Below are 42,283 nucleotides of genomic sequence, written 5' to 3'. Positions count from 1 at the left end.
TCCAAAATCTCTGTGAACTTAAACCTCCATTTCTGAAAGCGGATGCAAAATTATAAACTATTTTCTAATTAGCAAAAACTTTTTTTATTTTTTTTCAAACCCCAATTTCAAACAACCAAAAAAAAAACCAAAAGCTTCCCGAAAAATCGGACTGCAAAGATAACCCCTTTTATAAACCTAACAAGCTTTTTTTTGAATTATTTTTTGCAAAATTTTTACCCCTACAAAACTACATCCTATATAAGTTAATGAACTTCTGCCAACACCTAAACCATAACCCGTATCCGTATTAGCGGGTGCAAATATAGATAGCTTTTTTATCTAATTCCAAATATTTTTTAATCTTTTTTTAATCTTTTTTATAACTACCTAAAAAACACCTCTTTAAAAAAACTCAACCCGCTAAAAAAATAACTACACACTCCCTTCGATACCAAAATAACTATGTGAAAGTAAGACTGTCGATATAAATAAGCAACTAGAGTATATTATAAAAGAATGTAAGAAATAGCCCTGAAAAGGGATTGGTAGTATTATTTTTGCTGGTCTTTGACTTTTTTATCTTTCTTTTTCTTCTTCTTAGCAAACATTTTCTTATATTTTTCTACATCTATAGCATTATTATGATTGGCTACTATTTCTTTATAATCGAATTGAAGTTTTGAAGGTTGAGGCGCTAAACTGTCATCTATAAAAGCACGTTGCAATATATCTTCGATTAAAAAATCTTCATTAACTTCTAAAGGGTTATATGTTGTTTTTAATGATAACTCAAAGAGGTTAGCTGTAGTGTTATACCAAAATGCTTTCCACCCACTACGAAGTTCTTTTATATTATCGTAAGCGGTTTTACCCGTTTGCCGATGTATTAACTTAATAAGTATACGACCTTCTGTACGGGTCATTTTTTTTAACTGATCGGCAAGTTGGTTTTCAAGATACTCTTGAACTATACGAATATACTTTCTTTTTTTACTCTTTGATTTTATTTTATCTACACGCGCCTTAACCGTATCTATTCGTTCTGCTGCTAAAGTAGCATAAGGGTAAGCTTTAAACACTTTTTTTCGAAACCAATAATAGTATATGGCGTCTTTTGATGATTTAAATTTATGTTTTGGAAATAGAGTAACTTCGTTTAATTTAATCATTATAGAATCTCCTTCTTTCATCAACATATATTCATTGTCAAAATCAGGCAACGTATCTTTTATTTGTGCTGAAGCTAAAACAACTTGCATAAATACATATATGTATAACAACTTTTTCATCTTACAATTAATAGATACATCAAAAAAGATTCCAAAAAAATATGCTATTTCTGGATTTTAGTTTTTCTAAACATTAGCCAAAAACCAATTAGCACCATAGGAATACTTAATACTTGACCTGTATTTAAAGGACTAAAAAACCATTCTTGACCTCTTTGTTGAACTTGAGGTTCTTTTAAAAACTCTATAACAAACCGTAATGACCAAAGTACAACTGTAAATAAACCAAACAAATAACCTTGTTTTTTCTTTTTATCTGTTTTCCAATACAAATACCACAACACAAAAAATAAAACCAAATAACTAAATGCTTCATAAAGTTGTGTTGGATGACGAGGAATGGTTTGCCCATCTGCTTTAAAAATTACACCATAGGTTGACCCTGTTGGCTTACCGTAAATTTCTGAATTAAAAAAATTGCCCATTCTAATAAAAAATCCTGCTAAAGCCACCATAATACCCAACCTATCTAAAACAAACAGCCAAGATTTTTGCAAATACTTTTTGGTGTAAAAATAAACCCCTATAGGTATTGAAATGGCGGCACCATGGCTAGCAAAACCTCTAAAACCTGTAAATTTCCATCCTTTTATAAGCCCTAATAAAGAATCATTTGCGCTTTTTTTAATTGGAAGAAAAATTTCTATTAAATGGTTTTGGTAATAGTCCCAACTATAAAAAAACACATCACCTAAACGCATGCCTATTAACATAAAAATAAAAACATACATAAATAGCGGGTCTAGTTTTTCTATTGGAATGTTATCGTTAATATAAATTTTCTTCATCAAATACAACCCTAATATAAAAGCAACAACAAACATTAAGCTATACCAACGAATGGTAAAAAAGCCTAGGTCAATTCCGATAGAAGGATTCCAAACTACAGATAAATAATTCATAATTTTTTTAGTGTTAAAAACGATATTACGTTAAACTTTAAATATTACTCTTTGTATTGAATATTAATTAGAGGCGTTTATTTTAATGGTTAACCTCTTTTTACAATACTTGTGGCAATATTACTTTTTTTCTTTTTTTTCGGGCACAGGGTCGTAACCACTTTTACCCCAAGGATGACAACTTACTATTCTTTTTAACGCCAACCAACCACCATAAAAAAAACCATGTTTTTGCAACGCTTCTATGGCATAGCTAGAACAAGTGGGGGTAAAGCGGCAAGTTGCAGGTGTATAAGGCGAAATTGCTGCCTGATAAAAACGAACTAGTAGTATAAATGGATATGCTATAATAGTTTTTAGTTTCAAAACAACTACTTAATTAATTAAAAATGTTGTGCCTTCTCTACCATCTTTAAGCTGAATTCCTAACTCTGCTAATTCATCTCTAATTTGATCTGACAATACCCAATTTTTATTGTCTCTTGCTTGTTTTCGCAACTTAATTAGCAATTCTACTACGCCATCAATTTTATTTACATCATTCTCTTGATTTTCTTTCATTAGACCTAAAACGTTAAACACAAATGCGTTTAAGGTCGTTTTTAATTCTGACAAGTCTTTAGCGTTTAAGCTAGCTTTACCATCTTTAATTTGATTGGCTATTTTTACTGCTTCAAATAAATTAGCAATTAAAACAGGGGTGTTAAAATCATCGTTCATAGCTTCGTAACATGCCTTTTTCCAGTTTTCTACATCAAATGTTGAACTGTCTTTAGGGATAACCGTGTCTAAAAATTGCACAGCTTCCATTAATTTTGCATGTCCTTTTTCTGATGCTTCTAAGGCTTCACTAGAAAAGTCTAATATACTTCTATAATTTGCCTGCATAATAAAAAAACGAACTACACTAGCCGAAAATGCTTTACTAAGAATGGTGTTTTCACCTGTTAATATTTGGTCGGGTAAAATATAATTTCCTGTAGATTTTGCCATTTTTTGACCATTTAACAACAGCATGTTAGTATGTAACCAGTAATTTACAGGTGCTATTCCGCTACAGGTTTTCGATTGTGCAATTTCACATTCGTGATGTGGAAACTTCAAATCCATTCCACCACCATGAATATCAAACTGTTCACCAAGGTACTTGGTACTCATTACCGAACATTCTAAGTGCCACCCAGGAAAACCATCACTCCAAGGAGAAGGCCAACGCATTATATGGCGTTCGTCTGCTTTTTTCCATAAAGCAAAGTCTTGTGGATTTTTTTTATCGGATTGCCCATCTAAAGTTCTTGTATTATGTATGGCATCTTCAATTTTTCTTCCCGATAAAATACCATAATCACCTATTTTATTATACTTTAAAACATCAAAATAAACCGATCCATTTACCTCATAAGCAAAACCTTTGCTTATAATTTCTTTAATCATTTCAATTTGTTCAACAATATGTCCTGTGGCAGTAGGTTCGATACTTGGCGGTAAAAAATTATACTTTTTTAAAACATTATGAAAATCTACCGTATAACGCTGTACTACCTCCATTGGCTCAATTTGCTCTAATCGTGCTTTTTTGGCAATTCTATCTTCCCCTTCATCTGCGTCATTTTCTAAATGTCCTGCATCAGTAATGTTACGCACATAGCGTACCTTATAGCCTAAATGTAATAAATATCGAAACACAACATCAAAAAACATAAATGTTCTAACGTTTCCTAAATGAGCATTACTATAAACCGTAGGTCCACAAACATACATACCCACCCTACCTTCAGTAATTGGTTTAAAAAGTTCTTTACTTTTAGTTAGTGAATTGTATACTTTAAGTTGGTTTTCTCTGTATAATTCCATCAAAAAAGAGACTGTTTTAAAAGCGTAAATATAGGCACTTTTTAAGAATGGGTAGCTAGAGAAGCTATAAAATTTTAGTTAACAATATAGCATACTAAATATAGTTTATGTTGTAGCTTTTTGATTCTTTATTACTTACCACCTATAAACTATTCGTCCTCTATTTGTGTATATTTTAATAAATTTATTGCTATCACAAGATAATCTATATTAAAGGATATCGTAATTTATCTCTAATTTTACGCTACATATGTTAACTATTATAAATACAATGAAAACGTTAAATTTGTAGTTTTATACCCTGTGTTTTCTTGGCAATGCTACCATAAAACACAAATAAAAACGATATACATTTTATGACTGAGAAAAAAAATATTTCTAAGAATAAAAAAACCGATGTTTTACCGCTAAAAAACACAAATAAATTGTGGGCTGAAAAAATAAAAACACAACGTAGCAAACAGCCTTCTATTAATCAGTTTGTTGAGGGTATTGTATCGGGTGATATTAGTTTTTTGAGTCGTGCCATTACTTTAATAGAAAGCACAAATAGTGAACATCAAAAAAAAGCTAACGAAATATTAGAACGTTGTTTACCATATGCCAACAACTCAATAAGAATAGGAATTACAGGGGTTCCTGGTGTAGGAAAAAGCACTTTTATTGAGGCTTTAGGAAACCACATAACTGCTTTAGAAAAAAAAGTTGCTGTTTTAGCCATAGACCCTAGCAGTTCTGTAAATAAAGGAAGTATTTTGGGCGATAAAACGAGAATGGAACAACTAGTTGCTAACCCTAATGCTTTTATTAGACCCTCCCCTTCAGGATGTTCACTAGGCGGAGTAGCTCAAAAAACACGAGAAAGTATTATTTTATGTGAAGCTGCAGGGTTTGATACAATTATAGTTGAAACTGTCGGAGTTGGACAAAGTGAAACTGCTGTACATGAAATGGTAGATTTTTTCTTATTGCTAAAATTAGCTGGTGCTGGCGATGAACTACAGGGTATTAAACGCGGAATTATAGAAATGGCAGATGCTATTGTTATTAATAAAGCCGACGGCGATAATGAAAAAAATGCAAAAATTGCTAAAACAGCATTTAATCGGGCTTTACATTTGTATCCCCCTAAAGAAACTGGCTGGCAACCAAAAGTTTTAACAGCAAGTGCTCTTAAAAATAAAGGAATTAATCCGATTTACAAAATGATTGAGCAATATGTTAGTGATACAAAACATACTGGTTTGTTTCAAAAAAAAAGAGCAAAACAAAACAAATATTGGCTTATAGAAACAATTAATCAAGAACTTAAAACCTCTTTTTTTAGCAATAGTAAAGTACAAAAACAATTGCAAGAAGAAATTAAAAAGGTAGAAAATGGCACTTCTACCCCCTTTAATTCTGCCAAAAAAATATTACCGTTACTCTAACCATAACGAACTACTTTGATGAATTACCCATTTTTTAAAAAAAACTTTACGTTTATTGCTATTTTAACATTAGCAATTTTTGTAACTATTTTAGGACTATCACTTGACTTAATAGAACCCGATGCTACTTTATATGGTAGTATTTCTAAAATAATGTGTCTTAATAATGACTTTATTAATCTGTTTTCACAAGGACAAGATTGGCTAGATAAACCTCATTTACCTTTTTGGCTAACCGCTATTTCTTTTAAGTTTTTTGGCATAAACAACATATCATACAAAATTTTTGGTGTTTTAATTTTCTATTTTGGTGCCTACATAACCTATCAGTTTACCAAAAAAACATACAATAAAACTACAGCTATAATGGCTGTAATTATACTTATTACGGCAGAACACAGTATAATTTCAAACTTTGATGTTCGTGCTGAAGCTTATTTAACTGGGTTTATTATTGCTGCTTTTTATTGGTTTTATAAGTATATCGAAAATAAAAAATTAAAACACCTAATTATAGCATCTTTGTTTAGTGCCTTTGCTGTAATGACTAAAGGAGTTTTTGCACTTATACCCATTGCTGCTGCGATAGGAGGCGAATTATTAGTTAAGCGTAAATGGAAAGAAATTATTAACCCTATGTGGCTTGTTGCTATGTTATTAATTTTTATTTTTATTTTACCCGAACTATATACACTATACTTACAATTTGATTTACATCCAGAAAAAATAGTATTTGGCAAAACCAATGTTTCAGGAATTAAATTTTTCTTTTGGGACAGTCAATTTGGACGTTTTTTTAATACCGCTCCTATAAAAGGAAAAGGAGATGTATTTTTCTTTATCCATACCATTTTATGGGCTTTTTTACCGTGGTCGTTACTTTTTTATATTGCTTCGTTTTTTAAAATAAAACGCAACTTTAAAAAAATTCAAAAAAATGAAGAATTCTACACCTTTTTTGCAACTTTTATTACGCTACTTATTTTTTCGTTAAGCAAATTTCAACTGCCTCACTACAGTAATATTGTATTTCCTTTTATGGCAATTATAACTGCTGATTTTATTTATAAACTTTCATCGAAATACAAACAATTAAAAAAAGCTTATGCTATTATTCTGTACAGCCAAATGGCGCTAGTTATTTTATTGGTTATGGGCATAAGTTATTTTTTACAGCCTGCAATTAATTATACTTTTTTAATTGTACTCATTTTTGCAGTATCATTAATTTTATACGTAGTTAAACAGCCTAACATTTTAAAAGAATTATCTTTGTTTTACGTAACAAGCATTATTTTTTTATGCATTAATGCATTTTTAATAACCCATCTTTACCCAACAATACAGCAATATGTAGGCGGTGTATACGCTGCAAAATTTGTTAATAAAAATTATGATGGAAATGCCTTTTTTATAGGTGGAAAAAACCACCATTTTGCTTTTGAATTTTATGTAAAAAACCCCGTTAACCATATACCATATAACAAGCTTTCTTCTAATAAAGGCTGTATAGTTTACGCAGATAAAAACTTACTTAATCAATTAAAAAAAGATGAAATCAAGTTTACAATACTAAAAGAATTTGACAACTATAGTATTAGCCGATTACAATGGAATTTTATCAATAAAAAAACACGTGCTAAAACTTTAGAAAAAGTATATCTTTTAAAATTAAATTAGGGTTTTTAATTTAGTTTTGCCCGTTGTTAAACCTTAGTTAAGACGGATAAAAAGCTGTTAACACCTTTTTAAATAATTGGTAAAAAAGATACCCTAAAAAACCACCCAAACAAAAACCCGTTATCACATCTAATGGATAATGCACACCTATATATATGCGGCTATACCCTACCAAAAAAGTAAAAAAAAGCAATATATATAACAATTGTTTATATGTCGATTTAAAAATAAGCCCAATATAAACCGCTAAAGCAGCACTAGTAGATGCATGAGCCGAAAAATAACTGTATTTACCACCACAGCTCGTTTTTACTAACCTTACAACACCAGAAATATCTTCATTATAGCAAGGTCTTAGGCGTTTAAAACTAAATTTGAAAAGTTGAGATAATTGATCTGACGCCGCAATAAGAACCGCTAAAATCAATATAAAAATCACTAATTTTTTTAGTCCATTTTTTTTGTAAAAAAGAAATGCTAAAAAAATATACAATGGAACAAAAGTAAATTTATTGGTAATAAATAACCAAAAATTATCCCACTGTTGATTTCCTAAACTATTAAGAAAAACAAATAATTGACGATCTTTTAATAATATTTGCTCTAACAAACTACTTTCCTACTTTCACTAATTCTATATCAAAAACAATATCCGATTTTGCTGGAAAAGGACCATACGGTTTTTCTCCATACCCTAGATAATAAGGTATAAACAACCTTTTTTTATCTCCTTCTTTCATTGTTAATATAGCTTCAGTAACTCCTGAAATCATCGGTTGTTTTTGTAATACAAAAGTATATGGTTTATTATCTTCAGTTGTTTGAATTAATTTTCCTGTTGCTAAGTATACCGAATAATTCATTGAGGCAGGTAGTAGCCTATTAAACTTTTTACCTTTACCTTCTTTTAAACTTAGCACTTTTAATCCTGTATGACTTTCGGTAGCCTTTGCTATTCCCATTTTTTCTTGAAACTGTTTTTTCATAGCTTCAATTTTTTGCAGGCGTTCTTTTTGCTTTGCACTATAATTTGCCAATTCTGTTTTAAAAACCTCAGGGGCATTAAATTTTTTTGCATCGCGACCTACCCTAATAATTTCAATCGTATTAATGGTGTCTTTTTGTTGAATACTATCTACCACAGCCTGCCCTATTTGAACTTTACCAAAAACAGAATGTTTACCATCTAACCATGGCGTTGGTTCGCGAGTTATAAAAAATTGACTTGAATTAGAATTAGGACCTGAATTAGCCATCGATAGTATACCTGGGCTATCATGCTTAAAAAGCAAACCGCCTACCGAGTCTATTGCAAACTCGTCTGGAAACATATAACCTGACCCCCCATAACCCGTACCCGTTGGATCGCCAGATTGAATTATAAAATTTTTAATTACTCGATGAAATGTGATTTTATCATAAAACTTTTTACCTTTTAACGAGTCTGGTAATTTTGGATTTGTACCTTCTGCCAAAGACACAAAATTAGCCACCGTCATTGGAACTTTTTTTGCATGTAATTTTACTAAAATATCTCCCTTATTGGTTTGTATATCGGCATACAAGCCATTTTTTAAATTAGGATATTTTGCCGTTTTACAAGCAGTTACTAAAACCACTACAGCTACTATTAGCTTTATATATTTCACGAAAATAAATTTAAGTTAACCGTTTTTTTGATTGTTTGTGTATAACCGTTAATTAAAAAACACGTTATTTAATGCTTTCATAAAAAAGCCATACACATTAAAAGCTTTAAAGCTTTTAATGTGTATGGCTTTTAAATTAATTTTTTACTTCTAAAAGCTCAACTTCAAAAATTAAAGTAGAAAAAGGCTTAATAAGCGCCCCTCTTTGTTGTGAGCCGTAAGCTAATTCTTGAGGAATAAAAAATTTGTATTTTGCTCCTGGCTTCATTAATTCTAATCCTTCTGAAAAACCTTTTACAAACTGATTTGCACGTAATTCATAAGGTTTATTTTTCTTATAGGTACTATCAAATTCTTCACCTTTTATAGTGGTTCCTTTATAATGTATTTTTACAGTCGAAGTAGCTTTTGGCGACTCTCCTTTCCCCTCTTTTAAAACAATGTATTGTAAACCGCTAGCTGTAGTTTTTACGCCTTCTTTTGTTTTATTATCTGCTAAAAACTTTTCGTTTTCTTTTTTATAATCAGCAAACTTTACTTCTGCTTCTTTTTCTCGCTTCTCCATCATTTTTTTCATTTGCTCTTGCTGTCTCTTTTGAAAAAAGGGAGCTAAAACACTTCTAACGTCTTTTTCTGCAATAAGCATATTGGTTGAGTCCATTCCATTAAAAAAACCTTGAACAAATAAGTCTTTGTCAATCTCTTTGAAATTAATTTTTAACTGCGACCCCATATTTAAGCCCAAAGCATAGCTCGCTGAGTCTATTTCGGTACCTAATGATGATTTTGTTTTTAACTGTTTTCCACATGATAAAATGGATAAAGTAGTTACTACTACTGCTAAAATTTTAATTGCTTTCATTTTTTTATTTAATATTTATTAATGTTACTTTACTTTTTATTGTTTGATTGGGTTTAATTTTATCACCATCGCCAACAACACCAAAGGCACTATACGACGGAATTACAAAAGTAATGGTTTCTCCTTCTTTCATCAATTTAATTCCGTTTTGTAATGCAGGTATAAAATCTTCTTTATCAACTTTATAAAGTTTTTGTTGTTGCGGGTATAGTTCATTTCCATACAAATCGGCTACTGAAAAATTTATAACAACGGTTTGGTTTGGTTTGGGATTAGGTAAATTATCTTCATTTTTTTTATCGTAGGTAAACCAATACCCATTTGAAGAATTATGGTATGTATGAATGGTATCGTGTTCAATAAAATTTGCTATACGCTTATTTTCTAGCTCATTTAGTCTTTTATTATGAGCAACCACTTCTTTATAAAAATCTCTTGTCGTATGTGTTTTTGGCCTACGCGCTTGAGGTTCTTTACAAGAATACATAATTAAAGAGCAACATAAAAAAAACAATACATTATGCTTCATAAGAGTTTTCTAATTCTTTTTGATATTTAGGCAATAAGGCTTTAAATTTTATAAGTGTTTCTTCCATTGAAACGGTACTTTTTCCACCAGCGGCATTATCATGCCCTCCTCCGTCAAAATATTTTCTTGCAAATTTATTAACCGAAAATTTACCCTTTGAACGAAATGATATTTTTATAATTTTTTGTTCTTGATCTTCTATAAAAATCGCTGCAAAAACAATTCCTTTTACCGATAACGCATAATTTACAAACCCCTCGGTATCTCCTTTTTCAAAATTAAATTGTTTTTTTTCTTGGTCTGTTAATGTTATAAAAGCTGTTTTATATTCAAACAAAACCTGTAAATTACGCAATGCCTGCCCTAATAACAATAATCTTCCGCACGAATTAGAATCGTATATATTACTATGAATTTTATCATTTTCGGCTCCCTTATCAATTAAATTAGCAATAATTCGGTGCGTGGTACTGGTTGTTGATCTAAAACGAAACGAACCCGTATCAGTCATAATTCCAGTATATAAACAAGTAGCTAAATCTTTATCTATTAAATCAACATCGCCCATCATTTCAATAAAATTATAAACCATCTGGCAAGTTGACGACATAGACGTATCAGAATACATATAGGTAAACTCTTCAGGTTGCTGATGATGGTCTATTAATGCAAAATCGTTTGGATACGTTTCTAATGTATTTTGCATATCAGCTCCTACTCTATGTAGCGCATTAAAATCTAACAAAAAAACAATGTCTGATTCAACCAATGCCTTTTTAGATTGGCTGTTTTGTTTATCGAAAAAGTACAACCGACCACTTTTGGGCAACCATTGTAAAAAGTCAGGATAGTCATTTGGTAATACCACTGTTGCTTTGTGCTTTTTTTTTATAAAATAATGCTGTAAAGACAACGTGGCTCCTACTGCGTCACCGTCTGGATTTTGATGCCCTACAATCACAATATTTCTCGAGGACTTTAAAAAAGAGGTTAATTCGGTAATTTTTTTTAAAACCATAGGCGACAAAGATATAAAATTCAAGCAACGAGTTATTTATTTTTTGAAAATATTAACGTCAAACCTCTTATAAAAATAAAATTAACCTCCACTACACATTACAAACAAAATACTCTTTAAATCAGCTATTTAAACAAAATAAGGGGAACAAAAAATAGTAAAAAATATTTTACCTCCTAAAAAGCTCTATTTATCGAAATAAAAAAGCAATTCGACGAAAAAACACTAAAAACAGCTAAATATACGCTGACCTTTACACCGTAATTTTATAGTGCATTAATAACTGTATACTGGTTATAGTGATTCGTTTAAAATATAAAAAGTGATTATTTAGTCAAATGAAAAAAAAACTATTTTTTTATTTAATTCTCGTCTCGGCTACTATTCCAGCTTTTTCTCAAGTAAAAATTGGAGACAACCCGTCGTCAATTCATTTGAACTCAATTTTAGAATTAGAAAGCTCTGATAAGGTTTTAGTTATTAGTAGAATGAACAACACGCAAATGAATGCAATTCACCCATTAGAAGGAGCTTTAGTTTTTAACACCGATGAAAACTGCGTTTTTATGTTTGATAACACTTCATGGAAAAGTTTGTGTGGCGAAGGGGTTAACGTAACCACATCTTCTACAGCACCTACTCATAATAACTTAGGCGATTTTTGGATTAACAACACAAAAAACAACGCTTTTAGCCTTTGGGATGGTACTAATTGGATTGCTATAGACAACAACCCCAGAAGAGGTAATGGAGCGCCAACCAATACTACAGCACCTAACCCAACTGCTGGCGACATATATGCAGATAGCACTACAGGGCTTATTTATGCCTATAACGGTAGCGCATGGATTGCTACAAACTCTAATCTTTCTGCCAACAACGGATTATTAATTGATTCTAACAATACTATTCAACTAGGAGGCTTATTAATACAACCGACCACTATTGAAACTAATGGAACAAATACCCTTGCCATTACAGGCTTAGAAAACGGAGATTCTGCAACAAACGATGTTGTTACCATAGATAAAACCTCTGGAGTTTTAAAAAAGACTTCAGTAAGTAACTTATTAAGAGAAGACGTTACTAAAATAATAGCTGCTAATGGTCAAGTAACTTTTACAGATTTAACATTACATGCTACTGACAAAATAAATGTATATAGAAATGGGGTTCGTGTAGACTTTACAATAAACAACCCTCACAGCATAACCTTAGAACCCGCTGCCACATGCTATGCTGGCGACGAAATACGAATAATTCAACTTTATTAACAACCTTTAATTAGAAATTAATTTAAATCATGAAAACAATCAATAACAAGTTTAAATTAGCATTAGCTGCTATTGCTTTACTAGCCATTGGCACTGTTAATGCACAACAAACATCTGGTAAAATTACCAAACAAACTGAGGTTGCTCCAGCAGCCGGAACCACTGGGTCTATTAGACTAATAGACAACAAAGGAACGATTAAATACCTACAAGCTGCAAACGGTATAACCATGCTTACAAATGATGGTACTGGCGATGTTACTACCACAACATGGCAATTAGGCGGCACCTTAACTAGTGACACCTATATAGATGCCAATGGTAAAGTTTTTGGCTTAGATGGCTTAACATTAGTAACCGATATTTCTACTGCCTCTACCGATGCCACAAGCGGATCAGACCATGGTACAGGCTCAGGATTTACTGTTTTAATTAGAGACGAGGCTACTGGTGAAATGCAAAAAATTAAAGTTTCAGACTTACTACAAGTACAATCTGGTCAAACTGTATTACCCTCTCCTGTAATTGGAGCCAATGTGGTAACTGGTTTACCTGCCAATTATGCCAATGTTAGTGTATATAGAAACGGGGCTAAATTAATTGCTAATGATGATTATACCGTTGCCGCCAATGCCTTAACCCTTGTTGATAAAAGCGCTGCAACACCTCCAACTAACTGGACCCTATATTCTACTGATGTTATTGAAGTACATTGGGTTAAATAGTATATACATACCATTTAAAAATTTTATTTTTAATGAATACCCTTATAAATAACCAAAAATTATTATTTACAATTCTTGCATTGATGCTTGCTTTTGCCAGCATCAATGCGCAAGAAGTAAATATTATTGATAATAAAGGAACCATACGAACCGTAAATAATAATACGGTTACTACCTCAACAGATGGCTCAGCCCCTTCTAACCCATTAGAAGCTGATGTTTGGTTTGATGTTCAAAACAACGAAATAAAATTTTACGACACGGTAGACGGATGGAAACCCATTTCTTTTACCGCTTGGTCAACAACTGGAAATTTAGGCACCACCGCAGGCACTAATTTTATAGGCACTAAAGATGCGGTAGACTTTGTTACTAAAACAAATAACACAGAAGTAATGCGTGTTACCAAAGATGGTAATGTAGGTATTGGAACGACCACTCCTTTATCAAAACTACATGTTAAAAGTACAGATGGCTCTAAATTACTTACATTAGCAGGTCCTGCCTCTTCTGGTGAATTAATTTTTAAAGACTTAGCCAGTGGAAGTTACCCTTCAGGGTTATCAAGTTTACTAACAACTACAGATGGTTTTCAGATAGACCTACCTCAAAGTTCCAATCTAATTTTTAAAATACGCAACAACGACCCCACAGACGGGTTTCATATTGTAAACAACACTAATGATCAAATATTTACAGCTAACGCAGGCGGTAGAATAGGTATTGGAGTAGCAAATCCAAGTGAAAAGCTACAATTACACAAAGGGCAATTTTATATAACAAGACCTAGTGATACTGATATGATTCGTTTTCAAATTGGCGCAGATGGTTTTGCTTATGGTAATCGAACGAATGACTATGGTATTGCATTTGAATCTAATTCTAGTGGAGCACCTGGTAGAGTAGCACGAATAAGCGCAGGAGATGCACATCCTACTAATGCTACAGGTGTAAAATATCTAGGTTTTCAAGTTGGTACAGCTACATTAATTTCAGACACCAAATTATTGTATTTAACCTCTGCTAATGGAGGACGGGTAGGTATAAAATCAGAAACCCCATCGTATACTTTATATGTTAATGGAACAGCTGGTGGTACCTCTGCCTATGTTAATACCTCTGACGCTCGTTTAAAAACAGATGTAACCCCTCTAAAAAATGCTTTAGATAAGGTTATGCAGTTGCAAGGAGTTACTTTTAATTGGGATAAAAATAGAACGGTTGGTAAAAAGTTAGATTTAGATAACAAAAACCATATTGGGTTTATTGCTCAACAAATAGAAAAAGTATTACCTCAAGTTGTAAATACCGATACTTCTAAAGAAAAAATAAAATCGGTTGCCTATAGCGATGTGGTTCCTGTACTTGTTGAAGCCATTAAAGCGCAACAAAAAATAATTAATCAATTAAAAAAAGACAATGAGGCATTAAAAGCAGTAGCCGGAAATGTATCTCGTCTTGAAAATGAGATAAAACAGATTAACCGTTTCTTAGAATTAAAAGAAGATGTTTCTTTAAAAAAATCTAATTAAAACGTTAAACACACCTCTCAAAAGCTTTTCGCAAGTTCACGTAGCTTAAAGCTTAAAAAAATCAACATTGTTATTACCATTAAAAAGTGTATTTTTGCCACCAATTTAAAACTTAAATTAAATTAATGGCAACAAATAGAACCTTTACCATGATTAAACCTGATGCTGTTGAAAACGGACATACAGGTGCTATCTTAGAAAAAATAAATGCTGCAGGATTTAGAATTGTAGCTATGAAGAAAACACAAATGACCAAACGAGATGCTGAAGCTTTCTATGCAATACATAAAGAACGTCCGTTTTTTGGTGAATTAGTTGCGTTTATGACACGAGGTCCCATTATTGCAGCTATACTTGAAAAAGAAAATGCTGTAGAAGATTTTAGAACCTTAATTGGAGCAACCAACCCAGCTGAAGCTGCTGAAGGTACGATTAGAAAATTATATGCTACCTCTATAGGTGAAAACGCAGTACATGGTTCTGATAGTGATGAAAACGCTGTTATTGAAGGTGCTTTTCATTTTTCTGGCAGAGAAATGTTTTAGTTTATAAAACAAATAACACCTAATTAAAAAAAGCTATCTAAAATTATTTTAGATAGCTTTTTTATTAAACTCTTAATTATTATTTATTAGATATAAAAATTATTCGTCTGTCATTACTGTTGATCTAGGTATGGCTGCTTTAATTTCCCAAGTACCAAAATCATTAATTCTTAGGCCCCAACGTACATAACCATAACCTAATACGCCTCCTTGGCTATTTGTTTGGTATTTTTTCACTCCTCCTGGTGGCTTACCTACTAAGTTAATTGCCTCGGTAGTTGTTCTATAAAACATTTGATACATTTTATCATTTGTAGTAGCATTCGGAAAATTACTAGAATACTGAGGAAATGGCGGTGCTGGAAAATTAAAAATAGTAGCTTCGTCATCTGTTGTTGTTTCTACTGAGTTTTCATTAAAACTTGGCAAATACTCTGTATCTGACCCAGCTCCAGCCTCATTACGAGTTACTTTACTAGGGCTAATAACGTTACCATCGGTATCGGTAAGTATCATTCTAACACTTACAGACGAGGCGGGCTCATCACTAATCTTTTTTATTGAAAAAATAGGATCAGGCTCTGTACCCTCTTCATTTAACACACTAGCTATTCGCTCTTCATCGTTCGTATTAACTTGATTTTTAATCGTAGCCTCAGTACCGTTTTTTCTTATAAGCTTTATCGCAGAAATCATTGCAAATCGAACCTCAGCTGGCTTATACGGTAATAATTTTAGTGTTGCAAAATGATCTAATTGTCTTTCACCACTTATATTTGATACTTTTAGGTTTAAATTGTACACATCTTGTGGTACAGTTCTTGAGGCTTGGGTAACTATTAACTGCCCACTAACCTTATTAATATAAATACTCGGTTTTTTAGTTCTATCTAATTTTTCATTTACTAAAGCTGCGGTAGTATCGGTATTTGGGTTATAAGCTTCTTTCCATAACACAATATCACGAGGTTCAAACAAATCGTTTGTAAGGTTACCTTCTGCATCAGTAGCGCCTGTAATTTCCCAACTAAGCGGTAGTGTTGAGCCATCGATAAACGGTAAAGGACCTTGGTCAAAAAGACCTCTAGTTAATTCAATAGTATCTACCCTGCTTTCAAAAGCTGTACCCAAAAACCCAACTTCGGGCCTATGACAAGCTGTCATAAACAACGTTAACACTAATAACGTGTAAAATATATTTTTCATTTGTTGTTGTTTTTTAGTTAATAATTTAATTATTGTTCAAATAATACGTATTCGCCTTGTAATACGTGAACCACTCCATTGTTCGTCTTAATATTTGACGTTCTAACAATGGTATTAACATCCTTTTCTGCTACAGGTGTTTCATCTGTTTTATTACCATAAACAGCATCCCATGAATCCCAATTTTCACCCACTTTACTGGTATAATGTACATACTTAGGGTAATAGCCTAGCTGATTTTCATATTCATCAGCAGGTTCTAAAGATATACGTCGTTCAAAACTATCATTACCTTCTACGGCTATAGATGTATAAACATTTCCTTGTTTTTCACCCATATTTTCGCGTGTAATTTTTCCTTCAAAAATATACATTCCTATATATTTTTTAATGGTATCTGTTGGAATAGATTCAACCGAATATTCTGCCGAAGGATCTAATAGACGTAATTTAGCTAACTCTTTATCTACATAACGTTGTACAGAAACATTATTGGGTGCAAAAAGCGTTGTTGTGCCATTAACCACATCTGCTAAACCTGCCCGATCTATAAGTAACGCCAAACTATCTAATTGACTATTTGAACGTAAAAAATCCATTGTACTGGTTCCTGTCTCAGGATTACTAAGACCTCCATCTGTTAAGTAATCACCATTATAATTACAAGAATATATGGTAATTAGCAATAACACTATTGGTACTATTATTTTTTTCATTATATTTTCTTTAGTTTTATGTGTTGTTTATATTTTTCCTTGCCAATATGGTGTTTGGGTAAGAATAGGGTTCGCAGAAATTAAATCTCTCGATATCGGCCAGAAAAAACCACCTTCATTTAATCTAGCTGCGCTATAATAATTTAACCCATCAAAATATTTCATGCGTAATCTATCATAAGCAATTTGCCCTTCACCAACAAATTCAATAGCACGCTCATCAAATATAGCTTTTTTTAACGATTCTGAATCATCTCCTTCAGCAGTAGTATCATAACTAGGCACTCTTGCTTTTTCTCGAATTGCATCAATATCAGGAATAATTACACCCGAATCTTCTCCTAAATCTAAATTTGCTTCTGCTCTTAATAAATAGATATCTGCTAAACGAAAAATTAAAATATTTGACTCTGAAAAAAGAGTTTTAGGCACATTACTCGTTAAATCTGAAGCTGAGGCATTAGGGTCTTGGGTTGAATATAAATATTTGGTTAAACCAAACTCAGCGTTATATGTAGACTCAAAACTACTTGCATCTCCTCCTGGCCCTGGTTGGTTTGGGTCTTGACTTTTTGGATCTGGGTAAAGATTAAAGAATAATTTTCGTCGAGCATCGTTTGCACGAATATCATCTTTGAACATCATATCATTTCCATAATTATTCTTGTAATACTTAAGCACATTCGAAATACCTGAAGCTCTATATGGCTCAGGTGATACTAACGATATGTGTGAACTAAGATTACTAGTCATTAAAAAAGACTCGCTTAAGGCAGTACCTATATAAATTTCAAACAAGCCTGTTTTAGATTGCCCTTTACACATCAGTTCAACCCCAGCAGCACCACCTTCAGCATCATCGTCAGCAGTGTAATCAATTAACTCTGCATTACTTAAGTTTATTACATCAGTTGTCGCCTTTACAGCTTCAGTAAGTAATTCATGTTTTTTAGCCTCATCATCTATTCTACTAGCATATCGCACTGCAATATGTGCTTCTAATGCTTGAGCGCTTGCTTTGTTGGCTCTTATAGCCCAATCTGCTGCTTCAGGAGTAGAATACTCTAATAAACTAACGGCTTCATTAGCTTTATCTAAAGCATATTGTAAAACTTCTGCTTCAGGTGATCTACGCTTACCTTTAACATAGCCATCTGCTGTAACTAATTGAGCAAAATCGTCTAAAATTTCTTTAACTAAAGGAACATCACCCCAAATTCTTGTTAAATAGAAATAAGATAACGATTGTACAAAAGCAGCTTCGCCTAATAATTTATTTTTCATCTCTGGAGAATCAAATAAATTCGTATCCATTTTTTTTATGCGGTCTTGCACCGTAAGCGCCCAATTGGCAGCGCGGTAAAATTGTTTCCATTCAAATACATCTGTTCTATAGTATAAGTTTGTAAAATTTCCATTATAAACAGGTTGTACTCGGCTATGAGAACCTCCTAAAAAGGTTTGTGCAGGGTATTCGCCCCAATAAAGAAATCGAGCTTCTAACAGTGCTTCTCTAAACGAGGCATAAGCACCTGCAACGGCTTGTTCTGCTTCTTTTTGAGTTGTCCAATATACCCCATCATAGGTGGCATTCATAGGTTCTCTGTCTAAAAAATCGTTGCAACTTACCAACGCGAGTAACCCCAAAGCAATGCCTATTTGTTTAAATTTTATAAATACTTTCATCATTTTTTTTAATTTAAAATTGCGTATTAAGTCCAATACTAAATGTTTTAGATCTAGGATATCCATTTCCATAAGTAAATCCATTAGCTCTTACCATTGATGCATCTAATACTTTATTAGAACGTTGCCATTGATACGGATTTAATATCGTAGAAAAAATACGTAGTGATGACAAACCAACTTTTTTCATAAACTGTTCGTTAGGATCAAAAGAATACCCTAAAGAAATGTTTGAAATTCTCCAATAATCACCACTATCTAACCATAAAGTTTGGTCGTTTCTAAAGCTATAATATGGTCCTCCAACACTTGATGAGTTAGCATAGATAGCTGGAAAATCTACCCCCGCAGCACCATCACCAGGATTTTCCCAGAATGTGTACTGGCTTAAATCGGCGAGTCCTTTAGTAACCCAACCACCTGCTCGGGCATATTGATCTAAATAACTAGTGATATTACCATTTCTAATTGTAGCGCCAAAAGAAAAGCTTGTGTACGCTCGTAAAGACCATCGCTTATACTTAATATTGAAGTTAAATGCGCCTTGCACTTTTGGCTGAGGAGAATAATCTAATAATACGGTTTTATCTTGTTCATCAAGCACATAATCTCCATTTAAATCTTTCCATATTGGAAAACCAGGTTTAATTGATGCCCAAGCACCTTTACCTGTTAATCGTTCGCCCGTATAGGGGTTTACAGGTAATTGGTCTAGGTCATCAAGTATATAGTCAAAAAGTAACATTTTGTAAAGGTTAAGAGGTCTACCTACTACATAACCATAGTTAGTTCCTGAAAATCCACGATTTCCGTTAGGCAAACTTGAAACAAAGTTTCTGTTATCAGAAAAAGAAAGTGTTAAGTCTAACTGAAAATCGTTTTTACTAGGAAATACGCTATATCTAAATAGTGTTTCCCATCCATAGTTTATTACACCTCCAAGGTTGGCAGGAGCTTTATCATAACCTGAGTAATACGGGAATATTGCATCAAAAAACAACCTGTTTGTATTTTTATTATATGCTTCAAATTCAACATTAAGGCGTCTATCAAATAATGCTAAATTTAAACCTAAATTCCACTGTTCTGCTTGCTCCCAACTTAAATTTTCATTTTTTATTCTTTTATAGTTTGGCGACACTGCTAAAACCCCAGCATAAGTTCTTACATCCATTAGGTGAGAATTATGTGGTATACCACCAGTTCCTAAATCATAGGCGCCAAATCGTCTATAATTGTCATCAAATTGTTTTCCATTTATACCCCAGCTTCCTCTAATTTTAAAATAATTAACCGCAGCAGGTAAAATCTTTTTCATAAAGGGCTCTCTTGACAAAGTCCATCCTGCTGACACAGAAGGGAATTTAGCCCAACGCACATCTTCACCAAATTTAGAAGACCCATCAATACTATAGGTAAATTTTACCGAATACCGTTTTAAAAGTTCATATGACGCTCTACCATAAAACGACACCAAAGCATCTTCATCAATACCAGTAGAACCAGTTATTTGATCTGTAGTATATCTTTTGTTAATTACTTTTACAGCATCACTACCATAACCCTTAGCTGAAAGCCTCATCGACTCTCTTCGGTTATAATTTGTACGGTTTCCTACAACGAAAGTAAGATTATTGTCGCTATTAAACGATTTGTTGAAGTCGAAGTAGGTATCTGTAGAAAAATTATTTCTCTCATACATTGCATAACTGGCATAACCATCTCCATCTGCTCTTAAAATCGAAGGCTCATAAAAGTTCTTTTTACTTGAATTAAACACATAACTCAATCTTGAATTTAAATTTAAACCTTTAATAAGTCTTAGTGTAGCAAAATTGGTCATATTTATGCTTACCGTCTTGTCGGTGTTTAATTTTTCGTCTAATTGACCTTTTAAAGCTTTTAATCGATCATCTGAATAGGTAAACAACGAAGATTGTAATGATGAAGGAGACACTGGTAAAACAGAGTTAAGATCATAATTTCCACCCGCTGGGTTTCCTTGCCCTGTAAGCTGATCTAAAAAAGAGGTACGCAATACAATGTTATCGGTAAACCCTTCACTTGGTTTAAATGTATTATTTAAACTTAACGTAACTCTATCAGCGCTATTACCAACAATAATCCCTTCTTGGCTATCATAACCTAGTCCTACACGGTACGTTGAGGTTTTACTTCCGCCTCTTACCGCTAAGTTATATTTTCTAGAAATTCCTGATCGGTAAAATATCCCTTGGTAATCTACATTATTATTAAAATCAGGATTTAAACTATCTGACATAACCATGCGCGATTGTTGACCTTGTAATTCAGTATCTGACCACCATCTATTCAAAATTGCCCATTTTGCGTTACGCTCTGCCGCACCTACATACATTTTTACTAATTGAGGTTTAGGGTTTATCCCTACGCTTGAAGAAAATGTAAACTCTGGTTTTGCCGATTCTTTTCCTTTTTTAGTTTCAATAATAATTACCCCATTTGCACCTCTAGAACCATAAATAGCCGCTGCAGATGCATCTTTTAACACATCGATACTTTCTATGTCGTCTGGGTTTAAAGAAGCTAAAAAATCTTGATTAGACACGCCATAGCCTGCTAAATCTTCTAAGCTTGTTTGAATTCCGTCAATTACATACAACGGAGTGCTATATCCCATATCAGGATCTAAATCGGTTGACATAGAGGTGTTACCTCTAATTACCAAAGCACCTCGACCGGCAGGAGCTCCTGACATAGATACACTTTGTAACCCTGGAACCTGAGTACTAATTATATCGGCAACATTTAAAACAGGGATGTCTTGAAGTGCCTCAGATTTAACTGAGGTTACCGCTCCATTTACTTGTGCTTTATTAACTTTTTGATATCCAATAAGCACTACTTCATCAAGCTCATTAGTCTCTTCAGCCATTTGCACGTTAAACAACATGTTGTTTCCAACTCTAATTTCTTGGTTTTTATATCCTAAAAGTGAAAACACCAAAATATTATCGGATTGAACGTTTTTGATGGTAAATTTTCCATCGAAATCTGTAGCAGCACCAACAGATTTTTTATTTTTTAAATAGACTGCTACTCCCGGCAACGGATCGCCCGATTTAGCATCTGTAACTGTTCCTGTAATTACTTTACTTTGAGCATAAGTTAGTGTGCTAAAGAAAGTAGCTACTAAAAATAGTAATAATACCCTCATAAGTTGTGTGAGTTTTTTATAGTTAAACATTAGTTATAAGCTGTGTTCTTACACAGTTTTCTCTGCTGCAAAAACAAAAAAGACATTTTTTTGTCTAAATTTAAAAATTGCTTTTGCTCCTCCTCCTTAATTAAAAGAAATTAATAAGGCTTTTTATGATAAAAACAGAATATCTCTGTTTGTTTTTTCTACTACCTATACTTAAATTAATCCACTCAAATGAGGCTCTATACAAAGCGCCTAGAAATAGGTGAAATTTAAATTTCTCAAAGATTGGTTAAACATTTATATTGGTGCGGTGTCATTTTTACCATATTAAGGTGTCATTTTAATCACAAAAGTGTAAATTTTCGTTTTTTTTCATATATTGCATAGTATGGCGCCTTTTATTGATTATTTTAGCATCCTTTTTTAAAACATACAAAAACCTCTAATTTAAGTTTTTATTAACTTTAATAATACCTTACTTTTTAAAAAAAATATTATAGAATTTAGAAATACAGTTTTACAATAGTGAACAAGCAAACAAAAAACATAAAATTAACTATTATTGGTGCCGTAATTGTGTTTTTATCAACAATAACTTCTGCCCAAAACCACATTAATTTCTCTCATATATCTCCCAAATTAAATGGTAAAGATATTATAGTTACTCAAAGCATTCAAAATCCAGTCAACAATAACATATGGATGGTTTGTAGCACGGGTATCTTAATTTATAACGGCTATGATTATAAACATATTGCTAACGATGTTATTTTTAAAGACAAAAAAAGAAACGATGCTGTAAAAAACATACTCGTTGATACTTCTAATAATATTTGGATATTGTCAAACTTTGGTTTTTTAATTAAATACAACTCTAATAACAATCATTTTAAAGACATTTCGCATATAGTTAAAAATGATGCCATCAATACTTTAAAACGAAAAAATAACAATATTTGGCTCGCTTCAAAAAAAGGCACTATATATCGCTACGCCAACAATAAATTAGATAGTATTACCCATATACCTACAGAAAAATCAGCTAAACAAAACATTATTGATATAGAGGTAGGTTCTTTTAACGAACTGTACTTGAGCACAGGAGATGGAGCTATTTTTGTTTACTCAGATTTGTCAAAAAAAGCAGAAACGTTAAAAGGCCCGTTTACAAATTACCCCGGCAATGTATTTCTAATGATGGATAACCAATATAGGCTTTGGATTGGAACGGAAACACAGGGATTATTAGTTTACAACACACTTACAAAATCTTTTATTAATAATAAAGTCTTTGAAAAGAGTGTTCCTAACATGAAAAATGAAATGGTTATTTCTTTATTTTGCGACAGTAGCGGTAATATATGGGCAGGAACGGATGGCGGAGGATTATATAAAGTAGCCCCCCGTACTGAAAAGGTTTCTCTATACCGAAAAGAAAACAGCAATCCCTTTTCTCTAGCCACCAATACCATTATAAATATTAGTGAAGATGCTTATAAAAACCTTTGGGTAATAAATAATTACGGAAAAGTAAATATATTACCCAGTGCAAATAATAATATTAATTATTTTGAAGGCTCTGCCAACAACACGCCTACTCGAGTATTAAGTATTTATAAAAGCTCAAAAAATATTTTATGGGTAGGAACCGATGGGTCAGGACTTACTAAAGTTAAATTTAATCCTGACGGAACAACTAAAGAAACCCAGTATTTTAATGATGTAAATAAAGGATTTTACGTACAATCTATCACCGAAGACAAAAATGGTAATATATGGTTTGGCACCTATAAAAATGGGCTATGGGCTTATAAAGCAAAAACAAAAACCTTTGAGAAATTAAACGTAATTAACACTAAAAATCAAAAAGCTTCTGACGTTCGAACGCTCTTTTGCGACTCTAAAGGTCGTATTTGGGTAGGCTCAGACGTTTCAATAAACCTCTATTCTTCTAATTTCAAATTACTCGCCTCTTTTGATAACAATTCACACGGATTAAAAGGAAGCAATACACGAAGTATTCTTGAAGATTATAACGGAATTGTGTGGCTAGGGTTATACCAAGGAGGAATGTTTGGCTTTAACGAAAACAAAAATAATTTAAAAACCTCTACGTTTACAAGCTATTGGTATAGCGATGAAAAAACACAACCCATAAGAGATGTTAAATCTATGGCTTTAACAAAAGCTAATATGATATGGTTAATTAACATTTCAGGAGAACTATTACAATTTAACCCCACAACAAAAAAATACACCACTTTTAACAATCTTACCGCTTTAAATGACCGAAATTTTCGAGCTGTTGCTGTACAAGATGATGACAATATTTGGTTAAGTTCGAACAATGGCATATACCACTTTCAAGTAAAAAAAGCTGTCTTAAAAAACTATAATGCTATTGATGGACTTCAAGGGGATGTTTTTTTACGAAGAAGTGTATTTAAAGACAAAGAAGGGCTATTATATTTTGGCGGTTTAAAAGGGTTAAACTTTTTTAACCCTGAAAAAATGAGTAAAAAAGAATCTAAAGCCACTTTGCAAATTGATAAAATAGAAGTTCTTAATCAACCCGCTAATATTTTGATTCCTGACCAAATAAAAAGCGGTGCTTCTAATGTAACCGCTCTAAAACTAAAAAACAATCAAGACTCATTTTCATTTCAATTTTTTGCAATCGATAATGTTTTAGACCCAAAATATTATTACACCTATCGTTTAAAAGGGTTTGATACCAATTGGATACCTAGTCATTCAAACCGCGTTGCTACCTATACCAATATACCTTCCGGACATTATACTTTCGAGGTAAAAGCTGGTACAAAAAAAGGAGTTTGGAATATTCCTGTTAAAAAAATTTCAATAAAAATTGAACCTCCATTTTGGAAAAGCACCTTAGCTTATATTTTATATTTATGCTTACTTGTATTAATTATTTATGGTATAAAACGCTGGTATGATTTAAAAAAGAATTTATTTTTAGAAAAAATAAACCATAAAAAGGATAGTGAGCTAAATGAGTTAAAAATGAATTTTTTCGCTAAAATATCACACGAAATCCAAACCCCTATCACGCTAATTTTAGGTCCTGTTGAAGAAATGCTAAAACAGCCCGAAACAAATAAAAACTTACTACTTAAACAACGACTAAATATTGTAGCTTACAATACTAAAAGACTTTCTAAAATTGCCAGTGAGCTAACTTTGGTAAGAGATAAAGAATTAGACAAACTACAACTAAATGTAACAAAAAACAACTTACACCAAAATATTACAGCTATAGCAAACTCGTTTAATGAGCTAGCTAGAAAAAAAAACATAGACTTCTCTCTTAACTATGCTAAAAACAACCTAGAAACATGGTATGATAAAGAAAAGGTAGAACATGTTTTATATAACTTATTATCAAATGCTTTCAAATTTACGCCAAAAGAAGGCCGTATTGAGTTATCAGTATTACCCACTAACTCTAACAAAATGATGAAATTTTTGATATCCGATTCTGGACAAGGTATCGACCAAAACGAATTAAACCTTATTTTCGAATTATTTTATCAATCAAAAAAAGGCAGAAACGCAAAAGGAACAGGAATTGGTTTAGCCTTAACAAAAGAATTAATAACGCTACACAAGGGGGTAATTGATGTAGAGAGCACATTAAATAAAGGCACTGCATTTACAATTAAAATTCCGATTTCGAAAGAGGCTTACAATGATTCTGAACGTATTATAACTGACGAACCTGAGCAAATAGAAAAAAATATTACCATTGAAAAACCTGTAAAAATTAAAAAAGACAATAATAAAGCATTAAAAAAAGCTATTCTTATTGTTGAAGATAATTATGAACTACAAAATTTTTTAAACGATCTTTTAAAAGATCAATACCACGTTTCTATAGCCGAAAACGGAAAAGAAGGGTACGAGTATGCAAAAAACAATGTTCCAGACCTTATTTTAAGCGATATAATGATGCCCGAAATGGATGGTGTAGAAATGTCTAAAAAACTGCAAAACAACCCTATAACAAAACACATTCCAATAATTTTATTAACCGCAAAAAATTCTACACGTTCTAAAATTGAAGGCCTTGAATCTGGCGCTGTTGAATACATCAAAAAACCATTTAACATCGACGAATTACTACTTAAAGTTAAAAATATTATTACCGCTAAAGAACATATTATCTCTAAATACCGAAAAGAGTTTATTAGTCGCCCTGAAGTAAAAATTGAAAAATCGCCAGATGAAATTTTTCTCGAAAATTTGGTTGACAAAATTAATTTAAAAATAGACGATGCTAACTTTAAAATGGACGAACTTTGTCATATGCTAAACATGAGCTATTCAAACGTTTATAGAAAATGCCTAGCATTAACAGGACATAGCCTATTAGATTTTGTTCGTTTAATCCGCTTAAAAAAAGCAGCAGTTTTAATTACTAAATTTAATTATTCTGTTTCAGAATCAGCTTTTATGACAGGCTTTAACGACCCAAAATACTTCTCTAAATGCTTTAAAAAAGCCTTTAAAAAATCGCCCATTAAATTTAAAAAAGAAGTAGAAAAAATTGGATTAGACGATTATTTAAAAAAATACAAAATGAGTTCTTTTTTTTCAGACTAAAGGTCTAGAGCTTATAAAGTTTGGTACGCTGCCTTGAAATTAAAAATAATAACAATATTTTTTTTATCTTTAAACAAAGAAAAAAAATGCTTGTAAAGGTTTACGGATCAGCTGTATTTGGCATCGAAGCCACTACAATTAGAGTAGAGGTAAATATTGATAAAGGTATTGGTTATCACTTAGTAGGTTTACCTGATAAAGCCGTTAGTGAAAGCTCATACCGAATTTCTGCTGCCTTAAACAATAATGGATATAAGCTTCCTGGAAAAAAAATTATCATTAATATGGCGCCTGCTGATATTAGAAAAGAAGGTGCTGCATACGATATAACTTTAGCTATCGGTATTTTAGCCGCTTCTAACCAAATTAAATCAAACGCTATTAATGAGTATATTATTATGGGCGAACTTTCTTTAGACGGAAGCATACAGCCTATAAAAGGAGCCTTACCTATTGCTCTAAAAGCAAGAGAAGAAGGTTTTAAATATTTTATTTTACCAAACCAAAACGCTAAAGAAGCAGCTATTGTAAATGATTTAAATGTTTTAGGCGTAAATAACATTCAAGAAGTAATTGATCATTTTAACGGTAACAAACTTTTAAAACCCACACTTCTTGATACGAGAGCAGAATTTTATAAACATATCGATTTTCCAGAACTTGATTTTAGTGATGTAAAAGGACAAGAATCTATAAAACGTTGCATGGAAATTGCAGCAGCAGGCGGACATAATATTATATTAATTGGTCCGCCAGGTTCTGGAAAAACAATGCTAGCTAAGCGGTTACCTTCAATATTACCTGCCTTATCGTTAAAAGAAGCTTTAGAAACAACCAAAATACATTCTGTAGTTGGTAAAGTAAAAAACACAGGCCTTATATGCGAACGCCCTTTTAGAAGCCCACACCACAGTTGTTCTGATATTGCCTTAATTGGTGGTGGCAACAATTTACCTCAACCTGGAGAAATTTCACTTGCACATAATGGGGTATTATTTTTAGACGAATTACCTGAGTTTAAACGCAATGTTTTAGAGGTACTTCGACAGCCTTTAGAAGACAGAGAAGTTACCATTTCTCGCGCTCGCTTCTCGGTTACTTACCCTAGTAGTTTTATGTTAGTAGCCAGTATGAACCCAAGCCCTTCAGGATATTTTAATGACCCTAACTCTTTACTAACATCTTCTCCGTTAGAAATGCAGCGTTATTTAAGTAAAATTTCAGGCCCTTTATTAGACCGTATAGATATTCATATCGAAGTCACTCCTGTTCCGTTTGATAAATTATCAGAAGATCGAAAAGGAGAATCGAGTATAACAATTCGAAAACGAGTTATGGCTGCTCGTAAAATTCAAACCACCCGATTTAAAAATTTCGAACAATTACATTACAATGCTCAAATGGGTGTTAAGCAAATTCATACTTTTTGCAAACTGTCACCCGAAAGTAAAACGCTTCTTAAAACAGCTATGGAAAAATTAAACCTTTCAGCTCGAGCATACGACCGTATTTTAAAAGTATCGCGTACTATAGCAGATTTAGCAAACGAAAAAGATATTGCCCCTAATCATATTGCAGAGGCAATACAATACAGAAGTTTAGACCGAGAAGGCTGGTTAGGTTAGTTAAATATTATACCAAAACCCTCCATCCATAAGGATCTTCTGTTTTGTTTGTTTGAATATCAGTTATTGTTTTCTTTAATTTTGAAGCATAAGAGTTTTCTAATTCAGGTAATTCATAATCATTTTCTTTATATCCAAAACCTGAAATAGGTGAAATAACTGCTGCTGTACCAGCACCAAACATTTCTTTTAAACTACCGTTTTTAGCTGCTTCAACAACTTCGGCAACCGTAATTTTTCTAACTTCTACAGGTAAATTACTATCTTTTGCTATCTGAAGAATACTTTTACGTGTTATACCATCTAAAATTCTATCACTTGTTGGGCTCGTAATTAAAGTATCATTTATACGTACAAAAATATTCATTGCCCCTGCTTCTTCGATATACTCATGGGTATTATCATCGGTCCAAATAACTTGATTGTATCCTTTTTCAATAGCTAGTTGCGTAGGATAAAATTGACCTGCATAATTACCTCCTGCTTTAGCATATCCAACACCTCCATTAGCTGCCCTAGAATAGTTTTCTTCTATTAAAACTTTTACTTTACCTGCAAAATAAGCCCCTGACGGCGCAGTAGCAATAATAAGCTTATAAGCATTCGCTGGCGAAGCATGAAAACCTGTGCCTGTAGCAAAAATAAAAGGACGTATATATAACGAGCTTCCTTCTTTGGTTGGTATCCATTGATTATCTACCTCTAATAGCTTTTTTAAACCACTCATAAATAACTCTTCAGGAAACTGAGGAATAGCCAATCGTTCAGCAGACTTATTTAATCTTCTACAATTATCTAACGGTCTAAAAAGTAATGTATTCCCTTTTTGATCTTTGTAGGCTTTCATACCTTCAAAAATAGATTGCCCATAATGAAAAATTTTAGCAGAAGGGTCTAAAGCAATTGGTGCAAACGGTTTAATGTTTGGGGTTTGCCATTGCCCATCAACAAAATCACATTCAAAAATATGATCAGAATATACACTACCAAAAGGCAAATTATCAAAATCTACTTGTGTAATTTTAGATTCTTTTACTCGCTCTACTTTAATATTAGCTACTTGCATAATTTAATCGTGTTTTAACGTAAGGCAAAAATACAGAAATTATTGATTTTTAGCTCACAAAAAAATAGTGTTTTTTTATTACAAAACAGTACCTTTGTTTTTTAATAAAACCCTGATTACTAAGCGCTATACTTTAAATGTATATTTTTACAACTAATAAAGTATCTTAGTAAAAAGTGCTTTCTTTATAAAAGAAAGTTATTACAGCAAAATTTTTAAATGAAAGGGTAACTATTACTCAATCTAAAAAATAATTTGAAAAGAGAAATTATTATAACTTCTGACGGTTCTACAACTGTACATCTACCTGACTGGAACGAACAATACCACTCTAAACATGGTGCTATACAAGAAGCTTATCATGTATTTATAAAAAACGGACTAGAAACCATTTCGAACACTCAAATTAACATCCTTGAAATAGGTTTGGGTACAGGTTTAAATTGTTTTATTACATTTTTAGAAGCTCAAAAAAATCTTAAATATATAGATTATACAGGTGTTGAAGCGTATCCGATACAAAACGATGAATTAGAAAAGTTAAATTTTGTTGCTAAATTAGAAGCGACAAAACACATGGCTATTTTTGACAAAATACATCAATCGTCATGGAATAAAAAACATGAAATTACATCTAATTTTATCTTAACAAAAAGAAAGCAATTTTTCTCTGATATTAATGACGAAAATTATTTTGATTTGATTTATTTTGATGCTTTTGGCGCTAGAGTACAACCAGAATTATGGACCGAAACTATCTTTTTGAAAATGTTTAACGCGCTAAAATTTAATGGTGTTTTAGTTACTTATTCTGCCAAAGGTAGTGTTCGACGAGCAATGGAATCTGTAGGTTTTTTGGTTGAAAGATTACCTGGCCCTCCTAGAAAAAGAGAAATGTTACGTGCCACTAAAAAAACAATAATTATACCACTTAAACCCTAAAATAAAATCTGAAATATGGAGTTTAAAAGAAAATTTGGAAACAAACAACGAAAACAACCTAAAAAAGGAGTGTTTTTAATCCTTTTATTGCTTATTGTGTTATTTATTTGGTTTAAAGCAGAAAGCATTATAAAATTCTTTTTCTAAAACCGAATGGCTAATTTTTTTAGTAATCGCAGTACTTCTATATAAAGCCAAATTAAGGTTATTAAAATACCCCAAGTAGCGAGCCATTCTTTTTCTTTTGGGGCATAGCCTATTTGCCTATCTATATAGTAAAAATCTAACAGTAAGCTAAACGACGCTACTAATGCCACAACAACATTAAAACCAATGGCTAACCACGAAGTTCCCCAAATAAAACGAGCATTAAACCCCACAAAAGTTAAAACCCAACTTAAAAAATAAACTGTAAATACACTAATAGTAGCAGTTATAATAAGAGCTTGAAATTGCTTTGTTACGCTTATTACTTTGGTTATATACAATAGTAACATTACAAAAAATGTTACTATTGTTACAGCAATAGCCTGAAAAGGCAAACCAGGAAATTTGTTATGTGCATACAAACTAATTCCTCCTAAAAAGAACCCTTTTGCCAAAGCATACATCGGCAATAAGTACTTAGCCAATGAGTGCTTAAAAGAAATAAACAAGCTTATTACAATGGCCACAAAAGCACCTATAGTAGTATACCACTTAATATTAACGCCGTTAAAAGATAATTGCCATGTGTAGCTAGCCGCAACACTAACTACACACAACATTACCAGTGATTTAAAAACAATGCCTTTAAGCGACATTTTTTTTAAAGCTTTTCTTTTGTTTTTATGCCAAAAATAATTGGTAAATGCCGGATTCGATGTTCGTAAACCAAGTACACTCATAAAACCAAAGATATAATTTATTTACTCGATAATAGGCGTTTATAAATCGTAAATTTACCTTAAAATTTAGCGTTTTCTCTAGAACTCTTAAGCTATATTACTAAGTAGTTTATTAACCGAAAGAAATGATTAGCTTTGTAGGTAAACTAATAAACAAATAATTTGGTCGTAGAAAAAATTATTTTAGGCGTTGATCCTGGAACAACAATTATGGGGTTTGGGTTAATTAAAATTATAAATAAAAAGATGGAATTTGTTCAAATGAACGAATTGCAACTAAAAAAATACGATGACCCTTACATAAAGCTAAAATTAATTTTTGAACGCACCATTGAATTGATAGACACCTACAATCCTGATGAAATTGCTATTGAAGCTCCTTTTTATGGCAAAAATGTACAATCAATGTTAAAATTAGGCAGAGCACAAGGCGTTGCTATGGCTGCTGGTTTGTCTCGTCAAATACCTATTACCGAATATTTACCTAAAAAAATAAAAATGGCAATCACAGGTAATGGAAATGCGAGTAAAGAGCAAGTTGCTTTAATGTTACAATCGCTCTTAAAACTAAAAAGCCTACCTAAAAACTTAGACGCTACCGATGGTTTAGCTGCAGCGGTTTGTCACTTTTATAATAATGGAAAAGTAATTGGTGGAAAAAATTACACGGGTTGGGCAAGTTTTGTAAAACAAAACCCTAATAAAATTAATGAAAAATAACTCAACTTGGCATGTTATCTCTTCAAAAAAAATAATTCAACACAACTATTTTGGCAGGCATTTACCTTCATATTCCATTTTGTAAACAAGCGTGTTTTTATTGCGATTTTCATTTTTCTACTTCACTAAAAAAAAAAGAAATTCTAGTGGCTTGTTTAGTAAAAGAGTTAGAATTAAGAAAAAACGAACTTGCTACTGAAACTATTGAAACCATATATTTTGGCGGCGGAACACCTAGTTTATTGACTATAGAAGAAATTGATTTATTAATCGATACCATCTACAAAAATTATCGTGTAATTAATAATCCTGAAATCTCTTTAGAAGCCAATCCTGACGATTTATCTGATGAAAAAATAAAAACATTAGCTCTTTCGCCAATTAATAGAATAAGCATTGGTATTCAATCTTTTTTTAAAGAAGATTTACAGTTTATGAATCGAGCCCATAGTGCCAAAGAAGCGCTAAAATGTTTATCAACAACAAGTGCGTTTTTTAACAATATTACTATTGATTTAATATACGGACTCCCAAACATGACTAACGAGCAGTGGCAAAAAAATTTACACACCGCTTTTAACTTCAACGTAAACCACATATCTAGCTATGCCCTAACCGTAGAACCTAAAACAGCCTTAGAAACGTTTATTAAACAAAAGAAATACCCTAGTTTAGACGAAAAAATTGCCAAGCAACATTTTGATATTTTAGTAGACGAAACCACTAAAAATGGGTTTATTCAATACGAAATTTCTAATTTTGGTAAGCCTAATTATTTTTCGAAACACAATAGCAGCTATTGGTTAGGTAAAAAATATATGGGCGTTGGTCCGTCTGCCCATTCTTTTAACAAAATCGAAAGAAGTTGGAATATTGCAAACAACCCCAAATACATAAAAGAAATTTTAGCAAACAAGCTACCCAAACAAGAAGAAAAACTAACAAAAAAGGACCGATATAACGAATATATAATGACTGGGCTACGGACTATTTGGGGGGTTTCGTTAAATAAAATTAAACAAGAATTTGGACCTGATTTTTATAAATACATTATTGCTTCATCAAAAAAAGACATCAATCAAAATTTATTAATTATCGAAAACGATAGCTTAAAAACAACCCAAAAAGGAAAGTTTTTAGCTGATGGGTTAGCTTCAAATTTGTTTTTAATTTAGTTATCTTTGAAGAGATATGATTGCTTTAATTGAATACAAGTCTAAAAAATTTAAAATAGATTTATCAAAACCAATTGATATTTCTATTGCTATAGACATGACAAAACCTGGAGTAAATGCCTGGGGTATAGATAATCCTAAAATTTTTGCTGAATCTTTTAACGGAAAAAAAGTTACGGTTTCTGAAGGAGCTTCTGTTAATTTTAATAGCATCTTTTTTAACCCACATTCACATATAACCCATACCGAATGTATTGGCCATATTACTAAAAAAGCATACTCGATTAACAAAAACTTATCATCATACTTCTTTTTAGCAGAAGTAATTACTGTTGCCCCAGAAGCTCTTAATAACGATGAAGTTATTGGCAAAAAACAATTACAAAATGCTTTAAAAAATAAAAACCGTGATGCTATAATTATTCGAACTTTACCTAATTTAGGTGATAAAAAAACACATCGATATTCAAATACAAATCCGCCATATCTATTAGAAGAAACAGCTATTTATTTACGTGAAAAAGGAATAAAACACTTATTAGTAGACTTGCCCTCAGTAGATAAAGAAAAAGATGAGGGTTTATTACTGAGCCATAATGCCTTTTGGAATACCGCTGAAAAACCACGATTAAACGCTACTATTACTGAGTTTATTTTTGTGCCAAACACGATAAAAGATGGCACATATTTTTTAAATTTAATGATTGCCCCTTTTGAAAATGATGCTACACCTAGCAAACCTATTTTATACAAAGTTTTATAACATCACAAGTCGATAAACTTATCTACTTCGAACAGACTTTTAAAATGTGCTAAAATTTTTTGCTTTACCGTTTCAATATCAATTTTTTCGCCCAATTCAGCCTCTAATGAAGTTACCGCTTTACCTCGAATGCCGCATGGTATTATATGGTCAAAATACCCCAAATTAGTATTAACATTTAAAGCAAAACCATGCATAGTTACCCAACGACTTGTTCGAATACCCATGGCACAAATTTTACGTGCAAACGGAGTACCAACATCCAACCAAACACCTGTTTCTCCTTTGCTTCGCTCTCCTTTTAAACCGTATTCTGCTATGGTTAAAATAATTACCTCCTCTAAAAAGCGAAGGTATTTATGAATATCGGTAAAAAAATTTTCTAAATCTAATATCGGATATCCTACAATTTGTCCTGGACCATGATAAGTAATATCACCTCCCCTGTTTATTTTATAAAAAACAGCTCCTTTTTGCTCAAGTTGTTTTTCATTTAAAAGCAAATTGCTCAAGTCGCCACTTTTACCAAGTGTATATACATGTGGATGTTCTACAAATAAAAAATAATTTGGGGTTATTTTGGCTTGTTTGCTGTTTCTATTTTCTATTTTTAAGTCAACAATATTTTGCAACAAATCGGTTTGATAATCCCAAGTTTCTTGATAATCTTTTCTCTGTAAATCCTGTAAATAAATAGTTTTATTCATATCTTCAACAAAGATAGTGTATTATGCTTATTTAAATAACATTTACTTTTTTATACACTAGCCTCATCCTTCAAAAATTATATTTTAATCAATACTATAATAATCATATTACTTTTTCATTGAAAAAACGAAAAATAGCAACCTAAGATTTAACTGTAAGTAAGCTCATTTTTTAACGTACAAACACTAAAAAAAAGCCTAAAATTTAAACCGATTAAAAAAAACAGTATATTTACGTTTATTATAACCGTTTATACATCACGTTAATAGCAGTTTATTTACCCCCGTATAGTTGAATTTAAGTACATGAAAAAAATCATCCTCCTACTTTTTATTTTAAACACCTTACTTGCTAGCGGGCAGGATTTATGGAAAAAAATAAACCCAAAAAATAGTTCTACTAAAGAAAATTTGGCAAGAAGCAGTTCGCCTAAAAATTTTGAAATTTATTCGTTAAATAATGAGCTTTTTAAAAATAACCTTAAAAACGTCTCAGAAAACGTAAAAAAAATTATTCCACTTCCTACTGCTGAAGGAAAAATAGAAAAATTTTCAATAAAAGAAACCTCTAATTTCAGTTCAAAATTAGCGGCTAAATATGGGTATATTAAATCATTTACAGGTCAATGCATTAATAACCCATCTATTAAAGCTAAAATAAGTATTGGTTTAGATGGTATTCATGTTACCGTATATACAAAAAAAGGCACATTTTATGTAGATCCTTACACAAAAGACTTTACCGAATACATTGCTTACAAAAGACAAAACTTACTAAACAATACAAATTATAACTGTTTAGTAAACGAATCAGAAAAAAGTAATGCGCTTAAAAAATCTACTGCTGCCAAAAGCGCAAGCGATGGTTTTTTAAGAACCTATCGGTTAGCTTTAGCTTGTACAGGAGAGTATGCTCAATTTCATTTAAACAACCAAGGAATACCCGATACAGCTAGTGACGCTACAAAAAAAGCCGCAGTACTTAGTGCCATGAACACCACTATAACTCGAGTTAATGGTATATATGAAAGAGATTTGTCTGTAAAAATGACTATTGTTGTTAACAATTCTGGAGAAAATGAATTGATATTTTTAGATAGCGCAACCGATAATTTTACAAATAATGATTCTAGTAAATTGTTAACTGAAAATCAAACAAAGTGCGACAATATAATTGGTTCTTCAAATTACGACGTTGGTCATGTTTTTAGCACGGCTTCTGGTGGTTTAGCTGCCTTAGGAGTAGTCTGTGTTTCAGGAGAAAAAGCACATGGAACTACTGGAACTTATTATCCTTCTGGAGATGCTTTTGATGTAGATTTTGTATCACACGAAATAGGGCATCAATTTGGAGCACACCATACTTTTAATGGTTCAGATGGAAATTGTTCTGGAGCAAACAGAAACAATAATACAGCCGTAGAACCAGGAAGCGGCTCAACTATTATGGGCTATGCTGGTCTTTGTAGTAGCCAAAATATACAAAGTAGTAGTGACGATTATTTTCATGCCATAAGTATTACTGAAATTTTGAATGCTATTTTACCTGTTACATGCCCTACCAAAACAAGCACAGGTAATATTGCTCCAATTGTAAATGCAGGGGCCGATGTTAGTATTCCAAAATCGACCCCTTTTGTTTTAAAAGGAGAAGCTACAGACGATGAAGGAACCGCCAACCTAACTTACTGCTGGGAACAAATAGATAACGAAGTAAACTACACTACTCCTCCAATATCAACCAATACTGGAGGCGCTATGTTTAGGTCGTTACCCCCTTCAAGTTCTCCCAATCGGTATATGCCAACCTTAGCAACTGTAATATCGGGTAGTACAGCTTCAGAATGGGAAGTAGTGCCTTCTGTTGCTAGAGATTTAAATTTCTCTTTAATAGTTAGAGATAACCATACTGGTGGTGGCGCTAGCACAAGAGATGATATTAAAGTAACCGTTACTAATGCCAACCCTTTTACGGTTACCTCTCAAAATACTAATGTAGCATGGGCTATAGGCTCTACCCAAACCATTACTTGGGATAAAAGCACCACTAATATTGCCCCTATAAATTGTGCAAACGTAAATATTAAACTTTCTACCGATGGTGGTGTCACTTTTCCAATAACACTCAAGGCAAACACCCCTAATGATGGTAGCGAATCTATAACTGTGCCTAATAATGCCACCTCTACAGCAAGAATTATGGTAGAAGCTGCAGACAATATTTTTTACAATATTAATTCAACTGATTTTACAATTGGAACACCAGAATATTGCACTTCAAATTACACAGATGATACTAATGGCAAAGAATACATCGCTAATGTTACATTTAACACCATTAACAACACCTCTGGCAATGCAGCTACTAACGGATATGAAGATTTTACAAATATATCCACAAGCGTAAAAAAAGGACAAACTTACAATATTAGTGTAGCTTTTGATGTTGCAGGGTTTCAAGATCATTGCTATGTTTTTATCGATTGGAATGGTGATTTTAATTTTGACACCACTAACGAAAGATATGATTTAGGAATTTTATACAATAATTCAACTCCTGCAAGTTTAAATAAAGATATTATTGTACCTAACGATGCTATTATAGGTTCTACTAGAATGCGTGTAAATATTGAATACACAAACACACAGACCAGTAACCTTGCAGGTGAAGGAGCTTGTGATAGTGACCACACTAGTGAATGGGGTGAAACCGAAGATTACACCCTTAATATTGAAAATAATACCACTAATGTTGAAAACTTTAATTTTAACAGTTTCAACCTATACCCAAACCCCTCAAACGGTACATTTAACTTAACTTTTGAAGTTGTAAATACCGACAAAGTTTCTATTCTTTTATTTGATTTAATGGGTAGATTGGTAGAAGAAAAACAATATTTAGACACCTCATCTGTTTTTTCAGAAAAACTAAACTACAGTAAAATAGCTTCAGGATTATATTTTTTAAAAATTAAAAATGGAGGAAAGCAAATCATAAAAAAAGTAATTGTTAAATAATTTTTTTATTGACAAGCTTCTAAATTAGCCCCTTTTTTACATTGTATAAATTTGCTTATTTTAGCACTTTTAAAAAATTTAAGAAAAAGTGAAAAATGCCTCCTAAAAAAACTAAAAAAAAGAACACTACCGCTACAGTAATACGCTTACACAACTATTATTTGCGAACAGGTTTTTATCTATTTATTAAAAAAAGTATACAAAAAGCTTTTTTACCTATTGTATTGGTTATTTTAGGGTTGTTGCTATTTAACAAGTTTGTGTATAATATTAATGATGGCTTACACATTTTAACGCAAACTTTTTCAAGAATAGGTATTTTAACCACTTTTTTTATTTCTGAAACTCTATTAGGATTAGTACCTCCCGAAATTTTTATAGCTTGGTCTAAAAAAACACCCGACCCTATTATAAACTTAGCTCTTTTAGCAACTCTTTCTTATATTGGAGGTATGATATCATACTTTTTTGGTAGAACCGCCCTAAAAATAAATAGTGTGAAAAATTATTTAGAAATTAATATGGCTCAACATATTAAAAATACCAGTAAATGGGGTGGCTTTTTAATTGTTGCTGGAGCTTTGTTACCTTTACCTTTTTCGATTAGCTGTATTACTGCTGGAATTATTAAATACCCCTTTAAAGGTGTTATGGCATTTGGATTATTTCGTTTTTTACGATTTGCTATTTATGCATGGGCTATATTTTCTGTTGTAAATTAATTTACCCAATAATAGACCTTAGGCTTATATACATTTTTTTAGCAGTTTTTTTATTCCAAATTCAGGGCTTGACAAAACTTCTTTTTTCAAGTCTGTTAGATAGGTTTTTGCACCTTCCATCGAGGCTTGAGCTAAAAAAACAACTTCAACTTTAGAGGCTATTTGCTCAATGCTTTTAGCAATTCCTTTTTCATACTTTTCAATATCTTTATTCTCAAAGTAAGTCCAAAATTCACTACAATCGCAATTTAAAATTTCGATTTGTTTATTTAATTCTGAGGCAACTTTAAGTATTAAATTCTCACTCACTTTTTTTGTTGAATGCGCGGTAAAAGCCAATCCAATTTTAGTATAGTTTTGAACCATGTATTCAATAACGGGTTTATCAATCCTATAAACGGTAGTATGATTATCACACTCTTCTCCGTATGTTGAACAAGTACAAATTAACAATGAGGGGTTTTTCTTTTTTATGTTTTCAATTTCATTCTTAAATAATTCAGAATCAGCTTTTCCAGATAACAAAGCCGTTTCAAGAAGTTTTTCATTTACAAAATGTTTAACGGTAACATTTTTATCGTATTTTCTTACTAATTTTTCAAATCGTTGAATATGTATTTCTGATGTATGTAAAAATGCAATCATTTTTTTTAATCAACTAACGAAAACTCCAATTTTTATATTCGCTAGAAGCTTCTAATTTGGTTTCGATACTATCTGGTAGATTCGGAAAAAAATCAATCCCTGTTTTTTGTTCTATGCTATCTATAGAAACCACAAATTTATATAATGGCAAATTACTATCTTTATTCGGTATTAAAAATGCTATTGCTTTAATTTCTGGCTTCGTATAATCTAACAAAATTTTATAAAACTGTTTTGGTACCGAAACTTTATCGGCAACACCTATAGTGGGTAAGTTATCTTCTAAAACGCCGCCCGTTACCACATACAAATGCCCATATTTTTTTGCCCAATAACGAGTTTTTTGCTCTAACCGATTCCAAATACCTGAATTAAAATTGTGGTTTTGTGGAGATATATTAGAGGTGTAAAATGTTTCGTCATATAATTTTTTAGAGGCTCTTCTGTCTCCAGCAGGGCATAAATGCCCTCTGTCGTAACCCGAGTTTCTATAGCTTCTCCAATCGGCAGAATGGGTTTTTACTTTAGGGTCTTCATTAAAAAAAGGGCGATCTCTATTCGCATAAACAATATCACTTTTATCTAACGAATACGCCACCCATTCAGCCTGTTCATGCGCCTCACTATACGACAAAACATATGCTTCGTGTTTAATAATTTGACCTGTGGTAGAGGTGGGTAAATATGAAAAATCATCTGGGTTGCTAGAAGTCGTCGACTCAAAAACTTGCTCGTTTTTATCCTGCTTTTTATGTGATTTATTCTGGTTATAATACCTCATAAGGTATTTACCTATAAGGCTAAGAACAAGTATTATTAGAACTATTTTTTTTGATTTTCTCATTAATTTTTCAACGGTCTTTATCGTAATAAAATTATATTAAACATCTTTTTTACCTAAAGGATATAGTTCTTGATGCAAAAAATCGTACGGAAAAACCTCATCGCCATCAAACCCTAATTCAATATCTCTACCTGAATACGGAATATAATTGGTTTTAAACAAATAATCCCAAAGGCTCAATGTAATACCAAAATTAACCCCCTTTTCTCTGTCTTTTGGCAACTCTTTTGCATGATGCCAAATATGCATTTTAGGGTTGTTAAAAATATATTTTAAAAAGCCATAATCCCAATTAATATTAGCATGGTTTAAATGCCCAATAGTAATGTTGAAAAAATGAACAATGGCTACATTTTGAGCGGTGAATCCGCCCATTATAGCTAATGGAATATATTTAATAGAATTATATATTACTGGCTCCATCCAATGATACCGTAGATGCGCCGCAAACCCCATTTGTTTTACTGAGTGGTGAACTTTATGAAAGTTCCATAAAAACTCATACCGATGTAGTAAAGTATGTGTAAACCACTGTACAAAATCAATAATAATAAAAAACACAAAAATTCGGGCACCTAATGAAAAAGTATTTATATCAAACAATTGAAAACTAGAAACAGACAAACCAAAGCGCTGTAAAATATCATTTAATAATTCAGACACCGTATTAGATAAGGCTATCAGTACAATTAAATTTAATAGAAAAAAATTAAAAAACATATAAAATGTATCTAGCCAAAAATCTTTTCTAAAAATAGCTTGTTTCTTACGCCATGGAAACAATATTTCTAACCCCCAAACCACTAACGAAATAATAATTAAGCCGTAAAAATAATTATCCCAATGGTTTACATTAACAAGTTCATTTTTAAGATAATTCCAATAATTAGCATACGAATTTTTTATAATATCTAGGTATTTATCCATCATTAATAAATCTTTATTTTAATTCTAAAAGTACTTCTAGCACAAAGCTACTAAATTAAAAATAGGTTTATTTAAGCCCGCCTAAAAAATAGTATTGTTTTATTTTAACAAATATTTTATTCCGCACACTTTAAAAATAAAGCAACAAGTTTTAACTTGCTTACGTTTAATTTCGACTATAGAGCTCTTTATGTTATTCAAAATAATTTATTACTTTCGATAAAACAGATTGTTTTATTTAATTATTTAAAAATCAATCAAATAAAATATACAAAACACTTGATCTAGTCTTTTTTAATATACAATTAGGTTTTAAAATGAAAATATTTGAAAAAAAAATGGCTTTACAAGCCTATATTACCCCTTTGAAAGAATCAAAAAAATCAATAGGATTTGTGCCAACTATGGGCGCTTTACATGAAGGGCATTTATCACTTATAAAAAAGGCTAAAAAAGAAAACCAAATAGTTGTGGTAAGCATTTTTGTAAACCCTACACAATTTGACAACAAAGAAGATTTAGAAAAATATCCTCAAACCTTTAACAACGACGTAAAATTACTACAGTCGGTAAATTGCGACATCTTATTTTTTCCTTCAGTAGAAGAAATTTACGATCAAAATATTATTTCAAAAAAATTCGATTTTGACGGCTTAGAACATCAAATGGAAGGAGCATTTAGAAAAGGGCATTTTGATGGAGTAGGAACTATTGTAAAAACCTTATTCGAAATTGTTAAACCTACTACTGCTTATTTTGGCAAGAAAGATTTTCAACAATTACAAATTATTAAAAACTTAGTAAAAAAATACGATATCCCTGTAAAAATTGTGGGTTGTAAAATTTATAGAGAAACAGATGGTTTAGCCATGAGTTCTAGAAATACCCGACTAACAAAAAAACATCGAAAAGCCGCTCCATTTATACATAAAACATTAAAAAAAGTAAAGAAAAAATTTAAAACAAAAAGTATAGCAGAATTAACCCAATGGGTACAAAAAAAGTTTGAAAAAAATTCTTTACTAGAATTAGAATATTTTACCATTGCTGATGAAACCACTTTAAAACCTATAAAAAGCAAAGAATCAAACAAAAAATATCGTGCTTTTATAGCTGTTTATGCTGGAGATATTCGTTTAATTGACAATATTGCTTTAAAAACAAAAAAGAAAAAGACAGCTAAAATTTAAAAATAGTATTTTTGCACCATGTTAGTTCAAGTAGTAAAATCTAAAATCCACCGCGTAAAAGTTACGGGTGCCGATTTAAATTATATTGGAAGCATAACCATTGACGAAGATTTAATGGATGCTGCCGGAATTATAGAAGGAGAGCGCGTTCAAATTGTAAACAACAACAATGGTGAGCGTTTAGAAACATATGCTATTCCTGGCCCACGAAAAAGTGGCGAAATCACTTTAAACGGTGCCGCTTCTAGAAGAGTAGCTGTAGGTGATATACTTATTTTAATTGTATATGCTTTTATGGAATTAGAAGAAGCTAAAAACTTTAAACCTAAATTGGTTTTTCCAAACGAAGCCGATAACACACTT

Annotated in this window: 35 protein-coding genes (1 of these 35 only partly in view); 16 read left to right on the top strand and 19 right to left on the bottom strand. The window is 31.9% G+C overall.

The genetic code is table 11. The features are described from left to right. Window positions 1-533: 533 nt before the first annotated feature. The 4 genes from AB2B44_RS05305 to cysS form a co-directional block, all read right to left on the bottom strand. Window positions 534-1,271 carry a DUF4294 domain-containing protein gene (locus tag AB2B44_RS05305; RefSeq protein WP_369048504.1) on the bottom strand — a complete coding sequence of 246 codons (738 nt, stop codon included), beginning with the start codon at window positions 1,269-1,271 and terminating at the stop codon, window positions 534-536. A 44-nt stretch (window positions 1,272-1,315) separates the two neighbouring features. Continuing rightward, the gene (gene lgt / locus AB2B44_RS05300; protein ID WP_369048503.1) at window positions 1,316-2,173 is read right to left on the bottom strand and encodes a prolipoprotein diacylglyceryl transferase; all 858 of its coding nucleotides are present in this window, start codon (window positions 2,171-2,173) and stop codon (window positions 1,316-1,318) included. A 120-nt stretch (window positions 2,174-2,293) separates the two neighbouring features. Beyond that, complete coding sequence (gene yidD / locus AB2B44_RS05295) at window positions 2,294-2,539, bottom strand: membrane protein insertion efficiency factor YidD (RefSeq protein ID WP_369048502.1); 246 nt, start codon at window positions 2,537-2,539, stop codon at window positions 2,294-2,296. A 9-nt stretch (window positions 2,540-2,548) separates the two neighbouring features. Further along, entirely contained in the window at window positions 2,549-4,027 is a 1,479-nt protein-coding gene (gene cysS, locus AB2B44_RS05290; RefSeq protein ID WP_369048501.1) for a cysteine--tRNA ligase, read from the bottom strand. A 356-nt stretch (window positions 4,028-4,383) separates the two neighbouring features. Between cysS and meaB the strand changes: the two genes are divergently transcribed. Together meaB and AB2B44_RS05280 are read left to right on the top strand one after the other, a co-directional pair. Next, window positions 4,384-5,457 (top strand): methylmalonyl Co-A mutase-associated GTPase MeaB, encoded by a 1,074-nt coding sequence (meaB, locus tag AB2B44_RS05285; RefSeq protein WP_369048500.1) that lies wholly within the window; start codon window positions 4,384-4,386, stop codon window positions 5,455-5,457. 18 nt (window positions 5,458-5,475) lie between these two features. Continuing rightward, window positions 5,476-7,137, top strand: coding sequence for an ArnT family glycosyltransferase (locus AB2B44_RS05280; protein ID WP_369048499.1), 1,662 nt, complete (start codon window positions 5,476-5,478; stop codon window positions 7,135-7,137). A 37-nt stretch (window positions 7,138-7,174) separates the two neighbouring features. On the opposite strand, the gene AB2B44_RS05275 is transcribed toward AB2B44_RS05280, so the two are convergent. The 5 genes from AB2B44_RS05275 to AB2B44_RS05255 all read right to left on the bottom strand — a co-directional run bounded on the left by AB2B44_RS05275 (window position 7,175) and on the right by AB2B44_RS05255 (window position 11,195). Further along, window positions 7,175-7,564: a phosphatase PAP2 family protein gene (locus AB2B44_RS05275; RefSeq protein WP_369048498.1), complete on the bottom strand. Its 390-nt coding sequence runs from the start codon at window positions 7,562-7,564 to the stop codon at window positions 7,175-7,177. A gap of 184 nt (window positions 7,565-7,748) precedes the next feature. Then, window positions 7,749-8,786 (bottom strand): peptidylprolyl isomerase, encoded by a 1,038-nt coding sequence (locus AB2B44_RS05270; RefSeq protein WP_369048497.1) that lies wholly within the window; start codon window positions 8,784-8,786, stop codon window positions 7,749-7,751. Between the two features lie 136 nt (window positions 8,787-8,922). Then, window positions 8,923-9,648, bottom strand: a complete 726-nt coding sequence (locus AB2B44_RS05265) for an FKBP-type peptidyl-prolyl cis-trans isomerase (RefSeq protein WP_369048496.1) — start codon at window positions 9,646-9,648, stop codon at window positions 8,923-8,925. 4 nt (window positions 9,649-9,652) lie between these two features. Then, window positions 9,653-10,135 (bottom strand): gliding motility-associated peptidyl-prolyl isomerase GldI, encoded by a 483-nt coding sequence (gene gldI, locus AB2B44_RS05260; protein ID WP_369048495.1) that lies wholly within the window; start codon window positions 10,133-10,135, stop codon window positions 9,653-9,655. A 31-nt stretch (window positions 10,136-10,166) separates the two neighbouring features. Continuing rightward, the gene (locus AB2B44_RS05255) at window positions 10,167-11,195 is read right to left on the bottom strand and encodes a bifunctional oligoribonuclease/PAP phosphatase NrnA (RefSeq protein ID WP_369048533.1); all 1,029 of its coding nucleotides are present in this window, start codon (window positions 11,193-11,195) and stop codon (window positions 10,167-10,169) included. Window positions 11,196-11,533: 338 nt separating this feature from the next. Between AB2B44_RS05255 and AB2B44_RS05250 the strand changes: the two genes are divergently transcribed. The 4 genes from AB2B44_RS05250 (at window position 11,534) to AB2B44_RS05235 (ending at window position 15,271) form a co-directional block, all read left to right on the top strand. Beyond that, complete coding sequence (locus AB2B44_RS05250; protein WP_369048494.1) at window positions 11,534-12,469, top strand: hypothetical protein; 936 nt, start codon at window positions 11,534-11,536, stop codon at window positions 12,467-12,469. 29 nt (window positions 12,470-12,498) lie between these two features. Continuing rightward, complete coding sequence (locus AB2B44_RS05245; RefSeq protein ID WP_369048493.1) at window positions 12,499-13,194, top strand: hypothetical protein; 696 nt, start codon at window positions 12,499-12,501, stop codon at window positions 13,192-13,194. Between the two features lie 32 nt (window positions 13,195-13,226). Further along, the gene (locus AB2B44_RS05240) at window positions 13,227-14,726 is read left to right on the top strand and encodes a tail fiber domain-containing protein (RefSeq protein ID WP_369048492.1); all 1,500 of its coding nucleotides are present in this window, start codon (window positions 13,227-13,229) and stop codon (window positions 14,724-14,726) included. A 125-nt stretch (window positions 14,727-14,851) separates the two neighbouring features. Next, window positions 14,852-15,271, top strand: a complete 420-nt coding sequence (locus AB2B44_RS05235) for a nucleoside-diphosphate kinase (RefSeq protein WP_369048491.1) — start codon at window positions 14,852-14,854, stop codon at window positions 15,269-15,271. A 99-nt stretch (window positions 15,272-15,370) separates the two neighbouring features. Here AB2B44_RS05235 and AB2B44_RS05230 read toward each other — a convergent pair whose 3' ends face one another. Genes AB2B44_RS05230 through AB2B44_RS05215 form a run of 4 tightly spaced genes read right to left on the bottom strand, consistent with a single transcriptional unit; the run spans window position 15,371 to window position 22,075 of the window. Continuing rightward, window positions 15,371-16,477, bottom strand: a complete 1,107-nt coding sequence (locus AB2B44_RS05230; protein ID WP_369048490.1) for a hypothetical protein — start codon at window positions 16,475-16,477, stop codon at window positions 15,371-15,373. 29 nt (window positions 16,478-16,506) lie between these two features. Next, the gene (locus AB2B44_RS05225) at window positions 16,507-17,193 is read right to left on the bottom strand and encodes a hypothetical protein (protein WP_369048489.1); all 687 of its coding nucleotides are present in this window, start codon (window positions 17,191-17,193) and stop codon (window positions 16,507-16,509) included. Between the two features lie 27 nt (window positions 17,194-17,220). Next, on the bottom strand, window positions 17,221-18,882 hold the full coding sequence (locus tag AB2B44_RS05220; RefSeq protein WP_369048488.1) for a RagB/SusD family nutrient uptake outer membrane protein: 1,662 nt from the start codon (window positions 18,880-18,882) through the stop codon (window positions 17,221-17,223). Window positions 18,883-18,892: 10 nt separating this feature from the next. Then, a complete protein-coding gene (locus AB2B44_RS05215) occupies window positions 18,893-22,075 on the bottom strand; it encodes a SusC/RagA family TonB-linked outer membrane protein (RefSeq protein WP_369048487.1) in 3,183 nt (1,060 codons plus the stop codon). A 513-nt stretch (window positions 22,076-22,588) separates the two neighbouring features. On the opposite strand from AB2B44_RS05215, the gene AB2B44_RS05210 reads away from it, so the two are divergent. Both AB2B44_RS05210 and AB2B44_RS05205 read left to right on the top strand, forming a co-directional pair. Beyond that, window positions 22,589-26,689: a two-component regulator propeller domain-containing protein gene (locus tag AB2B44_RS05210; protein ID WP_369048486.1), complete on the top strand. Its 4,101-nt coding sequence runs from the start codon at window positions 22,589-22,591 to the stop codon at window positions 26,687-26,689. An 86-nt stretch (window positions 26,690-26,775) separates the two neighbouring features. Then, entirely contained in the window at window positions 26,776-28,314 is a 1,539-nt protein-coding gene (locus AB2B44_RS05205) for a YifB family Mg chelatase-like AAA ATPase (RefSeq protein ID WP_369048485.1), read from the top strand. Window positions 28,315-28,321: 7 nt separating this feature from the next. Here AB2B44_RS05205 and AB2B44_RS05200 read toward each other — a convergent pair whose 3' ends face one another. Beyond that, a complete protein-coding gene (locus tag AB2B44_RS05200) occupies window positions 28,322-29,380 on the bottom strand; it encodes a branched-chain amino acid aminotransferase (RefSeq protein WP_369048484.1) in 1,059 nt (352 codons plus the stop codon). A 255-nt stretch (window positions 29,381-29,635) separates the two neighbouring features. Here AB2B44_RS05200 and mnmD point away from each other — a divergent pair, with 255 nt between their 5' ends. Beyond that, window positions 29,636-30,322 (top strand): tRNA (5-methylaminomethyl-2-thiouridine)(34)-methyltransferase MnmD, encoded by a 687-nt coding sequence (mnmD, locus tag AB2B44_RS05195; protein ID WP_369048483.1) that lies wholly within the window; start codon window positions 29,636-29,638, stop codon window positions 30,320-30,322. A gap of 143 nt (window positions 30,323-30,465) precedes the next feature. Here mnmD and AB2B44_RS05190 read toward each other — a convergent pair whose 3' ends face one another. Then, window positions 30,466-31,209, bottom strand: coding sequence for a Bax inhibitor-1/YccA family protein (locus tag AB2B44_RS05190; RefSeq protein WP_369048482.1), 744 nt, complete (start codon window positions 31,207-31,209; stop codon window positions 30,466-30,468). A 162-nt stretch (window positions 31,210-31,371) separates the two neighbouring features. On the opposite strand from AB2B44_RS05190, the gene ruvC reads away from it, so the two are divergent. The 3 genes from ruvC to AB2B44_RS05175 are packed head-to-tail and all read left to right on the top strand — an operon-like array spanning window position 31,372 to window position 33,867. Continuing rightward, the gene (gene ruvC / locus AB2B44_RS05185) at window positions 31,372-31,929 is read left to right on the top strand and encodes a crossover junction endodeoxyribonuclease RuvC (RefSeq protein WP_369048481.1); all 558 of its coding nucleotides are present in this window, start codon (window positions 31,372-31,374) and stop codon (window positions 31,927-31,929) included. A gap of 50 nt (window positions 31,930-31,979) precedes the next feature. Then, complete coding sequence (gene hemW, locus AB2B44_RS05180) at window positions 31,980-33,104, top strand: radical SAM family heme chaperone HemW (RefSeq protein WP_369048480.1); 1,125 nt, start codon at window positions 31,980-31,982, stop codon at window positions 33,102-33,104. Between the two features lie 16 nt (window positions 33,105-33,120). Further along, window positions 33,121-33,867 (top strand): cyclase family protein, encoded by a 747-nt coding sequence (locus AB2B44_RS05175; RefSeq protein ID WP_369048479.1) that lies wholly within the window; start codon window positions 33,121-33,123, stop codon window positions 33,865-33,867. Between the two features lie 2 nt (window positions 33,868-33,869). On the opposite strand, the gene lipB is transcribed toward AB2B44_RS05175, so the two are convergent. Continuing rightward, window positions 33,870-34,574 carry a lipoyl(octanoyl) transferase LipB gene (lipB, locus tag AB2B44_RS05170; protein WP_369048478.1) on the bottom strand — a complete coding sequence of 235 codons (705 nt, stop codon included), beginning with the start codon at window positions 34,572-34,574 and terminating at the stop codon, window positions 33,870-33,872. 306 nt (window positions 34,575-34,880) lie between these two features. Between lipB and AB2B44_RS05165 the strand changes: the two genes are divergently transcribed. Together AB2B44_RS05165 and AB2B44_RS05160 are read left to right on the top strand one after the other, a co-directional pair. Then, window positions 34,881-37,592, top strand: a complete 2,712-nt coding sequence (locus AB2B44_RS05165; RefSeq protein WP_369048477.1) for a reprolysin-like metallopeptidase — start codon at window positions 34,881-34,883, stop codon at window positions 37,590-37,592. Window positions 37,593-37,687: 95 nt separating this feature from the next. After that, entirely contained in the window at window positions 37,688-38,314 is a 627-nt protein-coding gene (locus tag AB2B44_RS05160; RefSeq protein WP_369048476.1) for a YqaA family protein, read from the top strand. Between the two features lie 24 nt (window positions 38,315-38,338). On the opposite strand, the gene AB2B44_RS05155 is transcribed toward AB2B44_RS05160, so the two are convergent. The 3 genes from AB2B44_RS05155 to AB2B44_RS05145 all read right to left on the bottom strand — a co-directional run bounded on the left by AB2B44_RS05155 (window position 38,339) and on the right by AB2B44_RS05145 (window position 40,730). Further along, window positions 38,339-38,959, bottom strand: coding sequence for a hypothetical protein (locus AB2B44_RS05155; protein ID WP_369048475.1), 621 nt, complete (start codon window positions 38,957-38,959; stop codon window positions 38,339-38,341). A gap of 13 nt (window positions 38,960-38,972) precedes the next feature. After that, complete coding sequence (locus AB2B44_RS05150; RefSeq protein ID WP_369048474.1) at window positions 38,973-39,740, bottom strand: DNA/RNA non-specific endonuclease; 768 nt, start codon at window positions 39,738-39,740, stop codon at window positions 38,973-38,975. 99 nt (window positions 39,741-39,839) lie between these two features. Beyond that, window positions 39,840-40,730 carry a sterol desaturase family protein gene (locus AB2B44_RS05145; protein WP_369048532.1) on the bottom strand — a complete coding sequence of 297 codons (891 nt, stop codon included), beginning with the start codon at window positions 40,728-40,730 and terminating at the stop codon, window positions 39,840-39,842. A gap of 317 nt (window positions 40,731-41,047) precedes the next feature. Between AB2B44_RS05145 and panC the strand changes: the two genes are divergently transcribed. Together panC and panD are read left to right on the top strand one after the other, a co-directional pair. Further along, entirely contained in the window at window positions 41,048-41,920 is an 873-nt protein-coding gene (gene panC, locus AB2B44_RS05140; protein WP_369048473.1) for a pantoate--beta-alanine ligase, read from the top strand. 18 nt (window positions 41,921-41,938) lie between these two features. Next, on the top strand, window positions 41,939-42,283 hold the 5' portion of the coding sequence (gene panD, locus AB2B44_RS05135) for an aspartate 1-decarboxylase (protein ID WP_369048472.1). Its footprint extends 6 nt past the window's final position; only the first 345 of its 351 coding nucleotides appear in the window; it begins with the start codon at window positions 41,939-41,941; its stop codon lies off the right edge, out of view.

Source organism: Tenacibaculum sp. UWU-22 (genome assembly GCF_041021355.1).
Lineage (GTDB): Bacteria > Bacteroidota > Bacteroidia > Flavobacteriales > Flavobacteriaceae > Polaribacter.
This window is presented reverse-complemented; position numbering and strand designations above follow the sequence as displayed.

Bases quoted from the DNA above. Each gene is read 5' to 3' on its own strand.
- AB2B44_RS05175 (WP_369048479.1), top strand. From the start codon at position 33,121: ATGATTGCTTTAATTGAATACAAGTCTAAAAAATTTAAAATAGATTTA.
- AB2B44_RS05160 (WP_369048476.1), top strand. From the start codon at position 37,688: ATGCCTCCTAAAAAAACTAAAAAAAAGAACACTACCGCTACAGTAATA.
- AB2B44_RS05165 (WP_369048477.1), top strand. From the start codon at position 34,881: ATGAAAAAAATCATCCTCCTACTTTTTATTTTAAACACCTTACTTGCT.
- meaB (WP_369048500.1), top strand. From the start codon at position 4,384: ATGACTGAGAAAAAAAATATTTCTAAGAATAAAAAAACCGATGTTTTA.
- AB2B44_RS05150 (WP_369048474.1), bottom strand. From the start codon at position 39,740: ATGAGGTATTATAACCAGAATAAATCACATAAAAAGCAGGATAAAAAC.
- AB2B44_RS05305 (WP_369048504.1), bottom strand. From the start codon at position 1,271: ATGAAAAAGTTGTTATACATATATGTATTTATGCAAGTTGTTTTAGCT.
- panC (WP_369048473.1), top strand. From the start codon at position 41,048: ATGAAAATATTTGAAAAAAAAATGGCTTTACAAGCCTATATTACCCCT.
- AB2B44_RS05215 (WP_369048487.1), bottom strand. From the start codon at position 22,075: ATGAGGGTATTATTACTATTTTTAGTAGCTACTTTCTTTAGCACACTA.
- AB2B44_RS05255 (WP_369048533.1), bottom strand. From the start codon at position 11,195: ATGGTTTTAAAAAAAATTACCGAATTAACCTCTTTTTTAAAGTCCTCG.
- AB2B44_RS05155 (WP_369048475.1), bottom strand. From the start codon at position 38,959: ATGATTGCATTTTTACATACATCAGAAATACATATTCAACGATTTGAA.
- AB2B44_RS05245 (WP_369048493.1), top strand. From the start codon at position 12,499: ATGAAAACAATCAATAACAAGTTTAAATTAGCATTAGCTGCTATTGCT.
- AB2B44_RS05205 (WP_369048485.1), top strand. From the start codon at position 26,776: ATGCTTGTAAAGGTTTACGGATCAGCTGTATTTGGCATCGAAGCCACT.
- AB2B44_RS05220 (WP_369048488.1), bottom strand. From the start codon at position 18,882: ATGATGAAAGTATTTATAAAATTTAAACAAATAGGCATTGCTTTGGGG.
- AB2B44_RS05230 (WP_369048490.1), bottom strand. From the start codon at position 16,477: ATGAAAAATATATTTTACACGTTATTAGTGTTAACGTTGTTTATGACA.
- AB2B44_RS05235 (WP_369048491.1), top strand. From the start codon at position 14,852: ATGGCAACAAATAGAACCTTTACCATGATTAAACCTGATGCTGTTGAA.
- gldI (WP_369048495.1), bottom strand. From the start codon at position 10,135: ATGTATTCTTGTAAAGAACCTCAAGCGCGTAGGCCAAAAACACATACG.
- AB2B44_RS05145 (WP_369048532.1), bottom strand. From the start codon at position 40,730: ATGGATAAATACCTAGATATTATAAAAAATTCGTATGCTAATTATTGG.
- AB2B44_RS05240 (WP_369048492.1), top strand. From the start codon at position 13,227: ATGAATACCCTTATAAATAACCAAAAATTATTATTTACAATTCTTGCA.
- cysS (WP_369048501.1), bottom strand. From the start codon at position 4,027: ATGGAATTATACAGAGAAAACCAACTTAAAGTATACAATTCACTAACT.
- lipB (WP_369048478.1), bottom strand. From the start codon at position 34,574: ATGAATAAAACTATTTATTTACAGGATTTACAGAGAAAAGATTATCAA.
- AB2B44_RS05200 (WP_369048484.1), bottom strand. From the start codon at position 29,380: ATGCAAGTAGCTAATATTAAAGTAGAGCGAGTAAAAGAATCTAAAATT.
- lgt (WP_369048503.1), bottom strand. From the start codon at position 2,173: ATGAATTATTTATCTGTAGTTTGGAATCCTTCTATCGGAATTGACCTA.
- AB2B44_RS05280 (WP_369048499.1), top strand. From the start codon at position 5,476: ATGAATTACCCATTTTTTAAAAAAAACTTTACGTTTATTGCTATTTTA.
- AB2B44_RS05190 (WP_369048482.1), bottom strand. From the start codon at position 31,209: ATGAGTGTACTTGGTTTACGAACATCGAATCCGGCATTTACCAATTAT.
- AB2B44_RS05265 (WP_369048496.1), bottom strand. From the start codon at position 9,648: ATGAAAGCAATTAAAATTTTAGCAGTAGTAGTAACTACTTTATCCATT.
- AB2B44_RS05250 (WP_369048494.1), top strand. From the start codon at position 11,534: ATGAAAAAAAAACTATTTTTTTATTTAATTCTCGTCTCGGCTACTATT.
- AB2B44_RS05225 (WP_369048489.1), bottom strand. From the start codon at position 17,193: ATGAAAAAAATAATAGTACCAATAGTGTTATTGCTAATTACCATATAT.